Here is a 55,386-nt window from a genome sequence, read left to right on the forward strand (position 1 = left end):
CCCCGCGCGCTCGCGGGGTCGCCTCACCCGTCTTCGGGCCCCTTCCACCGCTGTCATGGCCACCAACCACCCCTTCATCGCGTCTTATTCGTCGAAAGTCCCCTTCAGCTCCCTGGCCGTGTGCGCCCGCAATTCGGGGCAGTCCTTGACCGGGTCCTCACGGGGACACGACAGGAAATGGCCGAGGAACTTCTCCGCGGCTGCCAGCTTCTCTTGCTGTGCCCGAATTTCCGACAGTCGCGTTTGGACGGTTGTGCGCCAGTCGCCGTGCTGGGGCCCGCGCAGCAGGACGGCGATTTCGTCCAGGCTCAGCATTCCGGTGTCCCGCAGCATCTTCACCATGGCCAGCCGGTGCAGATCGTCCTCGCCGTAGTGGCGCGTGCCCGATTTCCGCGCCGGGCTGACGAGGCCGCGCTCGTCCCAGAACCGCAGGGCGGACGTGGTGATCCCCAGCCAGGCGGCGACTTCCCCGATGGATCGCATGGCACGAGTTGACTTCAAGCCGGGTTGAACCCGCAACCTGTGCGGGTGACCTTGACGAAAACCGTTACCAACACGGGCCGGGCAGGCCTGCTCGCCGCGATCTTCCTCGGCACGTTCATGTCGCTGCTCGACGTCAGCGTCGTGAGCGTCGCGCTGCCCTCGATCCGTCGCGACCTGAACGCCAATTTCGCCGCACTGCAATGGATCATCGACGGCTACACCGTCGCCCTCGCGGCGATGATCCTCTCCGGCGGCACGCTGGGCGACCGCTACGGCCGCAAGCTCGTCTACCTCGCCGGGCTCACCGGGTTCACCCTCGCTTCGCTGGCGTGCGGGCTCGCACCGAACCTCGGTTTCCTGGTCGCCGCCCGTGTCGTGCAGGGTGTCGCCGCTTCGGCGGTCATCCCGGGTGCGCTGGCGCTGCTCGCCCACGCCTTCGACGAGCCGAAGGAACGCGCCAGGATGATGGGGCTGTGGGGCACGATCGCGGGTGCCGCGTTCGTGGTCGGCCCGCTGGTGGGCGGTCCGCTGACCGACGCACTGGGCTGGCAGACGATCTTCCTGGTCAACATCCCGATCGGCGCGGTCGCGGTGTTCGCCGGACTCCGCGGCATCACCGAGTCCGCCGATCCCGGACACGGCTCGCTGGATCTGCCGGGTCAGGCGCTTTCCGTGCTCTGGATCGGGACTCTCACCTACGCGGTGATCGAGGCGGGCCGCGTCGGCTTCACCTCGCTGGTGCTCGTCGTCGGCACGATCGGTCTGGGCGCGCTGGCGGTGTTCCTCGCCGTCGAATTCCGCGCCGCGCATCCGATGCTGCCGGTGCGGCTGTTCGGGCGGCCACGGTTCTCGGTCGCGATCCTCGCGTCGTTCACCCTCGGCTTCGCCGCCTATCCGGCCGCGTTCCTGATCGGGATCTACCTGCAGCAGGCACGCGGTGCCTCCGCGACCGAAGCGGGTGTCCAGATGCTGCCGTACGTGCTGGGCAACGTCGTCGCCGCGTTCGTCGCGGGCCGCCTGTCCGCGCGCTTCGGCGCGAACCGGGTGCTGCCGGTCGGCTACCTGATCATCACCGCGGGGGCGTCCGGCTTCCTGCTGCTCGACGCGGTGACCCCGTTCTGGCTGGTGGCCGCGGTCTTCGCGGTGCTGGGCTTCGGCGGCGGGCTGGCCATCACGCCGACGAACCTGGTCGGACTCGCCGGACTGCCCGGCACCCGCGCCGGGACAGCGTCGGCCACGGTCAACGCCGCCCGCCAGACCGGCACCGCGCTGGGGGTCGCGACGCTGGGCGCGCTGGCGGCACAGCGGGCGGACTTTTCTTCCGGACTCCACCTGGCGATGACGGTCGCCGCGGTCACCCTGCTGGTGGTGACCGTGCTCACCGCGGCGACCCTGCGGGAGGCCGGCTGAGTGGTGGCGGACTATTCTCCCCGGTGTGGAGATCCTGTTTACGACCTTGCTGGTGATCGCCGGTATCGCGGTGCTGTGGTTTGCCGCGTACGTCGTCTACCGGCTGTACGCCGACCAGCGCTGAGCCCATGACCTCGAGTGGCGACGAAGCCATCGCGGCCGCGGAAAAGCGCGCCGAGAGCACGCGTGACCGGAACCTCCCGCAGTTTGACGATCTGCCGATCCCGGCGGACACGGCGAACCTGCGGCTGGGCCCGAACCTCAACGACGCGTGCCTCGCCCTGCTGCCCCTGGTCGGGGTGTGGCGTGGCGAGGGCGAGATCGACTACCCGACGATCGACGGCCCGATCAAGTTCGCCCAGCAGCTCACGATCGCGCACGACGGCAGGCCGTTCCTCTATCACGAGGCGCGTTCCTGGCTGATCGACGACGACGGCAACGTCATCCGCCCCGCCGCCCGCGAGACAGGGTTCTGGCGGCCGCAGGAGGACGACACCATCGAGCTGCTGCTCACCCACAGCTCGGGAATCGTCGAGCTGTACTACGGGAAGCCGCGCAACCAGACGTCCTGGGAGCTGGGCACCGACGCGGTCATCCGCACCGCCACCGCCAAGGACGTCACCGCGGCGAAACGCCTCTACGGCCTGATCAACGGCGACCTCGGCTACGTCGAGGAGCGGGCCATGGTCGGCCAGGACATGCAGCCGCACGCGTCGGCGCTGCTCCGCCGCGTGGTGGGCTGACCGGACGGGTCCCGTGCGCTGGCGGCGGTACGGCGAGCACGCCGCGCTGCTCGACTGCGATTCGCTCACCCAGATGAGTGCCGCGCATGCCACGATCGTGGCCACCCGACCGGACGGCGTCGCCGAACTCGTCCCCGGCGCCCGCACCCTGCTGGTCGTGACGAACCCCGGTTCCTCAGCGCTCGACGACGTCCGCGCACTGCTCGAAGACGCTGACCTCACGCGGCCGCCGTCCACCGCTCCCCGGGAGATCACGATCGAGGTCCGCTACGACGGCGAGGACCTGGCGCTGGTCGCCGAGACGGCCGGACTGTCCGAAAAGGACGTAGTCGACCTGCACACCGGAGCCGAATACACCGTGGCGTTCACCGGATTCGCGCCTGGCTTCGGGTATCTGACCGGGCTTCCCGAACCGTTGCGGCAGCCGCGTCTCGAATCACCGCGGACGCGGGTGCCCGCCGGTTCGGTCGGGGTGGCGGGCGAGTTCACCGGTATCTACCCGACGCCCTCGCCCGGCGGCTGGCGGCTGCTCGGTCACACCGATACGACGTTGTTCGATCCGCACGCCGAGCGACCCGCGCTGCTCACGCCCGGGGATCGCGTCCGGTTCCGGAGCGTGTGATGCGGGCCCTCGAAGTGCTGGCGACCGGCGCGCTCGCGCTGGTGCAGGATCTCGGCCGCCCCGGCTACGCGCATCTCGGCGTGCCGCCGTCGGGCGCTCTCGACGTCGCGGCGTTGCGGCTGGCGAACCGGCTCGCGGGCAATGCCGAGTCGTACGCGGGGATCGAGGCGGTACTGGGCGGGCTGTCCGTGCGCGCGACGACGTCGTGCACCGTCGCGGTGACCGGTCCGCCGGTGCGGGTCCAGGTGGACGGGCGGGACGTCGGTTCCCACGTCGCCGTACACCTGCGGGCCGGGCAGACGCTCACGATCGGCACCCCCTCGACGGGACTGCGGTGCTACCTCGCGGTGTCCGGCGGGATCGCGGCCGAACCGTCGATGGGGAGCCGTTCGCGCGATGTGCTGGCCGAGATCGGGCCCGACCCACTGGTTCCCGGTGTGGTGCTGCCGCTGGGCGCCGTGCACGGCATTCCCGCCGGGGCGGACGTCGTGGTGCCGCCCGTGGCCGCCGCCGAACTCGTGGTGCCGGTGACGCTCGGGCCGCGCGACGACTGGTTCGACGACGTCGCACGCGGGCTGGGAACGTGGTGGACGGTGACGCCGGAATCGAACCGGGTCGGGCTGCGGCTCGACGGGACGCCGCTGCGCCGCGCCCAGGCGTACGCCGAGTCCGAACTGCCGAGCGAGGGCTTACTGACCGGCGCCGTCCAGGTACCCCCGAACGGGTTACCGGTGGTGTTCTTGGCCGACCATCCGACCACCGGCGGTTACCCCGTGGCGGCCACGGTGAGACGGGGATCACTTGATGCACTCGGACAGGTACGGCCAGGAACCAAGCTGCGGTTTGATCCGTCCTGATGGACGTGGAACAGGTAACGGTCACCGGTGGCGGGGGTTTCGTCGACATGAACACCGGCAAGCAGCCGGACCTGCCGGTGGCGCTGCGGATCGCGCTCGCCACCGGCCAGCTGCGCCGCCCGCTCGCCGACACCCTCGACGCCCTCATCGTCCAGCTCGTCGACGGTGACTACCGGATTCTCGGCCCCCTGCGGCTCCCGGAGGGCCGGCTGCTCTCGCCGAGCGCCGACTGGCCGCCCGCCGACGGCGCGCGCGTCACCTACTACCGCACCGCGATCCGCCACGGCCACCTGCCAGTCGCCGTCGTGCTCGCCGACGAGGGCCGCGAACTCATCCTCGACGGCCACCACAAGATCGCTGCCTACCGAGCCGAAGACGTGGCCCCCTGCCTCATCCGCATCAGCCCCGGCACCGCGACCACCGACGCGGACGCCGGCTCCGAGGACGCCGCCGCCTGCTGACCCCCTTGCTCGGGTGTCCCCCACCCGCTCCGGGGGGCGACCCCGCAACCATTCTATCGGCAGGGTAGGACAAGACCCCGGAAAACCAGGGTGAGCGGCAGGAGTTGTCCACACCGGCCGCTACCTGTGGACAACCATCTTCGAGAGCGGAAACCCGCAGGTGCAAGCGTTTGCGACCACGCTGCCCGCTCGCCTCGGCACAGAAGTCCGTGAAGGACTCCTGCCTACCCTGAGCGCCGGTAAGGAGTCCTTCACGGCTCGGCACGAAAGCCCAGAGCCCGGACGATCAGGCGTACTCGGCTTCGTAGGCCGCGACCAGCTCGCCGTGCACCGTGCCGGAGTCGGGCAGCGCGCGGCCGTCCAGCGTGTGCACCCGGGTCAGCAGCCGCACCGACGAGGCCAGGAAGACGCCCTCACCCTCGAGCAGATCCGACACGTGCAGCGGTTCGACCTTCACCGACCAGCCCGCCTTCTCCGCGCCACGGAACAACGCGGCCTGCGTCGTGCCCGGCAGGATGCCGATGCTCGACGGCGGCGTGTAGAGCGTGCGGTCCTTCGCGAGGACGACCGTCGAAGTCGGTCCCTCGAACACGGAACCGTCGGCTGCGGTGAAGATCACATCGCTCGCCCCGCGGCGCGCGGCCTCACGCAACGCGGCCATGTTGACGCCGTACGACACCGATTTCGCGCCCAGCAGCAGCCACGGCGCGCGCTCGGCGAGTTCCGGCGGGAAACCCCGTTCGAGCGTAATCACGGAGACGCCTTCGGTGCGTGCGCGTAGCACCTTCGGGTCGATCTCCATACCGAGCGCGAAGCCGGTCGGCCGCGCGTCGGGATCGCCGTCGACACCCCGGGTGTAGACGAGTTTCAACGCGATTTCCCTGCCGCCGCGCCAGTTCTCGATCACCGTCCGCGCGGTGCGCTCCCAGGCCGCGAGGTCGGGTTCCGGCAGGTCGAGCATCGCGGCGGACCGCGCCAGCCGGTCGAGGTGCGGCCGCAGCTCACGCGGCTTTCCGTCGACCACGAGGATGGTCTCGAACACCCCGTCACCGCGGAGCAGTCCGAGGTCGTCCACCCGGATGTGGGCGGCTTCGGGATCGGCCACAGTTCCGTCGAGAAAGACGAGTACGCGCATGGCGACACCCTACTCGCGCGAAATCACACGGAACCGATACCACAGGACCGATTACGCCGCGGGAAAGCTGGGTACTGAGCCGCGGACCACTCACCCGATACAGGAATCGACCGCGACGTCACACCGAGCCGAAAGACTAGGCTGGTATTCATGCCCTACCACTCACCGCTGCTCGATGCTCCCGGCTCGATCGCGCCGCCCGAGGGACACCCCGAAGCGGGAGTGCCGTGGCACTGGGGTGATCCGTTCGCCGAGCAGCGGACCGCTTCCCGTGGCGTCGTGGTGATCGACCGGTCGCACCGCGAGTTCCTCGCGGTCGCCGGCCGCGAGCGGCTTTCCTGGCTGCATCTGGTCATCTCCCAGCACGTCACCGAACTCGCGGAGGGCAGCGGGACCGAGGCGCTGGTTCTGGACAGCCAGGGCCGCATCGACACCCACATGGTGCTGGCGCACCTCGACGGAACGGTCTGGCTGGACAGCGATCCCGGCGCGGCGGCGACCAGCGCACTGCCGTCGGGCGGACGGCAGACGCTGCGCGAGTACCTCGAAGCGATGAAGTTCTGGTCCGAAGTGGACATTCGCAACGCGACGAGCGAACTGGCACTGCTCAGCGTCCTCGGGCCGGAGGCGGCCAGGGTGCTGAGCGCCGTCGGCGTCGAGGCGGGGCCGGAACCATACGCCGTGACAACGCTTCCCGGCGGCGGGTTCGTCCGCCGGATGCCGTGGCCGGGACGGTCCAGTGTGGACCTCGCGGTGCCACGCGCCGACCTCGCCGAGTGGTGGCGGAAGCTGACCGACGCCGGCGCCCGCGCGGCCGGGTCGTGGACGTTCGACGCGCTGCGGGTCGAGTCGCTGCGCCCCCGCCTCGGCATCGACACCGACGAACGCACGATCCCGCACGAAGTGGGCTGGATCGGCTCCGCCGCACACGTCGCGAAGGGCTGTTACCGCGGCCAGGAGACCGTCGCGAAGGTGCACAACGTCGGCCGCCCACCGCGGCACATGCTGCTTCTGCACCTGGACGGCTCCCCGGAGATCACCCCCGAGACCGGTGACGCGGTGCGCGTCGGTGATCGGGTCGTCGGCCGGGTCGGCAGCGTCATCCAGCACCACGAGCTGGGCCCGATCGCGCTCGCGCTGGTCAAACGCTCGACGCCACCCACGGCCGAGCTGCTCGTCGGCGACGAGGACCGCGTCGTGCAGGCCGCGATCGACCCCGACTCCATCCCGGCCGAGGGCGCCGCGCCCGGCCGGGAAGCCGCGCAGCGGCTACGTGGGTGAAGACTGTGAACCTTCGCCCCTGGCGTAGACCCCGGATGTAGAGCAGGATGACCCCGTGATCGAAGTCCGGCCTGGCGGACGGCGGCGCATAGACCGCGTGCTCGCCCCGGGATACCTCTCCGACCTCGGCGAACTGCCCCTAGCGGTACTTCGCGAGCGCCGGGACGAAGCAGCGCAGGAAGAGACGGATCTGTCCTACCTGCGCCGGTTGCTGCACGCCCGCATCGACATCGTGCGCGCCGAGCAGCAGCGCCGCAGCTCCGGCGGTGCCAGCAGCATCGTCGACCAGCTGGCGAGCATCCTCTCCGACAACGCGCTCGGGCCCGCCGCCGGATCGGGCAGGCACCAGCGGCTCGAACCGTCGCGCGCGGGAGAGCATCGGCGGCACGCCGAGGCGCTGATCGGCGACACCGACCTGACCGACGTCGGCTCTCTAACCGACGAGAAGCTGGCCGAAGCGCTGACGACGTACGCCGCGGAGGAGGCTTCGGTCTCGAAGTACCGGCGTCAGGTGCAAGGCGTGATGGACACGTTCAACGCCGAGATCGCGCGGCGCTATCAACATGGCGCGGCCACCGTCGACGAGCTGCTCGACACCGAACGCGGACGCGGAGAGCGATGACGAACCCGGTACTGGTCGAGGTCGTCCGGTCCGGGGTCGTGGAGAGCGTGCATCGCGGCGCGCTCGTCGTGACCGCGCCGGACGGCGAAGTACGGCTGGAGCTGGGCGACGTCCGGTCGCCGATGTACCCGCGTTCGGCGAACAAACCGCTGCAAGCGCTCGGCATGCTCCGTGCCGGACTGGTGTTCGAGGGCGATGACAGCGTCGAGAACCTGGCGTTGACCTGCGCCTCCCACTCCGGCGAACCGGAACACGTCAAGCGCGTGCTGACGATGCTGGAGGCCGCGGGGCTGACCGAGAACGACCTGGCGTGCCCGGCCGACTACCCGTTGGACGAGTCGAGCAAGCTCGCGGCGCCCGGGCCGCGGAAGGCGTCGATGAACTGCTCCGGCAAGCACGCCGGGATGCTCACGACCTGCGTCCGCGCGAACTGGCCGACCGAGAGTTACGAGGATCCCGCGCATCCGCTGCAGCAGGTCGTCAAGGAGACCGTCGAGGAATTCACCGGCGAGCGGATCGCCGCCACCGGGGTCGACGGCTGCGGCGCGCCACTGTTCGCCTTCCCGCTGCTCGGGCTCGCGAGAGCGTTCGGACGGCTCGTGCGGGACGAGGAAGCGCGCCCCGTCGCCGACGCGATGCGGGCTCATCCGTGGCTGGTCGCGGGGACCGGCCGGGAGGACACCGCGCTGATGTCCGCTGTGGACGGTCTGCTCGCGAAGGGTGGCGCCGAGGGTGTCCAGGCGTTCACCCTCGGAGACGGCACCGCGGTGGCGTTCAAGTTCGACGACGGGCAGAAGCGCGGCGCCGGACCGCTGGCCCTCGCGGTACTGCGCCATCTTGGCGTGGACACCGCGGGCCTCGACGCGCTGCGAGGTGTGGTGCTGGGCGGCGGACGTCCCGTCGGCGAGCTGCGCGTCGTCGGTCTCTAGCGTCAGTTCGCGCGTTCGTGGGCGGACAGGTCGCCCCAGAAGTCGCGCAGTTCGGAGAACAGCTCGGCCAGCTCCTCCACGTTGCCCGACCGCAGCGCGTCGAGGATGTCGTGCACCTCGTCGGCCGTCGTGTCGGACTCCAGGATCGAGTCGCCGAACAGCTGCACCAGCCCGCCGTAGTCCAGCTCGACCACGGAGCCGGAGTGGAAGTTGTCCAGCCAGCGGCGTGTCTCGAACAGCACCCGGCCCGGCCCCGAATCGCCGAACGTCGCCGCCAGCAGCTCACCCGCCTCGCGGGCGCGCTCGCGCGCGTCGCCGATCGCCGTCCGCCAGGACAGCTCCCGTGCCGGATCGTCGCGGCCCGAGCCGAGGACGAGCTTGCGTTCGTCGGGATCGATGAGCACGAACCACGGCAGCGGCACGCTCCACGTCGTCGAGAGCGTGTGCGCGGCGCTCGTGGTCAGATCGGCCATCGCCGCCTTGGTCCGCGAACGGATGCCCTCGGCGCTGAACCCCGCGGCCTCGAGGACCGTGTTCTTCAGTGCCGGGTGCGCGTCACCGAGGAAGGAGACCAGCGCCGCCGCCGAGCGCGCCCGCAGTTCCAACGGGCACACCAGTGGCAGGGGACCGACCTCGCCCCCGCGCCCCGGCGGGACTTCGTCGGGTTCCAGGACGAGGACGTCGGTGTGCACGCTCGCCGCCGGACGGCCGTCCGGGAGTTCCGCGGGCAGCAGTCGCTTCGACCCGCCCAACTGTGACTTGAGCCACAGCAGCTGTTCGCGGCCGCCCGCGTCGACGCGGCGCAGCTTCGCCGCGGCCACCGCCTCACGCAGGCGCGGATCCGGCGGGTCGCCCAGCGCGAGCAGCGGCTCATACACCCGCAGGTAGGCCACGAAGGGTCGGAGCACCACTGCATCGTGGCACGCCGACCAGCGACTATCGCCACCGACCAGCCGGTAACCAGCGTCCGGCGGACACTGAGGCCACAAGCACACCGTGCCACGTCGCATCGAACCCCCGGGACACGGTACGGTGTCAGCAGGAAAGAATTGTCGAGACGATGCGGGGCCGCCGATTCCCCCGGCCGCCCCGCCCCTGTGCGAGGGGGTCGAGCCATGGGGCGCGGCCGGGCTAAGGCCAAGCAGACGAAGGTGGCGCGAGAGCTCAAGTACAGCTCCCACGAAACCGACTTCGATGCTTTGCAGCGCGAGCTGTCGAGTAGTTCCTCGAACGACACCAGGCGTGACGAGGAAGACAAGCGCTACGAAGACCCATACGACGACTACGACGAGTACCGTCGTCGTTGAGCACTCGTGACACACGAGGGTGGTTCCGGGCCTGGCTCGGCAACCACCCTCGTGCGTCGTGTGCTGCCCAGATTTCGCCGTGACGCTCCTTGCCGGTTCGTCGCGGCACGACAAAGGAGTGACGGGTGACCGACGTAGCGCGGGTAGGAGTGGTCGGTGCCGGCCTGATGGGCTCCGGGATCGCCGAGGTGCACGCCAAGGCGGGGCTGGACGTGCTCGTCACCGAGGTGAACCAGCCGGCGCTCGACGCGGGCAGGGCCCGGATCGAGAAGTCACTCCAGCGCGGCGTCAAGAACGGCAAGCTGTCCGCCGAGGACACCGAAGCGGCGCTCGGCAGGCTGCGCTTCACCACCGAGATCGGCGAGTTCGCCGACCGTGACCTCGTCGTCGAGGCCATCCTCGAGCAGGAGCAGGCCAAGGTCGAGGTGTTCCGGCAGCTGGACAAGATCGTCGAGCGCCCGGACGCGGTGTTCGCCTCGAACACCTCCTCCATCCCGATCATGAAGCTCGGGATGGCCACCGGACGGCCCCAGCAGGTCGTCGGCATCCACTTCTTCAACCCCGTGCCGGTGCTGCCGCTGGTCGAGCTGGTCCCGTCGCTGCTGACCAGTGACGAGACCGCCGCCCGCGCCGAGGAGCACGCGACGTCGGCGCTGGGCAAGACCGTGATCCGCTCGCAGGACCGGGCCGGGTTCATCGTGAACTCGCTGCTCGTGCCGTACCTGCTCTCGGCGATCCGGATGATCGAGTCGGGCTTCGCCTCCGCCGAGGACATCGACCGCGGCATGGAGCTCGGCACCGCGCACCCGATGGGCCCGCTGCGGCTGTCCGATCTGATCGGGCTGGACACCATCAAGGCGATCGCGGACTCGATGTACGCGGAGTTCAAGGAGCCGCTGTACTCCTCACCGCCGCTGCTGCTGCGCATGGTGGACGCGGGCCTGCTCGGCAAGAAGACCGGACGCGGGTTCTACTCCTACTCGTAGCCTGGTAGCCGCAACTTTCGTAGTCGGCACCGGGTACTTTCTCGGCTGGTCGCGCTCCGGCGCGGCCGATTGACTGGCGGCATGCCATCCGAGAACGTCGCCACGTTCGTCTTCGCCGCGGGCGCGAACGGCGTGTCCGCCGTGCCGAACGATCTTGTCCTGTGTGGACACCGCTGCGTCGGCGTCGACCTGCCTGGCCAGCGGAGTACCGACGCCCAGTACCGACTGTCCTATCAGGCTCCGCAGGACCTCGAAGCGTTCGCCACCGAACGGTCTTCGCTGGCCGACGTCTCGGTCGCCGAGCAGATCGAGGCGACCGCCGAGGTCGTGCGGCGCGCCGCCGCGCACGGGCCGGTCGTGCTGGTGGGCGCGAGCATCGGCGGTGCGGCGATCAGCCTCGTCGCCAACCAGGTTCCCGAGCTGATCGACCTGCTCGTCTACGACACCGCGCTCTGCTGCACCGCCCTGGCGACGCCGGGCGACTACATGGCCACCCCCGAGGCCGCGTCAAGCCGGACGAGCGCGCTGCTCGGCTTTCTCGCGGCGGACCCGGCCGTGGTCGGCGCCCTCCGGTTCAACTGGCGGACGAACAATCGGGACCTGCTGGAAGCGGGCAAGGCGGCGTTCCTCACCGACGGGACCGACGCGGAACTCTTCGCCTTCCTCAACGCGATGGCCCCGGACGAGCTGATCGCCAAGAGCGCGACGGACTCCCGCGGCGACATCGCGACCTGGGGCCGGATCCCCCGCGTCTACGTGCGGCACCTGCGCGACAACATCATTCCGCTCGCCCTGCAGGACCGGATGATCCGCGAGGCGGACGCCGCGACGCCGGACAACCCCTTCACCGTGTTCGACCTGGACGCCGGTCACGTGCCGAACGCGGCGAAGATGACCGAGCTCATCGCGCTGCTGGACCGCTGCGTACCGGTTCGAAGCTGACCGGGGCGTCGAAAGCGGCTCGGCGGGCGGCCCTGCGCTGAACGACGATCCCTGCGGCGGCCCCTCCGAGGGACGCCTTGGGTGCGCTCAACACACCAAGGGACGCCTTCGGTGCATCGAACGCACCGAGGGGAGCCCTTGGTGCATCGTCACCACGAACGGGACCCAGCCACCGACCCCTGCGTGCCCCGCGGCCAGCCGTGGTTCCGCTGGTCGCGGTCAGCTTCCGGCGTCAAAGGTGACCGGGGCGTCGAAGGCGGCTCGGCGGGCGGCCCTGCGCAGCACCGCCAAGACAGCCGGGCCGACCAGGATGATCGCGGCGAGGTTCGTCACCGCGCGGCCGGTGTCCCAGCCGAGCGTCGAGGAAAGCACCGTGTACGCGAAGAACCGGTGCAGGTTCTCCAACAACGGCGCGCCCGGCACGAACTCCAGGCCCGCGGTGGCCCCGGTCAGCGAGGTCCCGAGCAGGAACGGCCAGTGCCACATGTTCATCAGGAAGCCGAAGAAGTAGGCCGCGAACACCCCGTACACCCCGAGCAGCGCGATTTCGGCCCTGCCCCGCGGCCGTTTCGGCAACAGCCCGGCACCAAGGCCGATCAGCGACGAGGCCAGCATCTGGAACGGCAGCCACGGCCCCACCCCGGCGGTGAGCAGCGCCGAGGTGAACATCGACGTCGAGCCCAGCACGAACCCGAAACCGGGCCCGAACACCCGGCCGGCGAGCACGAGCAGGAAGAACACCAGCTCGATGCCGCCGGTCCCGGCGCTGAGCGGCCGCAGCCCGGCGTTGATCGCGGACAGCACGCCGAGCATCGCGAGCGCCTTCGCGTCGATGCCGCCGCTGGACAGCTCGGCCAGCACGACCAGGATCAGCACCGGCAGGGTGGCCATGAAGATGAACGGCGCGTCCATCCCGTGTGCCTGCGCCCCTGGCTGCGGATGGGCGAACAACGGCCAGACGAACATCGTCACGCCCAGCACAGCGGCCACCGCGAGGACGAGCGCGGTGCGCGGGCCGACCCGTACCACCTTGGTCTGGGTAAGGAAGTCCGTCACTGTCCCAGGGCCTTCGCGACCTCGGCGACGGTGAGCCACGCTTGCGGCGCGAGAATCTTCGCGACCTGCGGAGCGAACGCGGGCGAAGCGACGACGACGTCCTTCGTCGGCCCGTCCGCGACGACCTCGCCCTCGGCCATGACGATCACGCGATGCGCGACCGTCGCCACGAACTCGACGTCGTGGGTGGCCACGACGATTGCCCTGCCCTGTGCCGCCAGCTCGGCGAGCACCTCCGCGAAATGCCGTTTCGCGTGGTAGTCGAGGCCCCGCGTGGGTTCGTCGAGCAGCAGCACCGGCGGTGCCGCGGTGAGCTGAACGGCGAGTACCAGCGAAAGCCTTTGCCCCTCGGACAGGTCACCCGGATGCAGCGCGCCGGCGATGCCGGGGGTGAGCCGGTCGAGCAGGCGCCGCGCGGTGCCGGGCGACGCACCGGATTCGCGGTCGGCCTGCGTACATTCGGCGTCGACCGAATCGAGGTACAGCAGGTCGGCCGGGGTCTGCGGGACGAGCCCGATCCGAGTGCGTGCCTGCCGGGGCTTGAGCGCGTGCGGATCCTCGCCGCCGACGTCGACCTTGCCGCCCGACCGCGGACCGCTGCCCTGCAACGCCCACAGCAGCGACGACTTGCCCGAGCCGTTGCGCCCCATCAACGCGAGGATTTCCCCCTGCGCGAGCCGCAGATCCACCCCGCGCACCGCCGTCACGTCCCCGTACCGGACCTGCACCGCCTCCGCCCGCAACGCCGTGTCACCGGAGGTCGTGACCGCCTGCGGCCCGGCGGTCCCGGAAAGCCGCTCCCGCAGTGCTCCGGCACGGCGGCGGGCATCACGGACGGACAGCGGCAGCGGCGACCAGCCCGCGAGCCTTCCCAGCTCGACGATCGGCGGCGCGACCTCGGCCGTCTCCAGGATCTCCGCCGGCGTCCCCGCCCGCACCGAGCCGTCCCCCGGTAGGTAAAGGAGCCGGTCGGCATACTGCGCGACGCGTTCGAGCCGGTGTTCGGCGACGACGACCGTGGTCCCGAGGTCGTGCACGAGCCGGGTGATCGCGGCCAGCACGTCCTCGGCGGCGGTGGGGTCGAGCGCGGACGTCGGCTCGTCGAGCACGAGCACCTTCGGATGCGCCGTCAGCACCGCGCCGATCGCGACCCGCTGCTGCTGCCCGCCCGACAATGTCCGAAGTGGACGGTTGCGCAGCTCGGCGACGCCCAGCAGGTCCAGGGTTTCCTCGACGCGCTTGCGCATGACCTCCGGCGGGACGGCCAGCTGTTCCATGCCGTACGCCAGCTCCTCCTCGACGGTGTCGGTGACGAACCCGGCCAGCGGATCCTGGCCGACAACGCCCACGACATCGGCGAATTCCCGCGGCGGATGCTGCGATGTGTCCTTGCCCGCGACGCGCACACGTCCCGAGAGACGCCCGCCGGTGAAGTGCGGGACGAGCCCGTTGATCGCCCCGAGGAACGTCGATTTCCCCGCCCCGGTACGCCCGGCGACGAGGCACAGCTCGCCCTCCTCGACAAGTAGGTCCACATTGGACAGTGCCGAGCCGGCGGCGTCCGGATAGGTCACACTGACGCGAGAGAACTCGATCACCGCGCCACCTCCAGCACCGGGACCGGACGCGGAGCGAGCCACGCCGGTACGACGCCGATCAGCAGCGAAAGCGCGTGCCACGGCGAAAGTTCGGGCCAGCGCAAGGGATTCAGCGACGGGTAGAGATCCGCGGCGTCGACGCGCCCGGTCACGAACAGCAGCGCGCACGCGGCCACCCCGGACAGCAACACCAGCGTCTCCTCCAGTCGCCACGGATCCGGCCGATAGCGCGTCCGCCGCACCCGGCGGCCACCGAGGACGAACCCGGCGGTGGCCACGACGAGCCCGGCCATCAGCATCGGTACGCCCAGCCAGGCCGACGTCCCGTCGAGCACGCCGTAGACGCCGACGCACACGCCGATCAGCCCGCCCAGTACACACACGCCGATCAGCACCCGCACCCGCGGGCTCAGGTAGCCGCGCCGCCCGTAGCCGCGGGAATCCATCGCGGCGGCGAGCCGCAGCGAACGGTTCATCGCATCCTCCAGCACGGGGATCACGACGCCCTTCAGTGCCTTCATCCCGCGCTGCCGCCCCGCGCGCAGCCGGCGCGCCCGCCGGACGCGCTGCACGCTCTCCACGAGCTGCGGCGCGACCGACAGTGCGACCGTGACCGCCGTGCCCACCTCGTACAGCGCCCCGGGGACCGCCTTGAGCAGGCGTTTCGGGTTCGCCAGCGCGTTCGCGGCGCCGACGCAGATGATCATGGTCGCCAGCCGCAGCCCGTCGTAGAACCCGCCGAGCAGTTCCTCCGCCGACGTCGGCCCGAGCAGCGTGACCCCGGCCATGACCGACGGCAGCGGGATGCTCGGCAGGGTGAACAGGACATGCCCGCCGTCCTCGCCGCCGATCAGGATCCGGAAGAGGATCCGCGTGGCGAGGACCACGGCGCCGACGTACGCGTAGAGCCGGAAGGCCACCGCCCACGGTGCGTCACTCCGCCGGTTCGCGACGACGAAGCCGACTACCGCGATGATCAGCCCGAGCAACAGCGGATTGGTCGTATGGCTGGCCGCGACGGCCAGCGACAGCGCCCAAACCCACCACGCGCCGGGGTGCAGCGTCCGCGGCGCGCGGCCGAAACTACCGAGCGCCACGTTTGCGCCGCGCGGCGACGATCCCGGCCGCGCCACCGATCACCACGAGAGCCGCCACACCGATCACGACACCCCACGGGAAGCCGCCCGACTCAGCCGGGACACCAGCCGACGACGTCGTCGCGGGCTGCTGCGCCGGACGAACCGGAGCGACCCGCGGCGGCGGGTTGGTACCGAAGGACTTTCCGCGCCAGAACGACCATCCCTCGAAGCCGCCCAGCGCGGGCTTGTGGGTCATCGCGCCCTCCTGGCTCGACACCCAGGCTCCGTTCGCGCCGTTCCAATACCCCCAGAAGTCCGTGGCCGAGGGCATCGCGGCGCACGATTCGGCGTCCGGCCCCGGTTTGCCGTCGATCCGGCAGGCCACCGCGAGCCCGAAGCGCTGCGAGCCGGTCACGGTGAAGCCCGCGTTCTGCAGCGCGGTCACGCCGTTCGGCTGATCACCGGGAGCACACCGGACCACCGGCTCGCCGCCGAGATCCCCGAAGTCGACGATCACCGTGACCCCGGCGCCGTCCTGGCAGTATCCCGGGCTGCCCTTGCCCTGGTCGGCGGCCGCGGACGTGACCGCACCGGCCCCGCCGAGCAGCACGAGCACACAGACGGCGAGCAGCCTCGCCAGGACCGCGGCCGGCTGACGTGTGAAAGACATCGGGCACCTTCCCCTTGTCCGTCGAAGGCGCCCCCGACCGGCGCGCGACGGCGTCAGCCCCAGGACCCCGCAGATGGACCTCGACATCGGAGTCGCACCAGGCACGGGCGATCCGGCTCACGGCGAGGCCGTTCACGGTTGCGGGTCAGCGCCGGACTTTCACCGGCTTCCCCCGGGCGAGGTGTCTAACCCGCTGACGTTAACCCACGGGAGGTGGGCTCCGGAAGCGACGCGAACCACACATACACTCACCGATCGTGGGACACGGACAGCTTCGAGTCGGCCTCATCGGCACCGGTCCATGGGCACGGACGGTGCACGCACCGGGCCTCGCCGATCACCCCGGGACGACGCTGAGCGCGGTCTGGTCCCGCCGTCCCGAAGCCGCCCGGGAACTCGCCGACGCGCACTGCGCCACCGCCGTCGACAGCATCGAGGAGCTGTTTTCGCAGGTGGACGCCGTCGCGTTCGCCGTTCCACCCGCTGTGCAGGCCGAGCTGGGCGTGCTCGCGGCCGAGGCGGGCAAGCACCTGATCCTGGAGAAACCGCTTGCCGCCGACCTCGCCGGGGCGCGCCGCCTCGCGGACGCCGTCGACGCGGCAGGCGTCGCCACCCTGATGGTGCTGATCCTGCGGTACGCCGAGCAGACCAGGGAATGGCTGGACGGGATCGCCGAAGCGGGCGGCTGGCGCGGTGGCGGGGCCCGGTGGCTGTCCGGCGCGCTGCTCGGCGGCCAATACGCGGGTTCGAGCTGGCGGACGGATTCGGGCGCGCTCGCCGACATCGGCCCGCACGCGTTCGACCTGCTCGACGCCGCGCTCGGCCCGATCACGGACGTCCTGGCCGCGCACCGCACCGACGACGACCTCTGGCAGCTGCTCTTCGCGCACGAAGACGGCGCGACCAGCACGGCGACGTTGACCCTGCGGCTGCCGATTCAGCCGACCGTGGTCGAGGTCGCGGTCTACGGCGAGCACGGCTACCGCACGCTGGGCCGGAAACCGGGCGCGGCGCGGGAGTCCTACACCGCGCTACTGGACGACTTCGCCGCGATGATCGCCAGCGGCACCACGGCACATCCCTGCGACGCGCGGCGCGGCCTGCACCTGCAGACGATCATCGAACGCGCGCGGGAAGTCGCGGACGGTAGCGGTCACCCGCAGTAGTACACAGCCGGGCGAAGTCTTTTTTCGTTGTGACGTAATACTTTTCCGCGTCCTGTCGAAATTCATCCACAGGGTTGTCCACAGCATCCACTGTGGACAGTGCCCGCTCGACCCAAGCACGGTTCCCGGCGGCTCGCCAACCGAAGATCACCGAATAGTGCGCCCCCTTAAACATGCCAAGTGGATCTTGCGGTGCAAGAGTGATCTTGCGGCGAGCCGATCTCGACAGTCGGGGAAGGGGACGGATGGCCGAGTTGCTGCACGTCTTCGGGGACATGATCCCGTTGTCGATCCTGGCTCTGTGCTACGCGTTCTTCGCCTGGCCGGTGCTCACCGCACACCGGGCGCGGATCGGCCCCCGTCGCCACGCGAGCGCCACCGCGGCACTGGACGTCACCCTCTGCACCTTCGGCGCACTGGTGCTGCGCCTGGCGACGATGCAGGTAGGAACGTCGCACGAGAGCATCCTGAACCTGGCACCGGGCACCGACCTGGTCGAGACGTTCTCCTGCGGAAGCGCGTTCTGGCAGACCACGGGCAACCTGCTGCTGCTCGTGCCGCTCGGCGCGTTGCTCCCGCTGCGCGTGCCCGCGCTGCGTTCGCTCCTGCGGGTCATGTGCACCGCGATGGCGACCTCGACGGCGATCGAGGGCACGCAGTACCTGATCCACGTCGGCCGCGTGACCTCGACCGACGACGTCATCCTCAACACCGTCGGCGCGACGCTGGGCGCGGCGCTGACCCGGCGGGCCTGGCGCGTGCTCGACCGTCTCGGCGCTCCCGAGCCCGCCGCGATCCCCGTCCAGCGCCGCCGGACGATCTGCACCTCACCGCCCCGCACGCTGCGCGTCCCCCGCTCGGTGTGGGACACGCGCTACGCGACCTGCCCGAACGAGGCCAGAACGGCCGAGGGGAACGCCGCCAGACGTTCCGGCTGAACCGCCGTTAATCACTTGCCCCGCGTGCGAGACTTCTCCCGACAGCTCCTCCTTCGAGCCAAGGACAGCCATTTGCCAACCGTCGCCATCGGCGTCGGTCGCAGCTAGGCCCGACGCCGCACCCCAGCGTCCTTACGCCCACGTGGCGTTTCCTTGTCCTGCTCGAAAGGCAGTCCGAAGTGTCATTTCTCAGCTTCGTCCAGTCCTACATCCGCACCATGGCGGCCCGCGGCCGCGAGACCGAGCGGATCGGCCCGTTCCTGGCCACCTACTCCACCCACACCGATCACCCGATGCTCAACTACGCCGTGCCGGACGACGGCGCGGTGCCGACCACGGCCGACGTCGACGCGCTGACCGAGGCCTACCGGCAGCGCGGCCTGATGCCCCGGCTGGAGTTCCTGACCGAGGTCATCCCGGCCGCCGAGGCCGTACTGCACGAGCGTGGCTACGCCCTCGAACGCCGGGTCCCGTTGATGATCTGCGCGCCGGAGGACGCGGTGGCGTGGCCGTGCCCGGACGACATCACGCTGCTGACGCCGGAAACCGACGTCGAATTCCTCGCGATGATCAACGCCCAGCGCGAGGCGTACGACGAGCCCGATCCGGCAAGCGACGACGACATCGCGTCGATGCGTGACCTGCTCGGCCGCGGCGGGCTCGCGGTACTGGCCGTGCACACCGCCACCGGCGACCCGGTCGGGGGTGGGGTCGGCACCGCGCTGGTCGACGCGACCACCGAGATCGCCGGGATCGGCGTGCGCGAGCGGTATCGGCGGCGCGGGATCGCGGCGGCGCTCACCTCGCAACTCACGCTCGAGGCACACCAGCGGGGCGGGAAGACGGTGTTCCTGACCCCGGCTGGCGAACCGGAGGAACGCCTCTACGCGCGGATCGGCTACCGCCGCGCCGCCGAATGCGTCCACCTCTCGCTGGCCTGACGCAAACGGAGTTCAGTCGTCGAAGCGGCCGCCGCGGCCACGTTTGACCTGGGCGCGGCGCTTCTTCGCCGCCAGCCGACGTTCCTTCGAACCCCGCGACGGCTTCGTCGCGCGCCGACGCGGCGGAGGCGGTGCCGAGGCCTCGAGCAGCAATGCCGCGAGACGGTCCCGCGCCGCTTCCCGGTTCATCAGCTGTGAGCGATGTTCACGGGCGACGATCGTGACGACGCCGTCGACCAGCCGAGACCGTAGCCGGGAAACGATCCGCTCCCGCAGGTCCTCGGGGATCGACGGCGACCGGACGACGTCGAAGGACAGCTCGACCCGCGAGTCGGTGGTGTTGACGCCCTGGCCTCCCGGGCCCGACGCCCGGGAGAACCGCTCGCTCAGTTCGGCGTCCGGGATCACGAACCGGGCGCCGACCACCACGTCCTCAGCCATGCCTCCAGTGTGACAGCCGGAGTCGAACCGATTAGCGGTTCAGAAGCGCGGGTGGTCACCCGAGAGCACCGCGCGCGGCCCGTCCGGGTCCTCCGCGGGCTGGACGTCACCGAGAATCCACGCCGGGACATGCCGCGCGGTCAGCACCGCGAGCGCCCTGTCGACGTCCTCGGCACCGACGATCGCGACCATGCCGACGCCCATGTTGAACGTCTTCTCCAGCTCGGCGCGTTCGACCTTGCCGCGCTGCCCGATCAGTGCGAACACGGGCGCCGGCGTCCAGGTCCCGCGATCGAGCCGCGCGACAAGCCCGCGCGGCATGACCCGCGCGAGGTTCGCCTCCAGCCCACCGCCGGTGACGTGCGCGAACGTCCGGACCTCGGTCTCGGCCACCAGCGCGAGGCAGTCCTTGGCGTAGATCTTGGTCGGCTCCAGCAGCTCCTCACCGAGCGTGCGGCCGAACTCCTCGACGTGCCCGTCCAGCGGCATCCGCGCGATGTCCAGCAGTACGTGCCGGGCCAGCGAATACCCGTTGGAGTGCAGCCCGGACGAGCCGAGCGCGAGCACCACGTCACCGGGCCGCACCCGCTCCGGGCCGAGGACGGCAGAGGCCTCGACGACGCCGATGCCGGTACCCGAGATGTCGTAGTCGTGCTCGGCCATCAGGCCCGGGTGCTCGGCGGTCTCCCCGCCGAGCAGCGCGCACCCTGCCTGGACACAGCCCTCGGCGATACCGCCGACGAGCGCCGCGACCTTCTCCGGGATGACCTTGCCGACGGCGATGTAGTCCTGCAGGAACAGCGGCTCGGCACCGGTGACGACGAGGTCGTCGACGACCATGGCGACCAGGTCGATACCGACCGTGTCGTGCTTGTCCAGCGCCTGCGCGACCGCGATCTTGGTGCCGACCCCGTCCGTGGACGAGGCGAGCACCGGCTCCTTCCACTTGTCCAGCTTCAGCGAGAACAGACCGGCGAAACCGCCGACACCGCCGCGCACCTCCGGCCTGCTCGCCCGCTCCGCGTGCGGCTTGAGCAGCTCGACGGCTTTGTCACCGGCATCGATGCTGACCCCGGCGGCGGCGTACGTGGCGCTCGTGGACTCGCTCACGACTGGTGGACTCCAAATCTGGGAAATGGTCTACGGACGCCGAACGGCGTCCTCGGCACCGTACCCGGCAGGGGTGACCGGCGTTGCCGCGCCATTGACCGAGTCGAGGCTTTCCAGCAGATGTTTGCCGATCAACGCGTCCTCGGGCAGCGGAATCGGGTACTCGCCGGAGAAGCACGCCGTGCACAACCGCGACTTCGGCTGCTCGGACGCCGAGACCAGACCGTCGAGCGAGATGTAGCCCAGCGAGTCGGCCCCGATCGACCGGCGGATGCCGTCCAGGTCGACGCCGTTCGCGACCAGCTCGGCCCGCGAGGCGAAGTCGATGCCGTAGAAACACGGCCAGCGCACCGGCGGCGACGCGATCCGGACGTGCACCTCCAGCGCGCCCGCCTCGCGCAGCATCCGCACCAGCGCGCGCTGGGTGTTGCCGCGGACGATCGAGTCGTCGACCACGACCAGCCGCTTGCCGCGGATGACCTCGCGCAGCGGGTTCAGCTTGAGCCGGATGCCCAGCTGGCGGATGGTCTGCGAGGGCTGGATGAACGTCCGGCCGACGTAGGCGTTCTTGACGAGGCCGGAGCCGTACGGGATGCCCGAGCCCTGCGCGTACCCGATCGCGGCCGGGGTCCCGGACTCCGGCACCGGGATGACCAGGTCGGCCTCCGCCGGGTGTTCGCCGGCGAGCTTGCGGCCGATCTCGACGCGGGTCGCGTGCACGCTGCGGCCGGCGATCGAGGTGTCCGGACGCGCCAGGTAGACGTACTCGAACACGCAGCCCTTGGGGTCCGGATTGGCGAACCGCGAGGAGCGCAGCCCCTCCGCGTCGATCGCGATCAGTTCACCGGGCTCGACCTCGCGGACGAAGGACGCGCCGACGATGTCCAGCGCCGCCGTCTCGCTCGCGACCACCCAGCCGCGTTCGAGCCTGCCGAGCACCAGCGGATGCACGCCGTGCGGGTCACGGGCGGCGTACAGCGTGTTCTCGTCGGAAAAGACCAGGCAGAACGCGCCGCGCAGGGTCGGCAGCAGGTCGAGCGCCGCCGCCTCGATGCCCTTGTCCGCGGCGTTCGCGGCGAGCAGGCCGCAGACCAGGTCGGAGTCGCTGGACGAGCCGGTGAGCCCGGCGTGCGGCTTGAGCCCCGCCTCGGCGGTCCGGTCCCGCAGCTCGGCGGTGTTGACCAGGTTGCCGTTGTGGGCGAAGGACAGGCCGCTGCCGGTCGCGGTGGTGCGGAAGATCGGCTGCGCGTTCTCCCAGATCGTCGACCCGGTCGTCGAGTACCGGCAGTGCCCGACGGCGATGTGCCCCTGCAGCGACTGGAGCACCTGCTCGTCGAAGACCTGGCTGACCAGGCCGAGGTCCTTGAAGACCACGATCTGCGAGCCGTCGGAGACGGAAATGCCCGCGGCCTCCTGGCCACGGTGCTGGAGTGCGTACAACCCGTAGTAGGTCAGCTTCGCGACCTCTTCTCCGGGCGCCCATACGCCGAAGACACCACACTCTTCGCGGGGCTCCGGATCGGGTTGGTCGGGTGCGGACTGTCCTGCGGGGGACGGGTCGGAAACCACCGAGGTGCTCCCAGGATGACGTGGTCAGGCCACGTCCAGTGTAAACGGTCCGGTTATGAATCCGGCCTCACCCGGCGTGGTCCTGCCCACTTCGGATTACCCACTGCCCCAATGACACAACCCCGGTACAACGCTCCGTGAACACCAGAGCGCGCCCCGCCACCCCGGACACGGGGATTTCGGCAAGGGCGCGCTCAGGGACACCGCCGGACTCCGGGGGACGACACCCGGAATCGAGGAAAAGGCTTACTCGTCGGGGAGCGCGAGCACCTCGGTGAGGACCTGCGCCCCTTCGCCGCGCGAGCGCCACAACCACCGCTCCGGCTCGAAGATGTTGTCCTCCGTGCCGGGCATCCGGGTGGCCTCGACGTCGTCTTCGGCGTTGAGCCGGACGACGTCGACCACGTGGTCGTGGACCCGTACGCCGACGACGGCCGACACCTCGCCCCGATCATCACTCTGGTGCACGAACTGATACCCCCGGGAAATCAGTTCCTGCAGCCCGGATTCGATATCGGTGATTTCGGGCACGAGGACATCACTGGAGGACATCGTCGAATTCACCATCCTTGGCGCCTGCGAGAAATGCGGCCATTTCCGCACGGGTGTACACCAATGCCGGACCGGTCGGAAATCGCGAATTGCGCATCGCGACATCCCCGCCGGCCAACGGCGCGACTTCCACGCAATTCCCGACGGCGCCGCTGTAGCTGGCCTTGCGCCACTGGGCGCCCGCCAGCCGGTCGGCCGGTATGCCGTTCTCGAACCGCTCTGCCATGGTCCCCACCTTCCCGAACAGTGAAGCCTGGACGATGCGCTCTCCTTCGGAGATGCATCTGCATGTGCATTTGCCTGTGAGTAGGACGCTAGCACGCGCTCCTGCAGCGGTAAATGCACGTGCAGAAGTTTTTGCAACTTTCTCGCTATGTAATAAACGCGCTGTTGAAAACCACCCTGACGAGCGGATAAAGCGTGGCTCGTTCAGGTCTACGACTACGAATCGTAACCATTTTCCGGACCTATTGCCCCAATCGTGGAAACGCGAAAGGGATGTCAGATTTCCTGACGACGCTTCGCGATCATCGAACGACTGCGTTCCGGCGTCTCCGCGTCGACCGCGAGCATGTCGAGAGCACGGCTGTACTTCTCGATCTCGTCCCGCTTCTCCAGGTAGTGCGCGCCGGTGAGGTACTCGACGTAGGCGATGTTCGGCAGCTCCGGCTCGGCGAAGCGCAGCAGGGAGAACGCGTGCTCCGCGGACAGGCCGCTGCGGTCGTACGGCAGGATCTGCACCGAGACGTGCGGCAGCGTCGTCATCTCCATCAGGTGCTCGAGCTGCTGTTTCAGCACCTTCGCGCCGCCGATCGGGCGGTGCAGGACCGACTCGTCGAGGACCGTCCACACCCGGGGCGAGTCCGGCCTGCTGAACATCTTCTGCCTGCGCATCCGGAGCGCGACCTTCTGGTCGATCCGGTCGTCGGCCATCTCGGGACGGCCGTGACTGAAGATCGCCCGCGCGTACTGCTCGGTCTGCAGCAGACCGGAGACGAACAGCGGCTCCCAGATCTGGATCCGCGACGCGGCCTCCTCCAGGCCGACCAGTCCGGAGAATCAGCTCGGCATGGTCTCGTTGAAGCGCCGCCACCAGCCGGGTTCGTTGGACTGCTTGACCAGCTCGAGGAACGTTTCACGGTCCTTCTCGTCGCTGACGCCGTACATCGTCAGCAGATCCGTGACGTCGCGTTCCTTGAAGCCCACCCGGCCCAGCTCGAGCCTGCTGATCTTGGACTCCGAGCCACGGATGCTGTAGCCCGCCTGCTGACGGGTGATGCCCGCTTCTTCGCGCAGCCGTCGCAGCTGCGAGCCGAGGATCATCCGGCGCGCGGTCGGACCCAGGCTCTGCTCACCACTGGACGCGTTGACCGCGTTCATGATCAGCCCTTCCGTACGACACGAATCTTCACCAGGAGATGCCAGTCCAGCTACTGAAAGTACACGCACCGGAGGCTGCCGCATAGGGATGGCTCGTGTTTACCGCGCGAGTACGTAGCTCTACTCTAAGTAGAGTAGAGATTTCCCCCACACCTTGCGAGGCCGTGATGACCGGAGCCACCAAATCGGAGCGATCCGTACCTGTCGGCGTGGACCCGACGCGGGCGAGTATCGCGCGCGTCTACGACGCGTTCCTCGACGGCAAGGACAACTACGAGATCGACAGGGAGACCCTGAACAAGGTGCTCTCGGTGGCACCGGAGGCGAAGGACCTCGCGACCGAGAACCGGTCCTTCCTCATCCGCGCCTGCCGGTTCATAGCCAGCCAGACCGGGATCACCCAGTACCTCGACTGCGGCTCGGGACTGCCCACCGTCGAGAACACCCACCACGTCGTCCAGCGGCTGGTCCCGGAGGCCACCGTCGTCTACGTCGACAACGACCCGGTGGTGCTCGCGCACGGGCGCGCGCTGCTGGAGGAGAACGAGAACACCCACTTCGTCTCGGACGACATCTTCGTGCCGGAAGACCTGATGAACAACAAGGACGTCCGCGAGTACATCAACTTCGACGAGCCGGTGGCGTTCCTTCAGCTGGGGACCCTGCACCACTACAACGGCCCGAAGGAGCGTCCCGCCGAGATCATGCGCGAGTTCGTCTCGTACCTCGCGCCGGGCTCGTTCGTCGCGGTCTCGCACTTCCTCGACCCGCAGGACGAGCACAGCCAGACCGCCCGCAAGATGGAGGACATGTTCCTGCACAGCCCCATGGGCTCCGGGACGTTCCGCACCAAGGAGGAGATCGAGGGGCTGTTCCCCGGCCTCGAGATGGTCGAGCCCGGTGTGACCCGCTGCGTCGACTGGTGGCCGGACGGCCCGCGCATCAAGGACCTCAGTGCCGCCCAGCACTGCATCGCGGGCGGCGTCGGCTTCAAGCGCTGAGTCAGATCCGCAGCAGGGGCAGCCACCGGGAGAGATCGGCACGCGAGCCGGAAGCGCTCACACGGCCGGTCTCGACCGCGGCTGCCCACTCGACGCGGCCCGTGGCGAGTTCGAGCCAGGTCCGCGGGTCCGTTTCGACGACGTTCGGCGGGGTGCCCCTGGTGTGCCGGGGCCCCTCGACGCACTGGACGGCCGCGAAGGGCGGCACGCGGACTTCGACACTGCGGCCCGGCGCGTCCGCGGCCAGTGTCCGCAGGCTCAGCCGGACCGCCGCGGCGAGTTCCGGCCGGTCCGGATCGGGGGCGTTCCCGTTCAGCCAAGGGGAAATTGCCGACACCGCCGCGCGTAACTCAGCGGGGTCGACCGAACGCGAAGAGACCATGGGGAAACAGTAGAGTGGCAGAACTAGATCCTTCAGGCACCCGGGACGTAGGGATGGCGATGGCGCAGCGGGACGAGGCAGATCGGATGGTTTCGCAGACTCCCGCGGGAAGGCCGGGTAAACCGGGTGGCCGGGGCAAGCCGGGCAAGACCGGCAAGCCGGAGATCACCGCCGAGATGCGCCGCAACGCGCGTGCCAACCCGAACAGCTGGCTGTACGTCATCGACGAGGCCTTCGACCCCAACGGCCCGGTGCCGTCGTGGGCCGTGGTCGGCGCCTATCCGGTCAACGCGGACGGGGACATCGTGGCGGACTTCCACCCCAACGACCGCTACCGGCCGTCGCCGAAGGCGCTGGGGTTCCCCGAACCGAGCAGCGAGCTCGAACGACTGCTCCAGCTCGTGCGCACCGAGCACCGGCCCGCCGAGGACCTCCCCCGCGTCATCCTGGACTCGACGCTGTTCGTGTACGCGATGTCGCCGGTGCAGCGCACGGTGATCGGCTTCCACAACACCGACGGGCGCGTCATGGTCCCGGCGTACACCGCGAAGTCGATGGTGCCGAAGGAGTGGCCGCACGCCAGGGCGGTGCTGGGGCGCGACATCGTCGGGCTGCTGGGCGGACACCCGGTGGCGATCAACCCGCACGACCGGATCACCGCGGTCGTGCCTGCCGAGCACCTGATCCGCGCCCTCGCGGACGAGCGGAAGTAGGCCCCGCGACAGTCCGTGAAGGCCTCCTTCACGGCATTCGGCGACACCTTCGGGTGATCAAGGTCGCCCCACTCGCGTCACACGGGCATCGTGAGCCTCATCGGAGTACGTGCGTCCGGTGAGGGAGAGTCGAGGGTGAAGCATCGTCCGATCCGCGGCGTCGCCGCGATCGCCGCCGGAATCGTGTTGTGCGGCCAGGCGCCCGCGTCCGCCGGGGAGTACCGGCAGGTCACCGGCCCCGAGGACCACTACGCGGGCTCACAGATCGAGCGGTACGAGGGTGCCGGCGGCGTCCCGAACCTTCGCTACAGCGCCGAGGACCAGGTCCTCGGCCACGACGTCAGCAGCCATCAGGGCCCGGTCGACTGGCCGGGCGCCTCGGGGGCGGGCGCCCGGTTCGTCTACGTCAAGGCGACCGAAGGCGTCACCTACACCAACCCGCAGTTCACCCAGCAGTACGACGGCTCCCACAGCGTGGGGCTGGTCAGGGGCGCCTACCATTTCGCGCTGCCCGACGTGTCGAGCGGCGCCGCGCAGGCGAACTACTTCGTCGATCACGGCGGCGGCTGGGCCGGCGACGGGAAAACGCTGCCTGGCGCGCTCGACGCGGAGTACAACCCGTACGGCGAGACCTGCTACGGCAAGGACGCGGCGGGGATGGTCGCGTGGATCCGGGACTTCGTCGGCACCTACCGCGCCCGTACCGGCCGCGCGCCCATGATCTACACCTCGACCAACTGGTGGCGGCGCTGCACCGGCGACAACGGGAGCTTCGGCGACATCCCGTTGTGGCTCGCCCGGTACGACACCCAGGTCGGCCCGCTGCCCGCGAGCTGGGCCACCCAGACGATCTGGCAGTTCGCCAACCACGGAGCGCTCCCCGGCGACCAGAACTGGTTCAACGGCCCGCTGGACCGGCTTCGGACGCTGGCCAGGGGCTGACCCAAAGGGTTAGTGACTCACGAAGTAAAGATCAACTCCCCGGGAAATTCACTCACGTGAGTGCTCAATTTCACGGAATTCGGTGACAAACCCGCACCCGGTAGCTAAGAATCGTGCCTGGGCGGCTACCTGCAGTAAGCCGTCCTCAGCGAGGGTATCTGTGAAGGGAATCCGATGATGTCCACTTCCCGAAGAGGCCGGCGATCCGCTCTGCTCGCCGCTCTCGCCGTCCCCACCGTGGCGCTCCTGCTCGGCTCCACGGTCCAGGCGACGGCCGAACCGTCCCCCACCACCAGCAGCGCGTCCGCCATCGACCAGGATCACGAACTGGGGTCCCAGATCCGCCGGGTCGAAGGCGACCAGTCCACTCCGGACACCCGCAAGGCCGCCGAACAGGCCCGTGGCACGGACGCGATCGGCCAGCAGGTCGACGCGTCGGTCGCCGGGATCGACGTGTCCGGTCACCAGGGCAACGTCGACTGGGCGAACTGGTGGAACCAGGGAAAGCGCTTCGCCTACGTCAAGGCGACCGAGGGCACCGGGTACACCAACCCGTACTTCGCCCAGCAGTACAACGGCTCCTACAACGTCGGCATGATCCGCGGCTCGTACCACTTCGCGCTGCCGGACCGGTCCAGCGGCGCGCAGCAGGCGAACTACTTCGTCGACCACGGCGGCGGCTGGTCCCGTGACGGCAAGACCCTGCCGGGGGCCGCCGACCTGGAGTACAACCCGTACGGCGCGACCTGCTACGGCAAGAGCCAGGCCGCCATGGGGGCGTGGATCAGGGACTTCCACGACACCTATCACGCCAGGACCGGCCGCTGGCCGGTGTTCTACACGTCGACGAGCTGGTGGAGCCAGTGCGTCGGCACGTCCCAGCAGTTCGCGAGCACGGTGCCGCTCTGGGTGGCGCGGTACGCCTCCGCGCCCGGCACCCTGCCCTACAACTGGGGTTTCTACACGTTCTGGCAGTACTCCTCGAGCCCCATCGACCAGAACGTCTTCAACGGCGCCTACGACCGGCTCCAGGCGCTCGCGAACGGCTGACCTGCCCCGTCACGATCGATTCAGGCTCCCGGTCCCGCCGCCCCTTCGGGTGGCGCGGCCGGGAGCCGCTTTTGTGTCCGGTTGTCTCACCTTGCACAATGCTGCTGTCGAGGTCTGGGGGAACCACCGGCGTACGCCGTCCGTCAGATCGCGCGAAGCACGGCGTACACGGAAGGCGAGACCGATGACGTATCCACCGCAACCGGGTGCCTCGCCGCAGCCCGGCGGGTGGGATCCGGGCACGCCGCCGTCGCCGTACCCCCAGCAGCAGAGCCACTGGGACCCGAACGCGCCGCAGGGCGGCTATCCCGGGCCACCGCCGGAGCCGCCGCGGAAGAACCGGACCGGCCTGTGGATCGCGGTCGCCGTCGCCGTGGTCGTCGTCATCGCGCTGAGTGTCACCGGCTTCGTCGCGCCCGGGTTCTTCCTCGGCAAGAACGAAAGCAGCGCCGCTCCGCCGACGAGCCCATCGAGCACGTCGAGTGCGACCGGGGCGCCGGGCCTGCCCAGCGGCATGCCCGTCCCGCCGTCACGGCCCGGCACCGGAGCACCGCCACCAGCCAAGAGCAGTGAAGGCCCGGCACCGGCCGGCGGACGCCAACTGGTCGAAACGGTCCTCGCGAAGCTGAACGCGAAGGACGCCGCGGGCGCGAACGCGCTGGTGTGCCCGGGGATGGAGGAGCTGGTGAAGGACGCCGTCACGCGGGCGACCACCGGTGACCCCAGGCTCACCGCGGAGGAGCCGACCGGCAGCGAAGACACCGCCCTGACCCAGCTCGGCGGCACCCTCGACGGCAAGAAGGCCGCGGGCTTCATCACCGCGGGCAACGTGGGCGGCAACTGGTGTGTCGCCGGTCTGTTCGTGTTCGCATGAGGCCATCACCCAAGACTGAGCCAGAAGACTGAGCCAGCGGAAAGGCAAGAAAGATGACCTACCCTCCCCAGCCGGGACAGCCTGGCCAGCCCTACGGCCAGCAGCCTGATCCGTACGGCCAGCAACAGCCGCCGTCCGGCGGATTCGGGCAGCCGCAGCAGCCGTACCCGACCCAGCAGTACCCGCAGCAGGGCGGCTGGGACCCCAACGCCGGTCAGCAGCAGTACCCGCAGGGCGGCTGGGACCCGAACGCCCAGCAGCAACAGCAGGGCTGGGATCCCAACGCGCAGCAGCAGTGGGACCCGAACAACCCGGCCTACACGCAGGGCTTCGGCGGCCCGCCCGCGCCGCCGAAGAAGAAGGGCCTGCTCTGGCTGTGGATCACGCTCGGCGTGGTCGTGGTGCTGGGGGCGGTCTTCGGCATCACCGGCTTCCTCGCGCCCGGCTTCCTGGTCAGCAAGGACGAGGACGGCGCGCAGAAGACCGCGCAGTCGATCATCGACGGGCTCAACAAGCACGACAACGCCGCGCTCGTGGCGCTGAAGTGCCCGGACTCGGACCGCCTGATCGACAGCATGCTCAAGGACCTCGACAAGATCTCGGGCGTGCGGATGGAGGGCGGGCTGAACAAGAAGTCCGACACCGAGTACTCCGCGAACGTCGCGATGACCGTCAGCGGCAGGCAGGGCACGTCCTCGGGCACGATCGTCAAGTCCGGCGACAACTGGTGCTGGAAGTCCGTCACCAAGTTCTCGCGTACCGGCGGGACCAGCGGCAGTGACACCTCGACGACGCCGTCGCGCCCCAGCAGCACGCGCTCCTCGTCGCCGTCCTCGAGCTCGCCGTCGTCGGACAACCCGAACCGCGCGGCCGAGTTCGACGTGATCAAGAGCTTCGTCGACAAGCTCAACGCGAAGGACAAGGAAGGCGCGCTCGCGCTCGGCTGCTCGACCATGCGGCCTTCGCTGCAGGACAGCGTCAACCAGGCGACCAGCGGCGACCCGCAGATCACCGTGACGCCGGTGGAGGACAAGAGCACGACCATGGGCAGGCTCGGCGGCACGATGGGCGGCAAGACCGTGAGCGGGACCGTCGGCGCGTCGTCGACCGGCGGCAAGCCCTGCGTCCTGATCATGTTCTTCTACGCCCACTGAGCACGTGCGCTCACCGTTGCTGTGGACGTTCGTCGCCGCGGTGGTGCTGCTGCTGGCCGTGGGTGGCTGGCTGCTCACTGACCCGGCGACGAGCCACAGCGACGCGTTGAAGACCGGCGGCCTCGCCGGAGGCGCGGTCGTCGCGCTGTATGCGTTGTGGCTCAACGACCGGCGACGGAAGGTCGAAGAGGCCCGGCAGGAGGTCGAGCGCGATCGGCACACGCTCGAACTCAGCCGGGCCGAACTCGACCGTGAACGGGTCGGTGACGAGCGGTTCGCGAAGTCGGTGGAACTGCTCGGCCACGAGGCCGACCAGGTACGGGTCGGCGCGCTGCACGCGCTCGCCGGGCTCGCCAGGAGCCGGGAGAGCTATCGGCAGACCGTGCTCGACGTGCTGTGTTCCTACCTGCGGCGGCCGTTCGAATATCCGCATGCTGACGACGTTCTGACTGGGGCGAAGTCGCCGGACCCGGCGAAGGACCAGGAGCGTCAGGTCCGGCTGACCGCGCAACGGCTGATCGGTGACCTGTTGCCACCACACAACGCCGTCGACGCACCGGCCTACAAGCTCGATCTGACCGGGGCGGAGCTGGAGTACTTCGATCTCTCCGAGCACACGATCGGCGAGCTGGTCATGCGGTACGTGTCCTTGCACAGCAGCACGAACCTGAGCAAGTGCCGCATCCTTCGGGCGGCCTACTTCACCGGGGCCGGAACCGGGGACCGGAGCCTGGGGTATTTCCGTTGTGAGGACACGGAATTCCACGATCGCGCCTGGTTCAGCGGGACGATGTTCCACGAGGACGCCGTCTTCGAGGGCACGAGGTTCGCCGGGAGGACAACCTTCAAGAACGCCGTGTTCGCCAAAGACGCCGTATTCATCGACGCCGTCCGCAAGGGATTCTTCGATCTGCGCAACACCCGCTTCGAAGGCCTGGCCGACCTCCGGTTCGCCGGACCGCCGGACTCCGGCGCGCTGAACAACACCACCGCCGCTACGGCGAAGAAACCGCTGCTACCGGCGGACTGGCGACTGGAGAAACTCGACGAGCGGACCGCCCGGATCGTCCCGGGGCGCGAATGAAGCGGCTCAGATCCCCGCTGTTGTGGGCCTTTCTGCTCACCGCGGCGGTGTTCGCGGGAGTGCTGGTGTGGTTGCTGGCCGATCCGGCGACCAGCCGGGGTGACGCGCTCAAGACGTCGGGACTGGCGGGTGGCGCGGTGGCGGTCCTCTATGGGCTGTGGCTCAACGACCGGCGCCGACGTGTCGAGGAGGCGCGGCATGCCGTCGAGCGCGACCGGGTCTCCGACGATCGGTTCGCCAAGGCCGTCGAACTGCTGGGGCACGAGGCCGATCAGGTGCGGCTCGGCGCCATGCACGCCCTGGCCGGACTCGCGCGCGCCCGGCCGGATCTCTACGGGCAGACCGTGATCGACGTATTGTGTGCGTATCTGCGCCGGCCGTTCCGGCACCCGAACTTCGGGGCCCGGATCACCGAGCACGAGGAACTGGAGGCGGCGAGCCGGGAGCGCCAGGTGCGCCGAACCGCCCAGCAGCTGATCCGGACCTTGATGCCGCACACCAAGGAAAAGAACGTGCCTGCCTACGGACTCGACCTGGCGGGTGCCCGGCTCGACCGCTTCATGCTGCCGCGCCGCCGGGTGGCCTGGCTGGGTATGCAGCGAACCGAGATCGTCAACGGCGCCGACTTCAGCGACACGGTGTTCGAGGAAAGCGTGGACCTCACCGGCGCGATCGTCCGGGGCACCCTGCGGTTCGATCGGGCGAAGTTCGGGCAGGTTCCGGAATTCCGTGAGTGCACCGCGTCCGGCGAAGTGTCCTTTGTGGATACCGACGTGCCACCAGGCACTGTGCTACCGGGCAAGGACTCGTGAGCTGAGCGTCCAGAACGTCGGCTCGCGTCTCCGAACGGCCGGCTGACGTACCCAGGCAGTCGGCTCACCGGCCGACTGCCTGGGTACGTGAGTTCGCCGAATCAGTCGAACAGGGCGGGGAGGGTGCGCTCCCACGCCTCGCGCAACTCGTCGAGCGAGAACGTCGTGATTCCCTGCAGCTCCAGCGAATTCGCCTCCGGGTCGACGACGCCGGTCTTGCGCCACGGCAGGCCGCGCGCGGTGCACATCTCGGTGAACCGCAGTTCCTCGGTGCGCGGCACGGCGACGAGCACCCGGCCCGTCGACTCCGAGAACAGCTGCACGAACGGATCCTGGTCGGTGTCGAGGAAGACCCGCGCGCCGCACTGTCCGATGAGGACGGTCTCGACGAGCGCCTGGGCGAGACCACCGTCGGCGAGGTCGTGCGCGGCGGAGATCATGCCGTCCCGGGAGCCCGCGACGAGGATCTCGGCAAGCAGCTTCTCCCGCGCGAGGTCGACCTTCGGCGGGACGCCGCCGAGGTGGCCGTGCAGCTCACGCGCCCACGCGGAACCGTCCAGCTCGTCGTGGGTTTCCCCGAGCAGCAGCAGGGTTTCCCCCGCCTCCGCGCCGATCCCGGTCGGGATGCGGCGGGTCACGTCGTCGATGACGCCGAGCACGCCGACCACCGGTGTCGGCAGGATCGCGACGTCGCCGGTCTGGTTGAAGAAGCTCACGTTCCCGCCGGTGACCGGGATGCCCAGCTCGACGCAGCCGTCGGCGATGCCGTGCACCGCCCGCTCGAACTGCCACATCACGCCGGGGTCGGTCGGGGCGCCGAAGTTCAGGCAGTCCGACACCGCGACCGGGGTCGCACCACTGGTGGCGACGTTGCGGTACGCCTCGGCGAGCGCCAGTTTCGCACCCTCGTACGGGTCGAGGTAGACGAAGCCGCTGTTGCAGTCCGTCGACACGGCGACACCGCGCCCTGTCGACTCGTCGATCCGGATGACGCCGGAGTCCGACGGCTGCGCGAGCACCGTGTTGCCGCGCACGTAGCGGTCGTACTGCGAGGTCACCCACTCCTTCGACGCCTGGTTCGGCGAGGAGATCAGCTTGAGCAGATCCGCCCGCAGTTCGTCCGAAGTGGACGGACGGGGCAGCTTCGCCGAGGTGTCCGCGATCAGTGCGTCCTGAGTGGACGGTCGCTGGATGGGCCGGTCGTACACCGGGCCCTGGTGCGCCACGGTGTGCGCCGGGACGTCGACCACGGTCTCGTCGTGCCAGGTGATCACCAGGTGTTCGCCGTCGGTGACCTCGCCGATGTCGGTGGCGATGACGTCCCACTTCGCGCAGATCTTCATGAACGCGTCGACGTTCTCCGGCGTGACGACCGCGCACATGCGCTCCTGTGACTCGCTGGAGAGCACCTCCGCCGGGGTCATTCCGCTGGCGCGCAACGGAACCCGGTCGAGGTAGATGTGCATCCCGCCGTCACCGGCCGCCGCCAGCTCGGACGTCGCGCAGGACAGCCCGGCACCGCCGAGGTCCTGGATGCCGACGACGACGTCCGCGGCGAACAGCTCGAGGCAGCACTCGATGAGCACCTTCTCGGTGAACGGGTCGCCGACCTGGACGCTCGGCAGCTTCTTGCGCCCCGCCGCCGATTCGTCGCCGGAGAACGTGTCGCTCGCGAGCACCGACACGCCGCCGATACCGTCGAGCCCGGTCCGCGCACCGAACAGGATGATCTTGTTGCCGGTCCCCGAGGCGAACGCCAGGTGCAGGTCCTCGACCCGCATCGCGCCGACGCACAGCGCGTTGACCAGCGGGTTGCCCGCGTAGCTCGGATCGAACACCAGCTCGCCCCCGATGTTCGGCAGGCCGAGGCAGTTGCCGTAGCCGCCGACACCGGCGACCACACCGGGCAGCACGCGCTTGGTGTCCGGCGCGTCGGCGGGGCCGAAGCGCAGCGCGTCGGCAACCGCGAGGGGACGCGCGCCCATGGCCATGATGTCGCGGACGATGCCGCCGACGCCGGTCGCGGCACCCTGGTACGGCTCCACATAGGACGGATGGTTGTGGCTCTCCACCTTGAAGGTGACGGCCCAGCCCTCGCCGACGTCGACCACACCGGCGTTCTCGCCGATGCCCGCGAGCGTCTTCTCCTTCATCTCGGGCGTGGCGCTTTCACCGAAGTAGCGCAGGTGCTTCTTCGAGGACTTGTACGAGCAGTGCTCGCTCCACATCACCGAGTACATCGCCAGTTCGGCGTCGGTCGGCCGTCGGCCGAGGATCTCGCGGATCCGGGCGTACTCGTCTTCGGCGAGGCCGAGTTCGACGTACGGCTGCGCGAGGTCCGGAGTCGCCTCGGCGCGCGCGGTGGTGTCAACGGTGCTGGTCACGGTGTCGCCGTCTGGGTTCGCCACGGCCTCAAGAGTAGGTCGTCACCTTGCTCACACCCGCTCCGGGTCCCAGCCCACACCGGCATAATTCGGTCGCGTCGCCGGGCGCGGGTCTTTAACGTCGATGTACGTGCTTTCCGCCACATATCCCATCCGAACGCCTCGGCTACCGGCCCGGCTGACCGCCGCCCGGTACCTGTTCGCCGTGCTCCGTGCCCGGTCGCCGGTCGTCCTCGCGGGGGCGCTGATCGGTGCGCTCTGGCTGCTGCCCGGCGCGCTGCAACCGCTGGTGATCGGCCGCGGGATCAGCGCGATCGCGGCACACGACACGGCCGCCGTCTGGCGCTGGGCGTCGCTCATGGCCGTCCTCGGCGTGCTCCAGGCGGGTTTCGGTACCTGGCTGCACTTCATCCAGTACGGACTGTGGCTCCACGGCGCCGCGGCCACCCAGCGAGCAGTCACCGAGCACAGCACCCGGGTCGGCGCCGGTCTGCGTGAGCACACCACGACCGGCAACGTCGTGGCCGTGACCACTTCGGACATCAACCACATCGGCAACATGTTCGAGGTGCTGGGCCGCGCGAGCGGAGCGGTGCTCTCGTTCGTGGTGATCGGCATCTCGCTGCTGTCGACCTCCACGCTGCTCGGCGTGATCGCGCTGGTCGGCGTCCCGCTGGCGGTGACCGGGATCGGGCCGCTGCTGGCGCCGCTGCAGAAACGCAAGACGGTCCAGCGGGAGAACCTGTCCGAGGTGAACGCGCTGGGCGCGGACATCGTGTCCGGCCTGCGGATCCTGCGCGGGGTCGGCGGCGAACGGCGCTTCCTGGCCCGGTTCCGCACGGCGAGCCAGCGGGTGCGCTTCGCGGGTAACGAGGTCGGCCGCAGCGAAGCCTGGCTGGCCGCGGCCGAGATCGCGCTGCCGGGCCTGGTCACCGTGGCCATCACCTGGCTGGGCGCGCGGCTGGCGATCGAGGGCACGATCGGGGTCGGCGAGCTGGTCGCGTTCTACGGCGTCTCGGCGTTCCTGATCGGCCCGGTGGCGATCATGACCGAGTTCGCGGGTTCGCTCAGCTCCGCGCTGGTGGCCGCGCGCAAGGTGTGCGGACTGCTGTCGATCAAGCCCCGGCTCTCCGATCCGGATACGCCGAAGGCGTTGCCCGCAGGGCCGTTGGACCTCTACGACAGCGAGAGCGGCATCCGGATCGCGGCGGGGAAGCTCACCGTGGTCGACCTCGGCGCCGACGCCGAGGCGATCGCCGTTCGGCTTGCCCGCTTCGCGGACGTCGCCGAGGAGGAGCAGGCGCTGATCGGCGGGATCCCCGCGAACGAGATCGCGCTGGCCGAGCTGCGGAAGCGAGTGGTGTATGCGCACAACCAGGACATCTGGTTCTCCGGGATCCTTCGCGAACAGCTGACACCACCGCACGAGAGCGACATCGAGATAGGCGACGCCCTCTACGCGGCGGATGCCGACGACATCGTGGAGGCGCTGCCGCGCGGCGTCGACGAGCTGATCGGCGAGCGCGGCCGCGAGGTCTCCGGCGGTCAGCGTCAGCGGCTGAACCTGGCCAGGGCGCTGGCGATGGACGCCGACGTGTTGCTGCTGGACGAGCCGACGTCGGCCGTCGACGCGCACACCGAGGCGCGGATCACCGAGCGCGTCGCGAAACTGCGGCGCGGGCGGACGACCGTGGTGTTCAGTCAGAGTCCTTTGTGGACACATGTGGCCGACGAAGTCGTGAGTACGAAAGCAACGGTGTGACCACCATGAAGAAGCTCCCACTGGCGTCCCAGCGGGACGTCCGGCGCTGGGCGCTGCGCACGGCGAACGCGCACCGGCGCGAGTTCGCCCTGATGCTCGGCATGTTCTGCCTGGCGACGCTGATCGGGCTGGCCGGGCCGCAGTTGCTCGGGCGGCTGGTGGACGGCGTCGTCGAGGGCGGCACGGCCGCCCGCGTCGATCTGCTGGCCGTGGCGTTCGTCGTGGTCCTGCTGGCGCAGGCGGCCGCACGCAAGGCCGCGCGGTTCCGCGCACGGAAGTTCGGCGAGCTGGTGCTGGCCGAGACCCGCGAAGGTTTCGTCGGCAACGCGCTGACGCTGCCGCTGGGCACCGTCGAAGCCGCTGGGACCGGTGATCTGCTCAGCCGTGCCACCAGCGACATCGGCAGGCTGGACCACGCGGTCCGCAACGCCGCGCCGGAAATCCTGATCGCGGTGGTGACCGTGTTGCTGACGACGATCGCGATGGTGGTCACGTCGCCGCTGCTGGCGGCGGGCCTGCTGGTCGCGCTGCCGCTGCTGGTGCCGGTGAACGTCTGGTACCAGCGGCGGATCCCGGCGGTGATGGCCTCGATGCTGGACCGCTGGGGCGTGCTGCAGTCGATCGCGCACGAAACCGTCGAAGGCGCGCGGACCGTCGAGGCGCTCGGGCTGACCGAACGGCGTATCCGTACCAGCCGCGCCGCTCTCGGCGACACGATCTTCAGCGAGCGGAAGCTGCGGGCGCTGCAGATGCGCTGGCTGCCGGCGCTGGAGATCAGCTACGTGCTGCCGGCCGCGGCGATGCTGTTGCTCGGCGTCCTCGCCTACAGCCAGGGCTGGGCCGGGCTGGGCACGATCACCACGATGCTGCTCTACACCCAGGCCATGGCGACGCCGCTCAACGAGGCGTTGTTCTGGCTGGAGGATCTGCAGGTCGCACTGGCCGCGGCGCGGCGCATTCTCGGTGTCCGGCCCACCCCGCAGGGCGACGCCGTAGCCGAGGCGCCGCGCGGACGCGACATCGACGTCTCGGGGGTCCGGTTCGGCTACACCGCGGATCGCGAGGTACTGCACGGGATCGACCTGCGCGTGCCGCGCGGTGAGCGGCTGGCGATCGTCGGACCGTCCGGTGCGGGCAAGTCGACGCTGGGACGGCTGCTGGCCGGGATCGCGGCGCCGACGTCCGGTTCGGTGCGGATCGGCGGGACCGAGGTGTCGACGCTGGCCGATGACGTCCTGCGGGGCGAGGTCCTGCTGCTCACGCAGGAACACCACGTGTTCTCCGGGACGCTGCGGGAGAACCTGGCGTTGCCCGCACGGCGCGCCGGTGGCGAGTGGACGGACGACGAGTTGCGGGCGGCGCTGACCTCGGCCGGTGCCGCGGAGTGGGCCGCGTCGTTGCCGGACGGCCTCGACACGAAGCTCGGCTCCGGCGCGTACGCCGTGCCCGCGGCGCTCGCGCAGCAGCTCGCGCTCGCCAGGGTGGTGCTGGCCGACCCGCACACGCTGGTACTGGACGAGGCGACGTCGTTGCTGGACACCGGTTCGGCGCGGGAGCTGGAGCGGTCGCTGAACAGCGTGCTCGAAGGCCGGACGGTGATCGCGATCGCGCACCGGCTGCACACCGCGGCCGCGGCGGACCGGGTCGCGGTCGTGGAGGGCGGCCGGATCACCGAGCTGGGCAGCCATGACACCCTGCTCGCGGCGGAGGGCTCGTATGCCCGTCTGGTCGCCGCCGCGAGCTGAAGGGGACTTTCGTCTCGTCTCGTGAGTTGAAGGGGACTTTCAGCGCATGCCACGCGAAGAAAGTCCCCTTCAGCAGCCGTCCGGAATGTCCGGAGCGGTGGCGGTGTTGGCCCCGGATGACACTGTCGATCAAGGGGAGATCCGCATGCCAATGGTCATGACCGCCCAGGAGCGTCAGGAGTTCCTGAGCGGGGTCCACATCGGGGTGCTCGCGATCGGGCGGGACGAACGCGCGCCGCTGGCCGTGCCGGTCTGGTACGACTACGAGCCCGGTGGCGAAGTCCTCGTCTGGATGGACCGCGACTCGCTGAAGGACCGCTCGCTCCGCAAGGCCGGACGATTCAGCCTGGTGGTGCAGTCCGAGCAGCAACCGTACAAGTACGTCACCGTGGAAGGTCCCGTCGTAGCCAGCGACACGGCCCCCACCCGCGAGCAGGCGACGCGGATCGCCGAGCGCTATCTGCCCGAGGACCAGGCCCGCGCCTTCGTCGACGGCTCGCTCACCGAGACTTCGGTCCTGGTCCGGATGCGCCCGGAGAAGTGGCTCAGCAGCGACCACTCCAAGGCGGAATAGCCGTTAGCCGACGGCGGTCACCGTCGCGAGTGGACGGTGACCGGCGTCGGCGAGCTCCACGTCGACCTGATCGGCGCCGTCGAACCGGTAGCCGACGCCGCGCACGGTGGTGATCGGCGCGATCACCGGTTCGAGCTTCCCCCGGATCTTGCGGACGTGGACATCGACCGTGCGCCCGCCGACGGTGCCCGGCAGCTCCCACACCTCGCGCAGGAGCGTCTCGCGGTCGAGCACCCGGTCGGGATGCGTGGCGAGGTAGAGCAGCAGGTCGAATTCGAGCCGGGTGAAGTCGAGGGCCTCGCCGTGCAGCAGCGCCCGCCGCGACAGGACGTGCAGCCGCAGCGGTCGTTCCACCGTCGGCCGCACGGTCGGCGGCGGGACCTCGAAGAGCAGCACCTCACCGGGTTCCGGACAGTCCCCGACGGCATTCTGGACGGCGGTGGCAACGCGGGCGGCGATGCCTGCCGCCCGCTCGTGGTCCGCGTCGACCCGGATCGCGAACGTCAGCTCGACGCGCGCCCGGGGCATGGCTCGGGTCATGGGCCCATGCCACCACCGTCACCGAACGTCGGTCAATCGGTTCCGCCTGGTGAGCGTCTCGCTCAGGCGTTCACCAGTGCGTCGACGGCGCTGTAGAACATGCCGAGGCCGTCGTCCGACGGTCCGGTCAGCGCGTCGATGGCGTGCTCCGGGTGCGGCATGAGACCGACCACGCGGCCGTTGGCGCTGCGGATCCCGGCGATGTCGTTGCGGGAGCCGTTCGGGTTACCGCCGACGTAGCGGAACACGACCCTGCCCTCGGCCTCCAGCTCGTCCAAAGTGGACTGCTCGGCCATGTAGCAGCCGTCGATGTTCTTCATCGGGATGAGGATCTCGGCGCCTTGCTCGTACCGGCTGGTCCACACCGTGCCGGTGTTCTCGACGCGCAGCCACTGGTCGCGGCAGATGAAGTGCAGGCCCGCGTTGCGGATCATCGCGCCGGGCAGCAGCCCCGCCTCGCACAGGATCTGGAACCCGTTGCAGATGCCGAGCACCGGCATGCCCTGGTGCGCGGCCTCGATCACCGACGTCATCACCGGCGCGTGGCGGGCGATCACCCCGGCACGCAGGTAGTCGCCGTAGGAGAAACCACCGGGGACGACGACCGCGTCGACGCCCTTGATGTCCTCGTCGGCGTGCCACAGCGGCACCGCCTCGGCCTCGGCGTAGCGGACTGCGCGGGCGGCGTCACCGTCGTCGAGGGTGCCGGGGAAGGTGACGACGCCGATCCGGGCGGTCACGCCTCCACCCGCCGGACCGTCCACTGCTCGATGACCGGGTTGGCCAGCAGGCCCTCGGCGATCTTGGCGAGCGTCTCGTCGTCGACGGAGTCGTCGACCTCGAGCTCGAAGTGCTTGCCCTGGCGAACCTCGGTGACGCCGCTGAAGCCCAGCCGCGGCAGCGCGCGGGCCACCACCTGGCCCTGCGGGTCGAGGATCTCGGGTTTCGGCATGACGTCGACGACGACTCGAGCCACGGCAGGCTGCTCCTTATTCACGCAGGTCGTGGGTACCGTCAGAGCGTACTTCACTAGCCTGGGCGCCTGACGGACCGGTATCGAGGGGGAGACATGAACCACCCGCCGCAGCAAGGCCCCTACCCGCCGCAGGGCCCTTATCCCCCGCAGGGCCGGCCGCCATACGGCCAGTACCCGCCTCCGCAGCCGCCGAAGAAGAAGTCGAAAGCCGGGCTGTGGATCGTCGTCGTGGCGGTCGTCGTGGTGCTCGGCGGTGCCTTCGCGTTCACCGGCTGGGTCACGCCGGGTTTCTTCAAGAAGAAGCTGGACACCACGTCGCAGGCGACACCGGAGCAGCTGGCACAGTCGTTCGCCAACGCGATCACCGAGCACGCGATGTTCGACCAGCTGTGGTGCAAGATCCGCTCGAAGCGGTCCTACACCGCCGAGCAGGCGTTCGCGGTGGCCAAGGACGAGGCGAAGCTGACCAACCCGGTGCATCCGACCGGCCAGCAGGAGCGGGCGGCGACGGTGACCGCGGGCCCGCTCAGCTACGGCCTCGCGATGATCCCCGGCAATCAGGGCTGGTGCGTGCGCGACGCCAAGGAGGGCGGGGAACCGGAGCCGCTGGCCAGCGCGTCGACGGACCCGAGGCCGAGGCCGGAAGTGAAGGACGGCGCGGACGCGGCCAACCAGTTCATCGCCGCCGTCAACGGGCGCGACATCCCGGCGGCGCTGTCGGTCATGTGCAAGGACGCGCCCGACACCACCCGCAGCGGCACCCAGCAGCTGATCAACGGCGAAGTGAAGCTCGTCGCGCAGTCGACGGACGTGCTGCGCACCGCGGGCCGGACGATCGTGCACGTCGACGCCAAGGTGGACGGCGTGCCGAGCCAGGGCCGCGTCGAAACCGATGACCGCGCGAAGGGAGGCCCGTGCGTCACCTCGTTCGACCCGTCGTCGGACTGACCCCTCTACCGGGGGCTTTGCGCGTAGGGTGAGCTGCGTCATGATGAGCTCTTGGCAGGGTGCCAATACCCCGGGAGGCAGCGTGGCCGAGCAGGACTCCTACGACTACGTCATCGTCGGCGCGGGCAGCGCGGGCTGCGTGCTGGCGAACCGGCTGAGCGAGGACCCCTCGGCCAGAGTCCTGCTGCTGGAGGCAGGCGGCGAGGACACCGCCGACGAGATCCACATCCCGGCCGCGTTCGCCGCGCTGTTCAAGACCAAATGGGACTGGAACTACGAGACGGTCGAGCAGAAGCACACCGGGAAGACGTCGTACTGGCCGCGAGGGAAGACGCTGGGTGGCTGTTCGTCGATCAACGCGATGATCTACATCCGCGGTAATCGTGCCGACTACGACGCCTGGCGCGATGAGCACGGCGCCGAGGGCTGGGGTTTCGACGACGTCCTGCCGTACTTCAAGCGTGCCGAGGGCAACCAGCGGTTCGGCGGTCCGCTGCACGGCACGGACGGGCCACTGCACGTCGAGGACCGGCGATTCACCCACGAGCTGTCCCACGCCTGGGTGGATTCGGCCGTGACGTGGGGACTCAAGCGCAACGACGACTTCAACGGCGAGACGCAGGACGGCGCCGGGCTCTATCAGGTGACCTGCAAGAAGGGCGCGCGCTGGTCCACAGCGGACGCCTACCTGCGCCCGGCGCTGACGCGGCCGAACCTGACCGTCCGCACCTGCGCACAGGCGACGCGCGTGGTGTTCTCGGGAACCCGCGCCACCGGTGTGTCCTATTTGGACGCAGGGGTTGAGAAGATCGCGCACGCGGCGGCCGAAGTACTGTTGTGCGGCGGCGCGATCAACTCGCCGCAGTTGTTGATGCTCTCGGGAGTCGGGCCCGCCGAGCACCTGCGGGAGTTCGGCATCGACGTCGTGGCCGCGCTGCCCGGCGTCGGCGAGAACCTGCACGACCACCCGGCATCTCCGGTCATCTGGTCCACCCGCGGCACGACGGATCTCGTCGACGCCGCGACGCCCGCCGGGCTCGTCCGGTACCAGCTGACCAAACGCGGCCCACTGGCGTCCAACGTGGGCGAGGCAGGCGGCTTCATGTCCACTATGGACGGAATGGCCGCGCCGAACATGCAGTTCCACGTCGCGCCGACGTTGTTCTACGACAACGGGTTGCGTGAGCCGACGGTGCCGGGCTTCACCTCGGCGACCACACTCGTCGACGTCGCGAGCCGCGGACGGCTGCGGCTGAAGTCGGCGAATCCCCTGTGGAAACCGCTGATCGACCCGGCGTACTACGCGGACCCGGCGGACATGGAGGCGACCCTCGCCGGCCTGCGGACGCTGATGGAGATCGCGAAATCCGGACCGCTGGCGCGTTTCCTGGACAAGCCGTTCCTCCCCGATCGGTCCGAACTGGACGAGGACGCGCTGATCGAGCACGTCCGGGCGAACACGCAGACGCTGTATCACCCGGTGGGCACCTGCTCGATGGGCAACGGGGAACAGGCTGTCGTCGATCCGGCTCTGCGGGTGCGCGGCGTGGACGGCCTGCGCGTCGTGGACGCCTCGATCATGCCGATCGTCCCGCGGGGCAACACGAACGCCCCGACGATCATGGTCGCAGAGAAGGCCGCCGACCTCATCCGGGCCGACGCCCGCTGAGACACCCCACTGCTCGGGTATCCCCCTCCCGCTCCGGGGGGCGACCCCAAGACCATTCTACCGCCGGGGTACGACAAAACCGGGTTCAAGATCAACAATGGCCGGAGTTGTCCACACCGGCGCAGGGCTGTGGACAACTGGAAGCGGATAGCTGACGAGAGGTCGCCGAGAGTGCGGCGGCCCTGTCTGTCGCGAACACTCCGTTCGGGACGCTGATCGTCGCGAACGCTCCGTTCGCGACACGTGAGCCGAGCCGTTCCGCCCCGACACGCTCCAGAGGTCCTGAAGGCGGGCCCCAAGGCGCGGAAGCCGAGGGACGCCCTGGACGCATCTGACGCACCGAGGGGCGCCCCCGGTGCATCCAACGCACCGAGGGACGCCCTTGTCGCAACCGCTCCGGCCCCGCCGCAGAGTCCACAAAGGACGCACGAGAAACAACGCGGGGGACCTCCCTGAGGCACTCTGGGTCCCTCGGGGAGGCCCCCACGGGCCTACCAGGCGAATCAGCGTTTTCCGTGCAGCACGGTAATCAGCTTCGCCACCAGCGCGTCCGTGGAAGGCTTGCGGCTGAAGGAAGTCAGCATCATCGGCGGCGCGAAGCGCTGCCGGGCGATGGCCTTGGACCGCGCGAACTCCCGCAGCCCCTCCGGCCCGTGGATCCGCCCGAAGCCGGAGTCGCCCACACCACCGAACGGCAGCGACGCGACGCCCGCGAACGAGAGCGGCGCGTTGATCGCGGTCATGCCGGTGCGCAGCCGCTGAGCCAGTTCGAGGCCGCGCGACTTCGAGAACACCGTCGAGCCGAGGCCGTACTTGGTGTCGTTGGCCTTCTCGACCGCCTCGTCCATGTCGCGCACCTTCGCGATGGTGACGGTCGGGCCGAAGGTTTCCTCGCGGACCGCCTCGGAATCCTCGGGGACGTCGACGAGCACGGTCGGCTGGACGTACCGGTCGCCGACGGCGTCGACCCCGCCGAGCACGGCCTTCCCGCCGCGCGCCAGCGCGTCCGCGATGTGCTTGCGGATCACCCCGAGCTGCGAGGGCATGGTGACCGGGCCGTACTGCGCGGCCTCGTCCGAGCCCGCCCGAATGTCCTTCGACTTCTCGACGACCTTGCGCACGAACTCGTCGTGCACCCGCTCGTGGACGTAGACCCGCTCGACGCCGATGCAAGTCTGACCCGAGTTCGAGAAGGCGCCCCATACCGTCGCGTCCGCCGCGGCGTCGAGGTCGGCGTCGGCGTCCACCAGCACGGGGTCCTTGCCGCCCGCCTCGATGACCACCGGGGTCAGCGTCTGGGCGGCCGCGGCCATGATCTTCTTGCCGGTCGCGGTCGAGCCGGTGAAGGCGATCTTGTCGACACCCGCGCCGACCAGCGCCGCGCCGGTCTCGCCGAAGCCGGTGATCAACTGCAGCACCGGGTGCTCCGGGACGACCTCCGCGAACGCGTCGACCAGCCACTTCCCGACGCCAGGGGTGTACTCGCTCGGCTTGAAGACGACCGCGTTCCCCGCCGCAAGCGCGTAGGCGATGGAGCCGAGCGGCGTGAACACCGGATAGTTCCACGGTCCGATCACGCCGACGACGCCCAGCGGCTGGTACTCGACCGTCGCCGCCTGGTTCGCCATCAGCAGCCCGGCGGGACGCCGCTGTTTGCCGAGGTACTTGCGCGCGTGCTTGCTCACCCAGGCGATGTGCTCGATCGCGAGGACGCTCTCCAGCTGCGCGTCGGCGATGGGTTTGCCGGTCTCGTCGCGCACGACCTGGCACAGCTGCGGCAGGCGGCGCGTCAGCACGCCCTTCCACTGGCGCAGCCGCTCACCACGGCCCGCGTAGCCGAGGCCGGCCCACCATTCGGCGGCCGCCCGCCCGCGTTCGACCGCGGCCTTCACCTCTTCCGCGGTGTTGACCGGGTAGGTCCCGACCACCTCGTCGGTCGCGGGGCTCAGCGAGTCGAAGGTTTCGCCGACCGAGGTCGGCTTGGGCTGCACGGCGGTCATCGGCGTCACTCCCGTGGTATCGACGTAAGGCCCAGGCTACGACGTTACTGACGCAGTGCCAACAGTTCGCCGGGGCCGGGTACCCAGCATGACAACGATGATCGCCGCGGAAAAGGTACCGAACAACGGCGTGAGCCGGAGCGGGAGCACGCCGACGCCGAGCGAGCCGAGCCCGAACCCGGCCGCGACCAGCAGGAGCAGCAGCACCGGCAGGCCACGTGACGGACCTACCCGGTCGAGCAGCCGGCCGATCGGCACCGCGCCGCCGGTTTCCGCGACCACGTACACCGCCATCATCACGCCGCCGAACCGGTACGACCCTGTCGTGGCCGTGGTGAGCACCGTGAACGCCAGCGTCGAACTGCCCAAAGTGGACTCGGAGCCGAACGGCCCGGCGGCCGCGCGGCGGGGCAGGGAAGTCCGCTACCGGCGCACCGAACTTGGCGGCGCCCTCATCCGGGCATAGGGTGGAAGGCGACGATCCTAAGGAGAATCCTGATGCGAATTGTCCACTTTGGACATTCTTGCGTGCTGCTGGAGACCGACGGCGCACGGATCCTGATCGACCCGGGCACGTTCTCCGCCGGCTTCGAAGGCGAACGCGAACTCGACGCGATTTTCGTTACCCACCAGCACTTCGACCACCTCGACGTCGAGCGGCTGCCCGCGCTGCTGGAGGCCAACCCCGGCGCGAAACTCGTCATCGACCCCGGTTCCGTCGAGACCGTGCGGAAGACGGGCGCGACGTTCGAGGTCGCCAAACCGGGCGACGCGTTCGAAATCGGGCGCAGCACGGTGAACGTCGTCGGCGGTGAGCACGCGGTGATCCACAGCGACATCCCGGTGATCCCGAACGTCGGCTACGTGGTCGACCACGGCGCGTTCTACCACCCCGGCGACTCGTTCTTCGTGCCCGAGCAGAAGATCGACGTGCTCGGCCTGCCCACCGGCGCCCCGTGGCTCAAGGCGGGCGAGGCGGTGGACTACCTGCGGGCGGTGGCACCCCGCACGGCCGTGCCGATCCACGAGGCCGTGCTGGCGAATCCGGCCCTGCACTACGGGTTGTTCGGCAACCTCGCGCCCGAGGGCACCGAAGTGAAGGTGCTCGACCGCGCCGAGCCCACCACCGTCTGACGTCAGGCTGTCCTGTCAAACACCGACGCGGCGGAGCGCGCCATAGGTTGAGCCGAAAGCCCGGTTCTCCAGCGCGACATCGACCGCGTCGAGCAATGCCTGGCGCAGACCGGGACGCGCGAGATCGGCGGCCTCGACTCCCAGGCGGACGAGGCCGCCTCTCCGCGCCGCCCTGGCGCTCGCGAGCACGAGCGCGAAGCAGCGCACGGTTTCGGTGCGCTGGGACTGGCTGCTGAACTCCAGGACCCGTGAGCGCCAGGATTCACCGCTTTCCAGGTCCCGCACCGAAACCAGGTCCGCGCACAACGTGAAACCGTGTTCCGCCAACGCCTGGAGCGTGCCCTGCGACGCGATCCAGCGCGGCGGCGCGAACCCGTCGACGGCGAGCCCGGTGCCCTCGAGTGCTGCCTTCGCGGCGATCAGCCGCAGCCGCGCCTCGTGTGCGGGCAGTGCCGCGAACTCAGCTTTCTTGCCGAGGTGGACAGTCCGATGGGTAGGCGTGACGCGATGGTCGTATCCGTGCAGGAGCACGGAATCACCGGCCTTCGCGCGGACTCGCGTCCACTCCGTCACCGGACCGTCGCCGGTCCTCGCCGCATACAGGACCGACAGCGGCACCTTGCGTCGTTCCAGCTCGGCCGCGAGGTCGGCGCAGCGATGCAGTGTCCGCGGTGTGATCCCGGACAGCGATACGAGCAAACGAGCGTCCACGCTGCCCATTGGGCCGGACCCCGGTGGCGACCGCCTGACCACGCCGTGAACTGCACCGAACGGTCCGACGACGGTTGCGGAGGCGTTCACCCGGCTGGGTCAACGCGGACCGTTTTCCGGTGGATTGCCCGGCGCGAAGGTCAGCCCGGCCAGTCCGCCAGTGAGAGCCCGGTGATGCGCTCGTAGGCCTCGACGTAGCGGGCGCGAGTGGCGGCGACGACGTCGTCCGGCAAGGGCGGCGGCTGGGTGTTGGACGCGCGGTCCCAGCCGGAGGCCGGGCCGGTGAGCCAGTCGCGGACGTACTGCTTGTCGAACGACGGTTGCGTGCGACCGGGCGCGTAGCCGTCCACGGGCCAGTAGCGCGAGGAGTCCGGGGTCATCACTTCGTCCCCCAGGACGAGAGCACCGCTCTCGTCCTGGCCGAACTCGAACTTCGTGTCGGCCAGCAGGATTCCGCGCTCCGCGGCGAGGTCGGCGCCTCGCCGGTAGATCGTCAGGGTGGCCTCGCGGACCCGTTCGGCCAGCTCGCGGCCGATGGTGGCGGCGGCCGCGTCGAACGTGACGTTCTCGTCGTGCTCGCCGAGTTCCGCCTTCGTCGCCGGGGTGAAGATCGGCTCGGGCAGCTTCGCGGACTCCGCCAGCCCGGCGGGCAGTTCGACGCCACACACCGCGCCGGTGCGCCGGTAGTCGGCGAACCCGGAGCCGGTGAGGTAACCGCGGGCGACGGCCTCGACGGGCAGCATCTTCAGCCGCCGCACCAGCAGCGCGCGGCCGCGGACCTCGGCGGGGATGCGCGGGTCGTCGTAGGCGACGAGGTGGTTCGGCATGACGTCGGCGAGCTGGGTGAACCAGAAGACGCTCATCGCCGTGAGCACCCTCCCCTTGTCCGGGATGGGCGTGTCCAGCACGAAGTCGTAGGCGGAGATCCGGTCCGAGGTGACCAGCAGCAGATGGTCGTCGTCGACCGCGTACAGTTCGCGGACCTTGCCTGCGGAGATCTTCGGGTAATCGGCGAGCGTCGTCACCGCAGCACCCTAACCCGCGCGATGATGCAGGTCATGACGTACCGGTGGATCTCGTTCACGACCGACTACGGCCTGCGAGACGGGTTCGTGGCGGCCTGCCGCGGGGTGATCGCGCGGCTCGCGCCCGACGTCCAGATGATCGACGTCACCCACGAGGTGCCGCCGCAGCAGATCCGGCACGGCGCGACGGCGCTGGCGCAGACCGTGCCCTACCTGCCCGAAGCGGTGCATCTCGCGGTGGTCGACCCCGGAGTCGGTACCGCCCGGCGCGGCGTTGTCGTCGTCGCGCAGCGGGGGCTGCTCGTCGGGCCGGACAACGGGTTGTTGCTTCCCGCGGCATCGGCGCTCGGCGGCGTCGTCGAGACTTTCGAGCTGTCCGAGCCTTCGCTGCGGCTCCCCGAGACATCGGCCACTTTCCACGGCCGCGACATCTTCGCCCCCGCTGCCGCGCATCTCGCGCTGGGCGTGGCGCCGTCGGAGTTCGGCGAGCGAGTGCCCGATCCGGTGACATTGGCGGACCCGCTCGTCGCCGCGTTCCCGGGAAAGCTGGTCGCGGAGGTCGTGACGGTGGACCACTTCGGCAACGTCCAGCTCGCCGCGAGTCCCGCCGACCTGGCGCTGACCGAGCTGACCGGCGCGGTGTCGGTGCACAGCGCGCGGGTCGCGGTGCGGGCGGTGGTGGGCCGGACGTTCGGGGACGTGCCGCGGGGCGAGGCGGTGCTCTACACCGACTCGGCAGGCCGGCTCGCGGTCGCGATCAACGGTGGCTCGGCGGCCGCGACGCTGGGCCTCGGCCCGGCCCAGGAGTGCACGATCACCTCGTCGCCGACGGTGAGCTGACCGGGCTTCGTGACGGCGGCCTTCATCCCGAACGTCACGCCGCCGTCGGGATCGCGGCGGTAGGTGGCGAGCGTGCGGATCGGCTCGGGACCGGACTTCACGCCGGTCTCCTGGTCGACCATCGGCACCGAACACCGCACACACGGCTTCGCGTAGCCGAATTCGGCGCTCCCGGCCCGCATCGCGCGGACGTCGTCCTCGGTGTGCGGTGTTTCCCAGCCCGCCACGACGATGTTGGGGCGGAAGCGATCCATCGGCACCGGCTCACCGCCCCGCGACGCGATCCTCTCGTTGAGACTGTCCAAAGAGGACTCGCTCGTGACGAGGAGCGCGTGCCCGTCGGCGAAGGCCGCGGTGCCGGGCGTCTCTCCGCTCGTGACGCGCTCGTGGTCCGGCGCGACGCCGACGAGAATCGATTCGGCTCGGAGCAGCGTCGAGAACCAGTCCTGTGCCTCCTTGCCCTGGTGAACGGCGTCGCCGTGCCAGCTGAAGGTGGACGCGGGGTGCCGTGGGCCGTCTTTCCGGATGTCGACTTCGAGGTCTTCGAGCCCGGGCGCGGACAGTTCAAGGGTTCCGTCGCCGGTGAGGCGGGGACGGACGGTGGCGAGGGCGGCGAACTTGCGCTGACTGCGGAAGTCACCGCCGGGCGCGGCGATCATGAAGGCGCGGTCGTGTGTCAGCCCGGCCTCGGTGACCACCGCCGTGTCCACCGAGGTCCCGGCGCATCCCTTGACCGGGTAATACGTCAGCCGCGCGATTCTCGCCATGATCGCAGGTTACCTGTCGGCGAGGTGGCCCCCATGTCCCGAATGCTCCGTTCGAGACGTTCAACGTCCCCCATGGGGCATTCGGGACATGCCGGAAGCCTGGTCAGAGCACCTGCGAGAGGAAGCGTTGCAGGCGCGGGCTCTGCGGGTTGTCGAAGATCTCGGCGGGCGGGCCCTGTTCGACGATCTTGCCGCCGTCCATGAAGGCGACCTCGTCGGCGACACTGCGGGCGAAGCCCATCTCGTGGGTCACGACCAGCAGGGTCAGGCCGCGTTCGGCGAGACCGGCCATCAGGTTCAGGACGCCCTTGACCAGCTCGGGGTCCAGTGCGCTGGTGGCCTCGTCGAACAGCATGACCTCGGGCTCCATCGCCAGCGCCCGCGCGATCGCGACCCGCTGCTGCTGGCCACCCGAGAGCGCGCTCGGCCGGTACGGCGCCTTGTCCGCCAGGCCGACGTCCTCCAGCCGCGCACGGGCGATCGCCGCCGCCTCCTCCTTGCCGAGGCGCTTGACGCTGCGCAGCGGCAGGACGATGTTGTCCAGCACGCTCCGATGCCCGAACAGGTTGAAGTGCTGGAACACCATGCCGACCCGCTGCCGCAGCACGTCCGGGTCCGCGGAGATGACGCTCTCGTCGTTCAGCAGCAGATCGCCGCGGTCCGGCTCCTGCAGCCGGTTCACGCACCGCAGCAACGTCGACTTGCCCGAACCCGACGGCCCGATGATGCAGGTCGTCTTCCCCTTCTCGACGCGAAGATCCACCCCGCGCAGGACCTCCAGGGTCCCGAACTTCACGTGGATGTCGCGCAGCTCGACGCTCGACGAGCGCACCGGCGCACGCACGCTCACTGGGGAACACCTCCACCCGAATAGTTGGCCGGGGTGTACTCCGTGCTGGGATCCACGGTGTCGACCTTCTTCCCGGTCCGCAGCTTCTTGTCGATGTAGTTCACCAGGTGCGTCAGCGGAATCGTGATCACCAGGTACACGAACCCGGCCGCGACCAGCGGCGACAGGTTCCCGGTGTTCGCCGCGAGGTCCTGCCCGATCCGGAACAGCTCGCGCTGCTCGGGCAGCAGGCCGAGGAAGTACACCAGGCTGGAGTCCTTGATCAGCGAGATGAACTGGTTCACCAGCGCGGGCAGCACTCGCCGCACGCCCTGCGGGATGACGACCAGCGCCATCGCCTTGGTGTAGCTCATCCCCAGCGCGCGGCTGGCTTCCAGCTGTCCTTTTTCGACACTCTGGATGCCGGACCGGAAGATCTCGCCGATGTAGGCCGCCGCGATCAGGCTCAGCGCCAGGATGCCCAGCGGATACGGGTTCGTGCCGACGATGTCGCGCGCGAGCGTGCCGAGGCCCTGGCCGATCACGAGGATCGTCAGGATCGCCGGCAGGCCACGGAAAATGTCCGTGTACACCCGCGCGGGCCAGCGCAGCCACTTTTTCGCAGACAGGCCCATCACCGCGACCACCATGCCCAGCAGGGTGCCGATCACCGCCGAAACCACGGCGAGGATCAGGGTGTTCCAGATGCCCGTCTTGAGCAGATCAGGGAAGACCTGCCAGATGTATTCCCAGTTGAGAAAGGTGTTGAAGAACTGATCCATTTACTTGCTGACCTTGAAGTCGGCGGGAATCGGCGTATTCGGTTCGAACTGCTTGAACAGTTTCTCCCACGTGCCGTCCGCGACGACCTGCTTGATCCCGTCGTTGAGCTTGTTCAGGAGTTCGGTGTTCCCGTGCTTCACCGCGTAGCCGTGCGGGATGTTGGTGGTGATGACCTTCGCCACCTTGAACTTGGCGTCCACATTGGACTTCGCGTAGTCCTCGGCCGACGCCTGGTCGAACACCGCACCGTCCACACCGGACGTCTTGAGCGCGCTGACCACCGCGGCGTCGTTGGGGAAGCGGACCGGCTGCGCCGTCGGCGCGTTGGCTGCCAGCCAGGTGTCCGAAACCGTGCCCTGGACGACGCCGATCCGCTTGCCCGCCAACGAGTTCTCGTCGGTGATCGGGGCGCCTTCCTTGATCTCGATGCCCAGCGACTGGTAGTTGTACGGCGCCGAGAAGTCCACCGTCTTCTTCCGCGCGTCGGTCTGCGCGATGCCCGCGCTGCCGATGTCGTACGTACCGTTCGCGACCTGGCCGAGCAGCGCCGAGAAGTCGGTCGCGACGAACTCCACCTTGAGGTTCACCTTGGCCGCGATGGCCCGGAGCAGCTCGTTGTCCAGACCGGTGTAGTTGCCGTTCTCCTGATAGGCGTTCGGCCGGGAGTCGCTCAGCGTGCCGACCCGCAACGTCTTGCCCTCGGAGCCACCACCGCCGCCGCACGCGGTGAGCGCGGCCAGCAGTGTCGCGGCTACCGCCGTGACCAAAGTCTTCCTCATGTCACTCCTCAGCTTCCAAACCCGGTCGGCACCGGAGCGGTCGGCAGGAACTGCTGATGGAGCTTAAGCCACGTACCGTCCTTGATCACCTGCTTGAGCCCGTCGTTCAGCTTCGTCAGCAGGTCGGCGTTGCCCTTGCGGACGGCGAAACCGTGCGGCACGTCGGTGGTGAAGCTCTTCACGACCGCGAGTTTCGCGTCCGGGTTCTCGGTGACGTTCTTCTCGGCGATGCTCTGGTCCAGCACGTACGCGTCGACGGCCCCGGTCTTCAGCGCGGTCAGCGCGGCGGCGTAGTCGGGGAACCGCACCGGCTGCGCGTCCGGCACCGTACTGGTCAGCCACTTGTCGCCAACGGTCGCCTGGATCACCGCGACCCGCTTGCCCGACAGGCCCTTCTCTTCAGTGATCGGGCTGCCCTGCTTCGTCTGGATGCTCATCGTCTCGAAGTCGTAGGCATCCGAGAAGTCGACGGTCTTCTTGCGTTCCTCGGTCTGCGCGATCGCCGAGCTGGCGATGTCGTAGCGGCCAGACGAAACCTGGCCGAGCAGCGAAGAGAACTCGGTCGCGGAGAACTCCAGCTTGAGGTTCTTCTTCGCCGCGATGGCACGGAGCAGCTCGTTGTCGAACCCGGTGTACGCGCCGTCCTTGACGAACACGTTCGGCGGCGCGTCACCGAGGGTGCCGACCCGGAGGGTGTCGGAGGCGTCGCCCGAACCGCAGGCACTGAGCGTCGCGACCAGCCCGGCTGCCAGCGTGGCGAGCAGGATCTTCTTCACGACGTCACACTCCGGGGTTGGTCACGGGGAGGCCGGCGCCGCCCTGTTCGAGTTCGGGCGCCACCGGGGCCTGCTTGAAGAACTGCGCGTGCAGCCGCGCGACCGTGCCGTCCGCGATCGCCTTGGCGATGCCGTCGTTCAGCTTCGCGATCAGGTCCTTGTTGGTCTTCGCGACGGCGTAGGCCGACGGCGTGTCCTTGTTCGGCTGGGTGAAGCCGAACTCCAGCGGCACGGCCGGGTTCTGGTCGAGATACTGCTGGCCGATGTCCTTCGGCACCACCCAGCCGTCCAGCGTGCCGTTCTTCAGCTGCGCGAAACCGGCGTTGTAGTCCGGGAACCGGACCACGTTCGCACCGGCGATCTTCCCGGCGAACTCGTCCTGGACCGAGGCCTGGACCACGCCGAGCCGCTTCCCGGCGAACGCGGCCGGGTCCTTGAGGTTCGCGTCCTTCTTGGTCACGATCGTGGTGTAGCCGACGTCGTAGCCGTTGGTGAACGCGACGGTCTTCTTGCGCGCATCGGTGGTCGAGATGGTCGAGCTGCCGATGTCGAACTTGCCGTTCGCGACGCTGGCGAGCAGGCCTGCGAACTCCGTGCCGACGAACTCGACCTCGAACCCCTCGCGCTTGGCGATGTCGCGCAGCAGCTCGTTGTCGTACCCGGTGAAGGTGCCGTTCTGCAGGTAGATCGACGGCGGCGCGTCACTCAGCGTGCCCACCCGCAGCGTCTTCTTGTCCGTGCCGGAGGCGCCCGACGACGAGCCGCAGGCCGCGAGGCTCAGCGCGAGCGCTCCGGTGGTGACGACGGCGGCAATTCTCGACAGCGTGGATCTCATCGCTTCTTCCGTGGGTAGGCGCGCGCATGCGCGATACAACACGCCAGGCCGCGGGGTAGGCGGCCCGGCGCTCCGGTTTCCAGCGGTCGAGATTAGGGATTTCGCCCGTTCGAGTAATTCCGTCTCACTCTGTGAACGGTTTCAGGTGCCCTTGCTCACAGGATGGGCTGAGGCGCATACTCGCGCGCCTCCGGGAAGCGCTCCAGCACCGCTTCGACCCGCCGCGCGACCTCCTCGACCTGGCGCGGCGCGACCCCGGTGAACGAGATCCGGTCGGCGAGCAGCTTGTCCAGCTCACCGCGGTCCAGCGGGATGCGCTCGTCGGCGGCGAGCCGGTCCAGCAGATCGTTCTCGGCCAGCCCGCGCTCGCGCATTTCCAGCGCGACGGCGACGGCGTTCTCCTTGATCGCCTCGTGCGCGGTCTCCCGGCCGACCCCGGCCCGCACCGACGCCATGAGCACCTTCGTGGTGGCGAGGAACGGCAGGTAACGGTCCAGTTCGCGTTCGACCACCGCGGGGAAGGCGCCGAACTCGGCGAGCACCGTGAGGAACGTCTCCAGCAGGCCGTCGAGCGCGAAGAACGCGTCCGGCAGCGCGACCCGGCGGACCACGGAGTCGGAGACGTCGCCCTCGTTCCACTGGTCGCCGGCGAGTTCGCCGATCATCGACAGGTACCCACGCAGCACGACGGCGAGGCCGTTGACCCGCTCACAGGAACGCGTGTTCATCTTGTGCGGCATCGCCGACGAGCCGACCTGGCCGGGCTTGAAGCCCTCGGTGACCAGCTCGTGCCCCGCCATCAGCCGGATCGTCTTGGCCAGGCTCGACGGCGCGGCCGCCAGCTGGACCACAGTGGACAGTACGTCGAAGTCGAGCGACCGCGGATAGACCTGGCCGACGCTGACGAATCCTTGTTTGAAGCCGAGATGCTCGGCCACCCGCGACTCCAGTGCGTCCAAAGTGGACTCATCGCCGAGCAGGTCGAGCATGTCCTGCGCGGTGCCGACCGGGCCCTTGATGCCCCGCAGCGGGTACCGCTCGATCAGGTTGTCCAGCCGGGCGAACGCGACGAGCAGTTCGTCGGTGGCGGTGGCGAACCGCTTGCCCAGCGTGGTCGCCTGCGCGGCGACGTTGTGCGAGCGACCGGCCATCACCAGGTCGGCATGCTCGACGGCGAGTGCCGCCAGCCGCGAGAGCACCGCGGCGACGCGGGTCCGCATCAGCTCGAGGGAACGCAGCAGCTGCAGCTGTTCGACGTTCTCGGTGAGGTCCCGCGAAGTCATTCCCTTGTGGACATGCTCGTGCCCGGCCAGCGCGTTGAACTCCTCGATCCTGGCCTTGACGTCGTGCCGTGTGACGCGCTCGCGGGCGGCGATCGAATCGAGGTCGACCCGCTCCAGCACCCGCTCGTAGTCGGCGACGACGCCGCTCGGCACCGCGACCCCGAGGTCGGCCTGCGCGCGGAGCACGGCGAGCCACAGCTCGCGCTCCAGCACGACCTTGCGCTCCGGCGACCACAGCGAGACCAGCTCGGTGGAGGCGTAGCGGGCGGCGAGCACGTTCGGAATGCGGGGCTTGTCCGTCACGACCTCACGATACTCGGCGTGCTTGCGTCCAGCCGCAGGCGGCCGGAACACTCGGCGCCATGGATCTTGTCCTCGTAGGTGGCTACGGGCCCACCGGCATCGTGATCTTCCGCCGCTCGGCCACCGGCCAGCTGACCCACGCGGGGACACTGCCGATGGAGTCGCCGTCCTGGCTGACCCGGCACCCGGCGCTGCCGATGCTGTATGCGGCCAACGAAACCGCGGACGGCGCGATCACGTCGGTCCGTATCGAGGACTCCGGCACGCTCATCGCGCTGGACACCGTCGACAGCGGCGGCGCCGACCCGTGTCATCTCGCGGTCACCCAGGACGGCCGATTTCTGTTGTGCGCCAACTATTCCAGCGGCAGCCTCGCGGTGTTCGGGCTCGACAGCGACGGACGGATCACCGGCCGGACGGATCTGGTGCGGCA

The 55,386-nt window shown here is 69.5% G+C and carries 58 protein-coding genes, 2 pseudogenes and 1 riboswitch (1 of these 61 running past the window's edge); of the genes and pseudogenes, 31 read left to right on the forward strand and 29 right to left on the reverse strand.

Going from position 1 to position 55,386, the window contains the following annotated elements:
- Nucleotides 1-84 precede the first annotated feature (84 nt).
- Nucleotides 85-483 (reverse strand): MerR family transcriptional regulator, encoded by a 399-nt coding sequence (locus tag ACFWY9_RS03400; RefSeq protein ID WP_378329583.1) that lies wholly within the window; start codon nt 481-483, stop codon nt 85-87.
- Between the two features lie 45 nt (nt 484-528).
- Between ACFWY9_RS03400 and ACFWY9_RS03405 the strand changes: the two genes are divergently transcribed.
- From ACFWY9_RS03405 to ACFWY9_RS03425, 5 genes are all read left to right on the forward strand, one after another.
- On the forward strand, nt 529-1,893 hold the full coding sequence (locus tag ACFWY9_RS03405; protein ID WP_378338034.1) for a DHA2 family efflux MFS transporter permease subunit: 1,365 nt from the start codon (nt 529-531) through the stop codon (nt 1,891-1,893).
- 128 nt (nt 1,894-2,021) lie between these two features.
- On the forward strand, nt 2,022-2,636 hold the full coding sequence (locus ACFWY9_RS03410; RefSeq protein ID WP_378329581.1) for an FABP family protein: 615 nt from the start codon (nt 2,022-2,024) through the stop codon (nt 2,634-2,636).
- Between the two features lie 13 nt (nt 2,637-2,649).
- Nucleotides 2,650-3,258, forward strand: coding sequence for a 5-oxoprolinase subunit PxpB (gene pxpB, locus ACFWY9_RS03415; protein WP_378338035.1), 609 nt, complete (start codon nt 2,650-2,652; stop codon nt 3,256-3,258).
- A complete protein-coding gene (locus ACFWY9_RS03420) occupies nt 3,258-4,115 on the forward strand; it encodes a biotin-dependent carboxyltransferase family protein (RefSeq protein ID WP_378329579.1) in 858 nt (285 codons plus the stop codon). Before pxpB ends, ACFWY9_RS03420 begins: the two co-directional genes overlap by 1 nt.
- A 5-nt stretch (nt 4,116-4,120) precedes the next feature.
- Nucleotides 4,121-4,576, forward strand: coding sequence for a hypothetical protein (locus ACFWY9_RS03425; protein WP_378329586.1), 456 nt, complete (start codon nt 4,121-4,123; stop codon nt 4,574-4,576).
- A 286-nt stretch (nt 4,577-4,862) separates the two neighbouring features.
- Here ACFWY9_RS03425 and ACFWY9_RS03430 read toward each other — a convergent pair whose 3' ends face one another.
- Nucleotides 4,863-5,711 carry an aminodeoxychorismate lyase gene (locus ACFWY9_RS03430; protein ID WP_378329578.1) on the reverse strand — a complete coding sequence of 283 codons (849 nt, stop codon included), beginning with the start codon at nt 5,709-5,711 and terminating at the stop codon, nt 4,863-4,865.
- A 150-nt stretch (nt 5,712-5,861) separates the two neighbouring features.
- On the opposite strand from ACFWY9_RS03430, the gene ACFWY9_RS03435 reads away from it, so the two are divergent.
- The 3 genes from ACFWY9_RS03435 to ACFWY9_RS03445 are packed head-to-tail and all read left to right on the forward strand — an operon-like array spanning nt 5,862 to nt 8,543.
- Nucleotides 5,862-6,992, forward strand: coding sequence for a YgfZ/GcvT domain-containing protein (locus tag ACFWY9_RS03435; protein WP_378338036.1), 1,131 nt, complete (start codon nt 5,862-5,864; stop codon nt 6,990-6,992).
- A gap of 55 nt (nt 6,993-7,047) precedes the next feature.
- A complete protein-coding gene (locus ACFWY9_RS03440) occupies nt 7,048-7,614 on the forward strand; it encodes an aerial mycelium formation protein (protein WP_378329576.1) in 567 nt (188 codons plus the stop codon).
- Nucleotides 7,611-8,543 carry an asparaginase gene (locus ACFWY9_RS03445; RefSeq protein ID WP_378338037.1) on the forward strand — a complete coding sequence of 311 codons (933 nt, stop codon included), beginning with the start codon at nt 7,611-7,613 and terminating at the stop codon, nt 8,541-8,543. Before ACFWY9_RS03440 ends, ACFWY9_RS03445 begins: the two co-directional genes overlap by 4 nt.
- 2 nt (nt 8,544-8,545) lie before the next feature.
- On the opposite strand, the gene ACFWY9_RS03450 is transcribed toward ACFWY9_RS03445, so the two are convergent.
- Nucleotides 8,546-9,451, reverse strand: coding sequence for a hypothetical protein (locus tag ACFWY9_RS03450; protein WP_378338038.1), 906 nt, complete (start codon nt 9,449-9,451; stop codon nt 8,546-8,548).
- A gap of 207 nt (nt 9,452-9,658) precedes the next feature.
- Here ACFWY9_RS03450 and ACFWY9_RS03455 point away from each other — a divergent pair, with 207 nt between their 5' ends.
- The 3 genes from ACFWY9_RS03455 (at nt 9,659) to ACFWY9_RS03465 (ending at nt 11,778) form a co-directional block, all read left to right on the forward strand.
- Nucleotides 9,659-9,850 (forward strand): DUF3073 domain-containing protein, encoded by a 192-nt coding sequence (locus ACFWY9_RS03455; protein WP_378329573.1) that lies wholly within the window; start codon nt 9,659-9,661, stop codon nt 9,848-9,850.
- Nucleotides 9,851-9,975: 125 nt separating this feature from the next.
- Complete coding sequence (locus ACFWY9_RS03460; protein ID WP_378338039.1) at nt 9,976-10,836, forward strand: 3-hydroxybutyryl-CoA dehydrogenase; 861 nt, start codon at nt 9,976-9,978, stop codon at nt 10,834-10,836.
- Nucleotides 10,837-10,917: 81 nt separating this feature from the next.
- On the forward strand, nt 10,918-11,778 hold the full coding sequence (locus ACFWY9_RS03465) for an alpha/beta fold hydrolase (RefSeq protein WP_378338040.1): 861 nt from the start codon (nt 10,918-10,920) through the stop codon (nt 11,776-11,778).
- Between the two features lie 219 nt (nt 11,779-11,997).
- Here the strand turns inward: ACFWY9_RS03465 and ACFWY9_RS03470 are convergent, their stop codons facing one another.
- Genes ACFWY9_RS03470 through ACFWY9_RS03485 form a run of 4 tightly spaced genes read right to left on the reverse strand, consistent with a single transcriptional unit; the run spans nt 11,998 to nt 16,181 of the window.
- On the reverse strand, nt 11,998-12,834 hold the full coding sequence (locus ACFWY9_RS03470) for an ECF transporter S component (RefSeq protein ID WP_378329570.1): 837 nt from the start codon (nt 12,832-12,834) through the stop codon (nt 11,998-12,000).
- Nucleotides 12,831-14,432 (reverse strand): ABC transporter ATP-binding protein, encoded by a 1,602-nt coding sequence (locus tag ACFWY9_RS03475; protein WP_378329569.1) that lies wholly within the window; start codon nt 14,430-14,432, stop codon nt 12,831-12,833. Before ACFWY9_RS03475 ends, ACFWY9_RS03470 begins: the two co-directional genes overlap by 4 nt.
- A complete protein-coding gene (locus tag ACFWY9_RS03480) occupies nt 14,429-15,529 on the reverse strand; it encodes a CbiQ family ECF transporter T component (RefSeq protein WP_378329568.1) in 1,101 nt (366 codons plus the stop codon). The genes ACFWY9_RS03475 and ACFWY9_RS03480 overlap by 4 nt, the downstream gene beginning before the upstream one ends.
- The gene (locus ACFWY9_RS03485) at nt 15,516-16,181 is read right to left on the reverse strand and encodes a hypothetical protein (RefSeq protein WP_378338041.1); all 666 of its coding nucleotides are present in this window, start codon (nt 16,179-16,181) and stop codon (nt 15,516-15,518) included. The genes ACFWY9_RS03480 and ACFWY9_RS03485 overlap by 14 nt, the downstream gene beginning before the upstream one ends.
- An 88-nt stretch (nt 16,182-16,269) precedes the next feature.
- A riboswitch (cobalamin riboswitch) is annotated at nt 16,270-16,390 on the reverse strand.
- A gap of 48 nt (nt 16,391-16,438) precedes the next feature.
- Between ACFWY9_RS03485 and ACFWY9_RS03490 the strand changes: the two genes are divergently transcribed.
- The 3 genes from ACFWY9_RS03490 (at nt 16,439) to ACFWY9_RS03500 (ending at nt 19,226) form a co-directional block, all read left to right on the forward strand.
- Nucleotides 16,439-17,347 (forward strand): Gfo/Idh/MocA family protein, encoded by a 909-nt coding sequence (locus tag ACFWY9_RS03490; RefSeq protein WP_378329566.1) that lies wholly within the window; start codon nt 16,439-16,441, stop codon nt 17,345-17,347.
- Between the two features lie 245 nt (nt 17,348-17,592).
- Nucleotides 17,593-18,285 (forward strand): VanZ family protein, encoded by a 693-nt coding sequence (locus ACFWY9_RS03495; protein ID WP_378329565.1) that lies wholly within the window; start codon nt 17,593-17,595, stop codon nt 18,283-18,285.
- Nucleotides 18,286-18,464: 179 nt separating this feature from the next.
- On the forward strand, nt 18,465-19,226 hold the full coding sequence (locus ACFWY9_RS03500) for a GNAT family N-acetyltransferase (protein WP_378329564.1): 762 nt from the start codon (nt 18,465-18,467) through the stop codon (nt 19,224-19,226).
- Between the two features lie 12 nt (nt 19,227-19,238).
- On the opposite strand, the gene arfB is transcribed toward ACFWY9_RS03500, so the two are convergent.
- The 6 genes and pseudogenes from arfB to ACFWY9_RS03530 all read right to left on the reverse strand — a co-directional run bounded on the left by arfB (nt 19,239) and on the right by ACFWY9_RS03530 (nt 24,278).
- Nucleotides 19,239-19,667 (reverse strand): alternative ribosome rescue aminoacyl-tRNA hydrolase ArfB, encoded by a 429-nt coding sequence (gene arfB / locus ACFWY9_RS03505; protein ID WP_378338042.1) that lies wholly within the window; start codon nt 19,665-19,667, stop codon nt 19,239-19,241.
- Nucleotides 19,668-19,706: 39 nt separating this feature from the next.
- Nucleotides 19,707-20,777 carry a phosphoribosylformylglycinamidine cyclo-ligase gene (purM, locus tag ACFWY9_RS03510; protein WP_378329562.1) on the reverse strand — a complete coding sequence of 357 codons (1,071 nt, stop codon included), beginning with the start codon at nt 20,775-20,777 and terminating at the stop codon, nt 19,707-19,709.
- A 30-nt stretch (nt 20,778-20,807) separates the two neighbouring features.
- Entirely contained in the window at nt 20,808-22,346 is a 1,539-nt protein-coding gene (gene purF, locus ACFWY9_RS03515) for an amidophosphoribosyltransferase (protein ID WP_378329561.1), read from the reverse strand.
- 246 nt (nt 22,347-22,592) lie between these two features.
- Nucleotides 22,593-22,898: a hypothetical protein gene (locus ACFWY9_RS03520; protein WP_378329560.1), complete on the reverse strand. Its 306-nt coding sequence runs from the start codon at nt 22,896-22,898 to the stop codon at nt 22,593-22,595.
- Nucleotides 22,885-23,124, reverse strand: a complete 240-nt coding sequence (locus ACFWY9_RS03525) for a DUF397 domain-containing protein (RefSeq protein WP_345395669.1) — start codon at nt 23,122-23,124, stop codon at nt 22,885-22,887. Before ACFWY9_RS03525 ends, ACFWY9_RS03520 begins: the two co-directional genes overlap by 14 nt.
- Before the next feature lie 275 nt (nt 23,125-23,399).
- Nucleotides 23,400-24,278, reverse strand: a pseudogene (locus ACFWY9_RS03530) (helix-turn-helix domain-containing protein).
- A gap of 167 nt (nt 24,279-24,445) precedes the next feature.
- Here ACFWY9_RS03530 and ACFWY9_RS03535 point away from each other — a divergent pair.
- On the forward strand, nt 24,446-25,279 hold the full coding sequence (locus ACFWY9_RS03535) for an SAM-dependent methyltransferase (RefSeq protein WP_378329558.1): 834 nt from the start codon (nt 24,446-24,448) through the stop codon (nt 25,277-25,279).
- Nucleotide 25,280: 1 nt separating this feature from the next.
- Here ACFWY9_RS03535 and ACFWY9_RS03540 read toward each other — a convergent pair whose 3' ends face one another.
- Entirely contained in the window at nt 25,281-25,661 is a 381-nt protein-coding gene (locus ACFWY9_RS03540; protein WP_378329557.1) for a sterol carrier family protein, read from the reverse strand.
- Between the two features lie 53 nt (nt 25,662-25,714).
- On the opposite strand from ACFWY9_RS03540, the gene ACFWY9_RS03545 reads away from it, so the two are divergent.
- From ACFWY9_RS03545 to ACFWY9_RS03575, 7 genes are all read left to right on the forward strand, one after another.
- Nucleotides 25,715-26,374, forward strand: a complete 660-nt coding sequence (locus tag ACFWY9_RS03545) for a type VII secretion system-associated protein (RefSeq protein ID WP_378338043.1) — start codon at nt 25,715-25,717, stop codon at nt 26,372-26,374.
- 135 nt (nt 26,375-26,509) lie between these two features.
- A complete protein-coding gene (locus ACFWY9_RS03550) occupies nt 26,510-27,316 on the forward strand; it encodes a lysozyme (RefSeq protein WP_378329554.1) in 807 nt (268 codons plus the stop codon).
- A gap of 177 nt (nt 27,317-27,493) precedes the next feature.
- Nucleotides 27,494-28,366 carry a lysozyme gene (locus ACFWY9_RS03555; RefSeq protein ID WP_378329553.1) on the forward strand — a complete coding sequence of 291 codons (873 nt, stop codon included), beginning with the start codon at nt 27,494-27,496 and terminating at the stop codon, nt 28,364-28,366.
- 184 nt (nt 28,367-28,550) lie between these two features.
- Nucleotides 28,551-29,240 carry a hypothetical protein gene (locus ACFWY9_RS03560; RefSeq protein ID WP_378338044.1) on the forward strand — a complete coding sequence of 230 codons (690 nt, stop codon included), beginning with the start codon at nt 28,551-28,553 and terminating at the stop codon, nt 29,238-29,240.
- Between the two features lie 53 nt (nt 29,241-29,293).
- Nucleotides 29,294-30,394, forward strand: coding sequence for a hypothetical protein (locus ACFWY9_RS03565; RefSeq protein WP_378338045.1), 1,101 nt, complete (start codon nt 29,294-29,296; stop codon nt 30,392-30,394).
- Nucleotides 30,395-30,398: 4 nt separating this feature from the next.
- Nucleotides 30,399-31,478 carry a pentapeptide repeat-containing protein gene (locus tag ACFWY9_RS03570; protein WP_378329550.1) on the forward strand — a complete coding sequence of 360 codons (1,080 nt, stop codon included), beginning with the start codon at nt 30,399-30,401 and terminating at the stop codon, nt 31,476-31,478.
- The gene (locus ACFWY9_RS03575; RefSeq protein ID WP_378329549.1) at nt 31,475-32,290 is read left to right on the forward strand and encodes a pentapeptide repeat-containing protein; all 816 of its coding nucleotides are present in this window, start codon (nt 31,475-31,477) and stop codon (nt 32,288-32,290) included. Before ACFWY9_RS03570 ends, ACFWY9_RS03575 begins: the two co-directional genes overlap by 4 nt.
- Before the next feature lie 101 nt (nt 32,291-32,391).
- On the opposite strand, the gene purL is transcribed toward ACFWY9_RS03575, so the two are convergent.
- Nucleotides 32,392-34,674: a phosphoribosylformylglycinamidine synthase subunit PurL gene (gene purL, locus ACFWY9_RS03580; RefSeq protein ID WP_378329585.1), complete on the reverse strand. Its 2,283-nt coding sequence runs from the start codon at nt 34,672-34,674 to the stop codon at nt 32,392-32,394.
- Between the two features lie 130 nt (nt 34,675-34,804).
- On the opposite strand from purL, the gene ACFWY9_RS03585 reads away from it, so the two are divergent.
- The 3 genes from ACFWY9_RS03585 (at nt 34,805) to ACFWY9_RS03595 (ending at nt 38,755) form a co-directional block, all read left to right on the forward strand.
- Nucleotides 34,805-36,436, forward strand: coding sequence for an ABC transporter ATP-binding protein (locus ACFWY9_RS03585; RefSeq protein ID WP_378338046.1), 1,632 nt, complete (start codon nt 34,805-34,807; stop codon nt 36,434-36,436).
- 5 nt (nt 36,437-36,441) lie between these two features.
- Nucleotides 36,442-38,181 (forward strand): ABC transporter ATP-binding protein, encoded by a 1,740-nt coding sequence (locus ACFWY9_RS03590; RefSeq protein ID WP_378338047.1) that lies wholly within the window; start codon nt 36,442-36,444, stop codon nt 38,179-38,181.
- A 145-nt stretch (nt 38,182-38,326) separates the two neighbouring features.
- Nucleotides 38,327-38,755, forward strand: coding sequence for a pyridoxamine 5'-phosphate oxidase family protein (locus ACFWY9_RS03595; protein ID WP_378329546.1), 429 nt, complete (start codon nt 38,327-38,329; stop codon nt 38,753-38,755).
- A 3-nt stretch (nt 38,756-38,758) separates the two neighbouring features.
- Here the strand turns inward: ACFWY9_RS03595 and ACFWY9_RS03600 are convergent, their stop codons facing one another.
- From ACFWY9_RS03600 to purS, 3 genes are all read right to left on the reverse strand, one after another.
- Entirely contained in the window at nt 38,759-39,295 is a 537-nt protein-coding gene (locus ACFWY9_RS03600) for a winged helix-turn-helix domain-containing protein (protein WP_378338048.1), read from the reverse strand.
- 62 nt (nt 39,296-39,357) lie between these two features.
- The gene (gene purQ, locus ACFWY9_RS03605) at nt 39,358-40,035 is read right to left on the reverse strand and encodes a phosphoribosylformylglycinamidine synthase subunit PurQ (RefSeq protein ID WP_378329544.1); all 678 of its coding nucleotides are present in this window, start codon (nt 40,033-40,035) and stop codon (nt 39,358-39,360) included.
- Nucleotides 40,032-40,271, reverse strand: a complete 240-nt coding sequence (gene purS, locus ACFWY9_RS03610) for a phosphoribosylformylglycinamidine synthase subunit PurS (protein ID WP_345395628.1) — start codon at nt 40,269-40,271, stop codon at nt 40,032-40,034. Before purS ends, purQ begins: the two co-directional genes overlap by 4 nt.
- Before the next feature lie 93 nt (nt 40,272-40,364).
- Between purS and ACFWY9_RS03615 the strand changes: the two genes are divergently transcribed.
- Both ACFWY9_RS03615 and ACFWY9_RS03620 read left to right on the forward strand, forming a co-directional pair.
- On the forward strand, nt 40,365-41,219 hold the full coding sequence (locus ACFWY9_RS03615; RefSeq protein ID WP_378329543.1) for a hypothetical protein: 855 nt from the start codon (nt 40,365-40,367) through the stop codon (nt 41,217-41,219).
- Nucleotides 41,220-41,301: 82 nt separating this feature from the next.
- Nucleotides 41,302-42,888, forward strand: coding sequence for a GMC family oxidoreductase (locus ACFWY9_RS03620; protein ID WP_378329542.1), 1,587 nt, complete (start codon nt 41,302-41,304; stop codon nt 42,886-42,888).
- Between the two features lie 503 nt (nt 42,889-43,391).
- Here the strand turns inward: ACFWY9_RS03620 and ACFWY9_RS03625 are convergent.
- Entirely contained in the window at nt 43,392-44,888 is a 1,497-nt protein-coding gene (locus ACFWY9_RS03625) for an aldehyde dehydrogenase family protein (protein WP_378338049.1), read from the reverse strand.
- Between the two features lie 168 nt (nt 44,889-45,056).
- Nucleotides 45,057-45,257 (reverse strand): annotated as a pseudogene (locus tag ACFWY9_RS03630) (MFS transporter); the annotation flags it as partial.
- On the opposite strand from ACFWY9_RS03630, the gene ACFWY9_RS03635 reads away from it, so the two are divergent.
- Entirely contained in the window at nt 45,223-45,354 is a 132-nt protein-coding gene (locus ACFWY9_RS03635) for a hypothetical protein (RefSeq protein WP_378338062.1), read from the forward strand. The pseudogene ACFWY9_RS03630 and the gene ACFWY9_RS03635 overlap by 35 nt on opposite strands.
- 32 nt (nt 45,355-45,386) lie before the next feature.
- Nucleotides 45,387-46,022 (forward strand): MBL fold metallo-hydrolase, encoded by a 636-nt coding sequence (locus ACFWY9_RS03640; protein WP_378329538.1) that lies wholly within the window; start codon nt 45,387-45,389, stop codon nt 46,020-46,022.
- A gap of 15 nt (nt 46,023-46,037) precedes the next feature.
- Here ACFWY9_RS03640 and ACFWY9_RS03645 read toward each other — a convergent pair whose 3' ends face one another.
- Nucleotides 46,038-46,742: a DUF2334 domain-containing protein gene (locus ACFWY9_RS03645; RefSeq protein WP_378329536.1), complete on the reverse strand. Its 705-nt coding sequence runs from the start codon at nt 46,740-46,742 to the stop codon at nt 46,038-46,040.
- Between the two features lie 131 nt (nt 46,743-46,873).
- Nucleotides 46,874-47,758, reverse strand: a complete 885-nt coding sequence (locus ACFWY9_RS03650; RefSeq protein WP_378338050.1) for a phosphoribosylaminoimidazolesuccinocarboxamide synthase — start codon at nt 47,756-47,758, stop codon at nt 46,874-46,876.
- Nucleotides 47,759-47,791: 33 nt separating this feature from the next.
- Between ACFWY9_RS03650 and ACFWY9_RS03655 the strand changes: the two genes are divergently transcribed.
- The gene (locus ACFWY9_RS03655) at nt 47,792-48,598 is read left to right on the forward strand and encodes an S-adenosyl-l-methionine hydroxide adenosyltransferase family protein (RefSeq protein WP_378338051.1); all 807 of its coding nucleotides are present in this window, start codon (nt 47,792-47,794) and stop codon (nt 48,596-48,598) included.
- On the opposite strand, the gene ACFWY9_RS03660 is transcribed toward ACFWY9_RS03655, so the two are convergent.
- From ACFWY9_RS03660 to purB, 7 genes are all read right to left on the reverse strand, one after another.
- Nucleotides 48,481-49,365: an MOSC domain-containing protein gene (locus tag ACFWY9_RS03660; RefSeq protein WP_378338052.1), complete on the reverse strand. Its 885-nt coding sequence runs from the start codon at nt 49,363-49,365 to the stop codon at nt 48,481-48,483. The two genes, ACFWY9_RS03655 and ACFWY9_RS03660, sit on opposite strands and share 118 nt — an antisense overlap.
- A 103-nt stretch (nt 49,366-49,468) precedes the next feature.
- A complete protein-coding gene (locus tag ACFWY9_RS03665) occupies nt 49,469-50,209 on the reverse strand; it encodes an amino acid ABC transporter ATP-binding protein (RefSeq protein WP_378329584.1) in 741 nt (246 codons plus the stop codon).
- 2 nt (nt 50,210-50,211) lie between these two features.
- Nucleotides 50,212-50,976 (reverse strand): amino acid ABC transporter permease, encoded by a 765-nt coding sequence (locus tag ACFWY9_RS03670; RefSeq protein ID WP_378338053.1) that lies wholly within the window; start codon nt 50,974-50,976, stop codon nt 50,212-50,214.
- Nucleotides 50,977-51,756, reverse strand: a complete 780-nt coding sequence (locus ACFWY9_RS03675; protein ID WP_378338054.1) for an ABC transporter substrate-binding protein — start codon at nt 51,754-51,756, stop codon at nt 50,977-50,979.
- Nucleotides 51,757-51,764: 8 nt separating this feature from the next.
- On the reverse strand, nt 51,765-52,532 hold the full coding sequence (locus ACFWY9_RS03680) for a transporter substrate-binding domain-containing protein (protein WP_378329530.1): 768 nt from the start codon (nt 52,530-52,532) through the stop codon (nt 51,765-51,767).
- Nucleotides 52,533-52,536: 4 nt separating this feature from the next.
- The gene (locus ACFWY9_RS03685; protein WP_378338055.1) at nt 52,537-53,367 is read right to left on the reverse strand and encodes a substrate-binding periplasmic protein; all 831 of its coding nucleotides are present in this window, start codon (nt 53,365-53,367) and stop codon (nt 52,537-52,539) included.
- Between the two features lie 155 nt (nt 53,368-53,522).
- Nucleotides 53,523-54,953, reverse strand: coding sequence for an adenylosuccinate lyase (gene purB / locus ACFWY9_RS03690; protein WP_378338056.1), 1,431 nt, complete (start codon nt 54,951-54,953; stop codon nt 53,523-53,525).
- Between the two features lie 59 nt (nt 54,954-55,012).
- Here purB and ACFWY9_RS03695 point away from each other — a divergent pair, with 59 nt between their 5' ends.
- Nucleotides 55,013-55,386, forward strand: the start of a protein-coding gene (locus tag ACFWY9_RS03695; protein WP_378338057.1) for a lactonase family protein. The gene runs 610 nt beyond the window's last position; 374 of the gene's 984 nt are visible here — the first part of the coding sequence; the start codon lies at nt 55,013-55,015; its stop codon lies off the right edge, out of view.

The sequence above is a fragment of the Amycolatopsis sp. NPDC059027 genome, from assembly GCF_042739735.1.
Lineage (GTDB): Bacteria > Actinomycetota > Actinomycetes > Mycobacteriales > Pseudonocardiaceae > Amycolatopsis.

Bases quoted from the DNA above. Each gene is read 5' to 3' on its own strand.
- ACFWY9_RS03525 (WP_345395669.1), bottom strand. From the start codon at position 23,124: ATGGCAGAGCGGTTCGAGAACGGCATACCGGCCGACCGGCTGGCGGGC.
- ACFWY9_RS03545 (WP_378338043.1), top strand. From the start codon at position 25,715: ATGGCGATGGCGCAGCGGGACGAGGCAGATCGGATGGTTTCGCAGACT.
- ACFWY9_RS03540 (WP_378329557.1), bottom strand. From the start codon at position 25,661: ATGGTCTCTTCGCGTTCGGTCGACCCCGCTGAGTTACGCGCGGCGGTG.
- ACFWY9_RS03560 (WP_378338044.1), top strand. From the start codon at position 28,551: ATGACGTATCCACCGCAACCGGGTGCCTCGCCGCAGCCCGGCGGGTGG.
- ACFWY9_RS03600 (WP_378338048.1), bottom strand. From the start codon at position 39,295: ATGACCCGAGCCATGCCCCGGGCGCGCGTCGAGCTGACGTTCGCGATC.
- ACFWY9_RS03615 (WP_378329543.1), top strand. From the start codon at position 40,365: ATGAACCACCCGCCGCAGCAAGGCCCCTACCCGCCGCAGGGCCCTTAT.
- ACFWY9_RS03420 (WP_378329579.1), top strand. From the start codon at position 3,258: ATGCGGGCCCTCGAAGTGCTGGCGACCGGCGCGCTCGCGCTGGTGCAG.
- ACFWY9_RS03675 (WP_378338054.1), bottom strand. From the start codon at position 51,756: ATGAGGAAGACTTTGGTCACGGCGGTAGCCGCGACACTGCTGGCCGCG.
- ACFWY9_RS03435 (WP_378338036.1), top strand. From the start codon at position 5,862: ATGCCCTACCACTCACCGCTGCTCGATGCTCCCGGCTCGATCGCGCCG.
- ACFWY9_RS03410 (WP_378329581.1), top strand. From the start codon at position 2,022: ATGACCTCGAGTGGCGACGAAGCCATCGCGGCCGCGGAAAAGCGCGCC.
- ACFWY9_RS03445 (WP_378338037.1), top strand. From the start codon at position 7,611: ATGACGAACCCGGTACTGGTCGAGGTCGTCCGGTCCGGGGTCGTGGAG.
- ACFWY9_RS03495 (WP_378329565.1), top strand. From the start codon at position 17,593: ATGGCCGAGTTGCTGCACGTCTTCGGGGACATGATCCCGTTGTCGATC.
- arfB (WP_378338042.1), bottom strand. From the start codon at position 19,667: ATGGCTGAGGACGTGGTGGTCGGCGCCCGGTTCGTGATCCCGGACGCC.
- ACFWY9_RS03555 (WP_378329553.1), top strand. From the start codon at position 27,494: ATGTCCACTTCCCGAAGAGGCCGGCGATCCGCTCTGCTCGCCGCTCTC.
- ACFWY9_RS03685 (WP_378338055.1), bottom strand. From the start codon at position 53,367: ATGAGATCCACGCTGTCGAGAATTGCCGCCGTCGTCACCACCGGAGCG.
- ACFWY9_RS03660 (WP_378338052.1), bottom strand. From the start codon at position 49,365: ATGGCGAGAATCGCGCGGCTGACGTATTACCCGGTCAAGGGATGCGCC.
- ACFWY9_RS03590 (WP_378338047.1), top strand. From the start codon at position 36,442: ATGAAGAAGCTCCCACTGGCGTCCCAGCGGGACGTCCGGCGCTGGGCG.
- ACFWY9_RS03670 (WP_378338053.1), bottom strand. From the start codon at position 50,976: ATGGATCAGTTCTTCAACACCTTTCTCAACTGGGAATACATCTGGCAG.
- ACFWY9_RS03400 (WP_378329583.1), bottom strand. From the start codon at position 483: ATGCGATCCATCGGGGAAGTCGCCGCCTGGCTGGGGATCACCACGTCC.
- ACFWY9_RS03645 (WP_378329536.1), bottom strand. From the start codon at position 46,742: ATGGGCAGCGTGGACGCTCGTTTGCTCGTATCGCTGTCCGGGATCACA.
- ACFWY9_RS03430 (WP_378329578.1), bottom strand. From the start codon at position 5,711: ATGCGCGTACTCGTCTTTCTCGACGGAACTGTGGCCGATCCCGAAGCC.
- ACFWY9_RS03655 (WP_378338051.1), top strand. From the start codon at position 47,792: ATGACGTACCGGTGGATCTCGTTCACGACCGACTACGGCCTGCGAGAC.
- ACFWY9_RS03640 (WP_378329538.1), top strand. From the start codon at position 45,387: ATGCGAATTGTCCACTTTGGACATTCTTGCGTGCTGCTGGAGACCGAC.
- ACFWY9_RS03625 (WP_378338049.1), bottom strand. From the start codon at position 44,888: ATGACCGCCGTGCAGCCCAAGCCGACCTCGGTCGGCGAAACCTTCGAC.
- ACFWY9_RS03535 (WP_378329558.1), top strand. From the start codon at position 24,446: ATGACCGGAGCCACCAAATCGGAGCGATCCGTACCTGTCGGCGTGGAC.
- ACFWY9_RS03465 (WP_378338040.1), top strand. From the start codon at position 10,918: ATGCCATCCGAGAACGTCGCCACGTTCGTCTTCGCCGCGGGCGCGAAC.
- ACFWY9_RS03575 (WP_378329549.1), top strand. From the start codon at position 31,475: ATGAAGCGGCTCAGATCCCCGCTGTTGTGGGCCTTTCTGCTCACCGCG.
- ACFWY9_RS03455 (WP_378329573.1), top strand. From the start codon at position 9,659: ATGGGGCGCGGCCGGGCTAAGGCCAAGCAGACGAAGGTGGCGCGAGAG.
- ACFWY9_RS03485 (WP_378338041.1), bottom strand. From the start codon at position 16,181: ATGTCTTTCACACGTCAGCCGGCCGCGGTCCTGGCGAGGCTGCTCGCC.
- ACFWY9_RS03520 (WP_378329560.1), bottom strand. From the start codon at position 22,898: ATGTCCTCCAGTGATGTCCTCGTGCCCGAAATCACCGATATCGAATCC.
- ACFWY9_RS03565 (WP_378338045.1), top strand. From the start codon at position 29,294: ATGACCTACCCTCCCCAGCCGGGACAGCCTGGCCAGCCCTACGGCCAG.
- ACFWY9_RS03595 (WP_378329546.1), top strand. From the start codon at position 38,327: ATGCCAATGGTCATGACCGCCCAGGAGCGTCAGGAGTTCCTGAGCGGG.